General features: G+C 72.2%; 55 protein-coding genes, 2 tRNA genes and 1 riboswitch (2 of these 58 only partly in view). Of the genes, 31 read left to right on the top strand and 26 right to left on the bottom strand.

Annotation, left to right across the window (positions count from 1 at the left end):
• On the bottom strand, positions 1-633 hold the 5' portion of the coding sequence (locus tag AB0469_RS19175; protein ID WP_366452587.1) for a ThiF family adenylyltransferase. 477 nt of this gene lie to the left of the window's left edge; the window shows 633 of its 1110 coding nt (coding positions 1-633); it begins with the start codon at positions 631-633; its stop codon lies beyond the left edge, outside the window.
• Between the two features lie 242 nt (positions 634-875).
• Between AB0469_RS19175 and AB0469_RS19170 the strand changes: the two genes are divergently transcribed.
• From AB0469_RS19170 to AB0469_RS19155, 4 genes are all read left to right on the top strand, one after another.
• Positions 876-1415, top strand: coding sequence for a M48 family metallopeptidase (locus tag AB0469_RS19170; RefSeq protein WP_366452586.1), 540 nt, complete (start codon positions 876-878; stop codon positions 1413-1415).
• 166 nt (positions 1416-1581) lie between these two features.
• A complete protein-coding gene (locus tag AB0469_RS19165) occupies positions 1582-3321 on the top strand; it encodes a TerD family protein (RefSeq protein WP_366452585.1) in 1740 nt (579 codons plus the stop codon).
• Positions 3322-3350: 29 nt separating this feature from the next.
• Positions 3351-4031 carry an AIM24 family protein gene (locus AB0469_RS19160; RefSeq protein ID WP_042810679.1) on the top strand — a complete coding sequence of 227 codons (681 nt, stop codon included), beginning with the start codon at positions 3351-3353 and terminating at the stop codon, positions 4029-4031.
• Positions 4032-4048: 17 nt separating this feature from the next.
• Positions 4049-4804, top strand: coding sequence for an AIM24 family protein (locus AB0469_RS19155; protein WP_366452584.1), 756 nt, complete (start codon positions 4049-4051; stop codon positions 4802-4804).
• Between the two features lie 65 nt (positions 4805-4869).
• On the opposite strand, the gene AB0469_RS19150 is transcribed toward AB0469_RS19155, so the two are convergent.
• Positions 4870-5412: an NUDIX hydrolase gene (locus AB0469_RS19150; protein ID WP_366452583.1), complete on the bottom strand. Its 543-nt coding sequence runs from the start codon at positions 5410-5412 to the stop codon at positions 4870-4872.
• Positions 5409-6791 (bottom strand): zinc-dependent metalloprotease, encoded by a 1383-nt coding sequence (locus tag AB0469_RS19145; protein ID WP_366452582.1) that lies wholly within the window; start codon positions 6789-6791, stop codon positions 5409-5411. Before AB0469_RS19145 ends, AB0469_RS19150 begins: the two co-directional genes overlap by 4 nt.
• Positions 6792-6983: 192 nt before the next feature.
• Between AB0469_RS19145 and AB0469_RS19140 the strand changes: the two genes are divergently transcribed.
• The 4 genes from AB0469_RS19140 to AB0469_RS19125 all read left to right on the top strand — a co-directional run bounded on the left by AB0469_RS19140 (position 6984) and on the right by AB0469_RS19125 (position 10466).
• Positions 6984-8150, top strand: a complete 1167-nt coding sequence (locus AB0469_RS19140; RefSeq protein WP_366452581.1) for an SDR family oxidoreductase — start codon at positions 6984-6986, stop codon at positions 8148-8150.
• 161 nt (positions 8151-8311) lie between these two features.
• Positions 8312-8773 (top strand): molybdenum cofactor biosynthesis protein MoaE, encoded by a 462-nt coding sequence (locus tag AB0469_RS19135; protein WP_366452580.1) that lies wholly within the window; start codon positions 8312-8314, stop codon positions 8771-8773.
• Between the two features lie 275 nt (positions 8774-9048).
• The gene (locus AB0469_RS19130) at positions 9049-9246 is read left to right on the top strand and encodes a hypothetical protein (protein ID WP_366452579.1); all 198 of its coding nucleotides are present in this window, start codon (positions 9049-9051) and stop codon (positions 9244-9246) included.
• Between the two features lie 131 nt (positions 9247-9377).
• Positions 9378-10466 carry a PDZ domain-containing protein gene (locus AB0469_RS19125; RefSeq protein WP_366452578.1) on the top strand — a complete coding sequence of 363 codons (1089 nt, stop codon included), beginning with the start codon at positions 9378-9380 and terminating at the stop codon, positions 10464-10466.
• A 44-nt stretch (positions 10467-10510) separates the two neighbouring features.
• Here the strand turns inward: AB0469_RS19125 and AB0469_RS19120 are convergent, their stop codons facing one another.
• Positions 10511-11080, bottom strand: coding sequence for a PPA1309 family protein (locus AB0469_RS19120; RefSeq protein ID WP_366452577.1), 570 nt, complete (start codon positions 11078-11080; stop codon positions 10511-10513).
• Between the two features lie 124 nt (positions 11081-11204).
• Here AB0469_RS19120 and AB0469_RS19115 point away from each other — a divergent pair, with 124 nt between their 5' ends.
• The 4 genes from AB0469_RS19115 to AB0469_RS19100 all read left to right on the top strand — a co-directional run bounded on the left by AB0469_RS19115 (position 11205) and on the right by AB0469_RS19100 (position 16462).
• Positions 11205-14090 (top strand): UPF0182 family protein, encoded by a 2886-nt coding sequence (locus AB0469_RS19115; RefSeq protein ID WP_366452662.1) that lies wholly within the window; start codon positions 11205-11207, stop codon positions 14088-14090.
• Positions 14091-14151: 61 nt separating this feature from the next.
• Positions 14152-14225 (top strand) — tRNA-Met (locus AB0469_RS19110).
• A 237-nt stretch (positions 14226-14462) separates the two neighbouring features.
• Positions 14463-16319, top strand: a complete 1857-nt coding sequence (locus AB0469_RS19105; RefSeq protein ID WP_366452576.1) for a tetratricopeptide repeat protein — start codon at positions 14463-14465, stop codon at positions 16317-16319.
• A 69-nt stretch (positions 16320-16388) separates the two neighbouring features.
• Positions 16389-16462 (top strand) — tRNA-Met (locus AB0469_RS19100).
• Between the two features lie 117 nt (positions 16463-16579).
• Here AB0469_RS19100 and AB0469_RS19095 read toward each other — a convergent pair.
• A complete protein-coding gene (locus AB0469_RS19095) occupies positions 16580-16996 on the bottom strand; it encodes a Fur family transcriptional regulator (RefSeq protein ID WP_366452575.1) in 417 nt (138 codons plus the stop codon).
• A gap of 128 nt (positions 16997-17124) precedes the next feature.
• On the opposite strand from AB0469_RS19095, the gene AB0469_RS19090 reads away from it, so the two are divergent.
• A complete protein-coding gene (locus tag AB0469_RS19090) occupies positions 17125-18594 on the top strand; it encodes a catalase (RefSeq protein WP_366452574.1) in 1470 nt (489 codons plus the stop codon).
• Between the two features lie 64 nt (positions 18595-18658).
• Here the strand turns inward: AB0469_RS19090 and AB0469_RS19085 are convergent, their stop codons facing one another.
• The 3 genes from AB0469_RS19085 to AB0469_RS19075 all read right to left on the bottom strand — a co-directional run bounded on the left by AB0469_RS19085 (position 18659) and on the right by AB0469_RS19075 (position 20236).
• On the bottom strand, positions 18659-19051 hold the full coding sequence (locus AB0469_RS19085; RefSeq protein ID WP_366452573.1) for a CBS domain-containing protein: 393 nt from the start codon (positions 19049-19051) through the stop codon (positions 18659-18661).
• 135 nt (positions 19052-19186) lie between these two features.
• The gene (hisN, locus tag AB0469_RS19080; protein WP_366452572.1) at positions 19187-19993 is read right to left on the bottom strand and encodes a histidinol-phosphatase; all 807 of its coding nucleotides are present in this window, start codon (positions 19991-19993) and stop codon (positions 19187-19189) included.
• Positions 19994-20080: 87 nt separating this feature from the next.
• A complete protein-coding gene (locus tag AB0469_RS19075; protein WP_366452669.1) occupies positions 20081-20236 on the bottom strand; it encodes a hypothetical protein in 156 nt (51 codons plus the stop codon).
• Here AB0469_RS19075 and AB0469_RS19070 point away from each other — a divergent pair.
• Entirely contained in the window at positions 20166-20702 is a 537-nt protein-coding gene (locus tag AB0469_RS19070) for a TetR/AcrR family transcriptional regulator (protein ID WP_366452661.1), read from the top strand. The genes AB0469_RS19075 and AB0469_RS19070 overlap by 71 nt on opposite strands.
• On the opposite strand, the gene AB0469_RS19065 is transcribed toward AB0469_RS19070, so the two are convergent.
• From AB0469_RS19065 to AB0469_RS19050, 4 genes are all read right to left on the bottom strand, one after another.
• Positions 20668-20991, bottom strand: coding sequence for a multidrug efflux SMR transporter (locus tag AB0469_RS19065; RefSeq protein WP_007266432.1), 324 nt, complete (start codon positions 20989-20991; stop codon positions 20668-20670). The two genes, AB0469_RS19070 and AB0469_RS19065, sit on opposite strands and share 35 nt — an antisense overlap.
• 91 nt (positions 20992-21082) lie before the next feature.
• Positions 21083-22093, bottom strand: a complete 1011-nt coding sequence (rsgA, locus tag AB0469_RS19060; protein ID WP_366452571.1) for a ribosome small subunit-dependent GTPase A — start codon at positions 22091-22093, stop codon at positions 21083-21085.
• 10 nt (positions 22094-22103) lie between these two features.
• Positions 22104-23456 (bottom strand): 3-phosphoshikimate 1-carboxyvinyltransferase, encoded by a 1353-nt coding sequence (aroA, locus tag AB0469_RS19055; protein WP_366452570.1) that lies wholly within the window; start codon positions 23454-23456, stop codon positions 22104-22106.
• Positions 23457-23509: 53 nt separating this feature from the next.
• Positions 23510-24223, bottom strand: coding sequence for a M50 family metallopeptidase (locus tag AB0469_RS19050; protein WP_366452569.1), 714 nt, complete (start codon positions 24221-24223; stop codon positions 23510-23512).
• Positions 24224-24303: 80 nt separating this feature from the next.
• Between AB0469_RS19050 and AB0469_RS19045 the strand changes: the two genes are divergently transcribed.
• The 8 genes from AB0469_RS19045 (at position 24304) to def (ending at position 31889) form a co-directional block, all read left to right on the top strand.
• Complete coding sequence (locus AB0469_RS19045; RefSeq protein ID WP_366452568.1) at positions 24304-25119, top strand: SOS response-associated peptidase; 816 nt, start codon at positions 24304-24306, stop codon at positions 25117-25119.
• 141 nt (positions 25120-25260) lie between these two features.
• Complete coding sequence (locus tag AB0469_RS19040; RefSeq protein ID WP_366452567.1) at positions 25261-25899, top strand: alpha/beta family hydrolase; 639 nt, start codon at positions 25261-25263, stop codon at positions 25897-25899.
• Positions 25900-26244: 345 nt separating this feature from the next.
• The gene (locus tag AB0469_RS19035; RefSeq protein WP_007266438.1) at positions 26245-26889 is read left to right on the top strand and encodes a sigma-70 family RNA polymerase sigma factor; all 645 of its coding nucleotides are present in this window, start codon (positions 26245-26247) and stop codon (positions 26887-26889) included.
• Positions 26886-27188, top strand: a complete 303-nt coding sequence (rsrA, locus tag AB0469_RS19030) for a mycothiol system anti-sigma-R factor (protein WP_042811900.1) — start codon at positions 26886-26888, stop codon at positions 27186-27188. The genes AB0469_RS19035 and rsrA overlap by 4 nt, the downstream gene beginning before the upstream one ends.
• 216 nt (positions 27189-27404) lie before the next feature.
• On the top strand, positions 27405-28841 hold the full coding sequence (locus tag AB0469_RS19025) for an HD-GYP domain-containing protein (RefSeq protein WP_366452566.1): 1437 nt from the start codon (positions 27405-27407) through the stop codon (positions 28839-28841).
• Entirely contained in the window at positions 28838-30094 is a 1257-nt protein-coding gene (locus tag AB0469_RS19020; RefSeq protein ID WP_366452565.1) for an HD domain-containing protein, read from the top strand. The genes AB0469_RS19025 and AB0469_RS19020 overlap by 4 nt, the downstream gene beginning before the upstream one ends.
• A 105-nt stretch (positions 30095-30199) precedes the next feature.
• Entirely contained in the window at positions 30200-31195 is a 996-nt protein-coding gene (locus AB0469_RS19015) for a hypothetical protein (protein ID WP_366452564.1), read from the top strand.
• A 58-nt stretch (positions 31196-31253) separates the two neighbouring features.
• On the top strand, positions 31254-31889 hold the full coding sequence (gene def, locus AB0469_RS19010; protein WP_366452563.1) for a peptide deformylase: 636 nt from the start codon (positions 31254-31256) through the stop codon (positions 31887-31889).
• Positions 31890-32082: 193 nt separating this feature from the next.
• On the opposite strand, the gene AB0469_RS19005 is transcribed toward def, so the two are convergent.
• The gene (locus tag AB0469_RS19005) at positions 32083-32997 is read right to left on the bottom strand and encodes a helix-turn-helix domain-containing protein (protein WP_366452562.1); all 915 of its coding nucleotides are present in this window, start codon (positions 32995-32997) and stop codon (positions 32083-32085) included.
• On the opposite strand from AB0469_RS19005, the gene AB0469_RS19000 reads away from it, so the two are divergent.
• Entirely contained in the window at positions 32972-33187 is a 216-nt protein-coding gene (locus AB0469_RS19000; RefSeq protein ID WP_366452561.1) for a hypothetical protein, read from the top strand. The genes AB0469_RS19005 and AB0469_RS19000 overlap by 26 nt on opposite strands.
• A 10-nt stretch (positions 33188-33197) precedes the next feature.
• On the opposite strand, the gene AB0469_RS18995 is transcribed toward AB0469_RS19000, so the two are convergent.
• The 6 genes from AB0469_RS18995 to AB0469_RS18970 form a co-directional block, all read right to left on the bottom strand.
• Positions 33198-34214: a ribonucleotide-diphosphate reductase subunit beta gene (locus AB0469_RS18995; RefSeq protein ID WP_366452560.1), complete on the bottom strand. Its 1017-nt coding sequence runs from the start codon at positions 34212-34214 to the stop codon at positions 33198-33200.
• Positions 34214-36604, bottom strand: a complete 2391-nt coding sequence (locus tag AB0469_RS18990) for a ribonucleoside-diphosphate reductase subunit alpha (protein WP_366452559.1) — start codon at positions 36602-36604, stop codon at positions 34214-34216. Before AB0469_RS18990 ends, AB0469_RS18995 begins: the two co-directional genes overlap by 1 nt.
• 146 nt (positions 36605-36750) lie before the next feature.
• A riboswitch (cobalamin riboswitch) is annotated at positions 36751-36885 on the bottom strand.
• Between the two features lie 55 nt (positions 36886-36940).
• Entirely contained in the window at positions 36941-37438 is a 498-nt protein-coding gene (locus tag AB0469_RS18985) for a GNAT family N-acetyltransferase (protein WP_366452558.1), read from the bottom strand.
• 140 nt (positions 37439-37578) lie between these two features.
• Positions 37579-37779, bottom strand: coding sequence for a YbdD/YjiX family protein (locus AB0469_RS18980; RefSeq protein WP_366452557.1), 201 nt, complete (start codon positions 37777-37779; stop codon positions 37579-37581).
• Positions 37776-39977, bottom strand: coding sequence for a carbon starvation CstA family protein (locus AB0469_RS18975; RefSeq protein WP_366452660.1), 2202 nt, complete (start codon positions 39975-39977; stop codon positions 37776-37778). The genes AB0469_RS18980 and AB0469_RS18975 overlap by 4 nt, the downstream gene beginning before the upstream one ends.
• Before the next feature lie 129 nt (positions 39978-40106).
• Complete coding sequence (locus AB0469_RS18970; protein WP_045945891.1) at positions 40107-40871, bottom strand: GntR family transcriptional regulator; 765 nt, start codon at positions 40869-40871, stop codon at positions 40107-40109.
• A 297-nt stretch (positions 40872-41168) separates the two neighbouring features.
• Between AB0469_RS18970 and AB0469_RS18965 the strand changes: the two genes are divergently transcribed.
• The 4 genes from AB0469_RS18965 (at position 41169) to AB0469_RS18950 (ending at position 45984) form a co-directional block, all read left to right on the top strand.
• Entirely contained in the window at positions 41169-42455 is a 1287-nt protein-coding gene (locus AB0469_RS18965; protein WP_366452556.1) for an extracellular solute-binding protein, read from the top strand.
• Between the two features lie 129 nt (positions 42456-42584).
• The gene (locus AB0469_RS18960; RefSeq protein ID WP_366452555.1) at positions 42585-43604 is read left to right on the top strand and encodes a sugar ABC transporter permease; all 1020 of its coding nucleotides are present in this window, start codon (positions 42585-42587) and stop codon (positions 43602-43604) included.
• A 35-nt stretch (positions 43605-43639) separates the two neighbouring features.
• Complete coding sequence (locus tag AB0469_RS18955) at positions 43640-44476, top strand: carbohydrate ABC transporter permease (RefSeq protein ID WP_366452659.1); 837 nt, start codon at positions 43640-43642, stop codon at positions 44474-44476.
• Positions 44477-44481: 5 nt separating this feature from the next.
• Positions 44482-45984: a glycoside hydrolase family 3 protein gene (locus AB0469_RS18950; protein WP_366452554.1), complete on the top strand. Its 1503-nt coding sequence runs from the start codon at positions 44482-44484 to the stop codon at positions 45982-45984.
• Positions 45985-46047: 63 nt separating this feature from the next.
• Here AB0469_RS18950 and nagB read toward each other — a convergent pair whose 3' ends face one another.
• Together nagB and AB0469_RS18940 are read right to left on the bottom strand one after the other, a co-directional pair.
• Entirely contained in the window at positions 46048-46833 is a 786-nt protein-coding gene (nagB, locus tag AB0469_RS18945; protein WP_366452553.1) for a glucosamine-6-phosphate deaminase, read from the bottom strand.
• 210 nt (positions 46834-47043) lie between these two features.
• Entirely contained in the window at positions 47044-47805 is a 762-nt protein-coding gene (locus AB0469_RS18940; RefSeq protein WP_366452552.1) for an SDR family oxidoreductase, read from the bottom strand.
• 86 nt (positions 47806-47891) lie between these two features.
• On the opposite strand from AB0469_RS18940, the gene AB0469_RS18935 reads away from it, so the two are divergent.
• Both AB0469_RS18935 and AB0469_RS18930 read left to right on the top strand, forming a co-directional pair.
• The gene (locus AB0469_RS18935) at positions 47892-48530 is read left to right on the top strand and encodes a TetR/AcrR family transcriptional regulator (RefSeq protein ID WP_366452551.1); all 639 of its coding nucleotides are present in this window, start codon (positions 47892-47894) and stop codon (positions 48528-48530) included.
• Positions 48531-48936: 406 nt separating this feature from the next.
• Complete coding sequence (locus AB0469_RS18930) at positions 48937-50406, top strand: PAS domain-containing sensor histidine kinase (RefSeq protein ID WP_366452550.1); 1470 nt, start codon at positions 48937-48939, stop codon at positions 50404-50406.
• A 148-nt stretch (positions 50407-50554) separates the two neighbouring features.
• On the opposite strand, the gene AB0469_RS18925 is transcribed toward AB0469_RS18930, so the two are convergent.
• Together AB0469_RS18925 and AB0469_RS18920 are read right to left on the bottom strand one after the other, a co-directional pair.
• Positions 50555-50812: a WhiB family transcriptional regulator gene (locus tag AB0469_RS18925; protein ID WP_003953983.1), complete on the bottom strand. Its 258-nt coding sequence runs from the start codon at positions 50810-50812 to the stop codon at positions 50555-50557.
• A gap of 319 nt (positions 50813-51131) precedes the next feature.
• Positions 51132-52097, bottom strand: coding sequence for a diacylglycerol kinase family protein (locus tag AB0469_RS18920; protein WP_366452549.1), 966 nt, complete (start codon positions 52095-52097; stop codon positions 51132-51134).
• 163 nt (positions 52098-52260) lie between these two features.
• On the opposite strand from AB0469_RS18920, the gene AB0469_RS18915 reads away from it, so the two are divergent.
• A complete protein-coding gene (locus tag AB0469_RS18915; RefSeq protein WP_366452658.1) occupies positions 52261-52653 on the top strand; it encodes a hypothetical protein in 393 nt (130 codons plus the stop codon).
• Between the two features lie 31 nt (positions 52654-52684).
• On the opposite strand, the gene AB0469_RS18910 is transcribed toward AB0469_RS18915, so the two are convergent.
• The 3 genes from AB0469_RS18910 to AB0469_RS18900 all read right to left on the bottom strand — a co-directional run bounded on the left by AB0469_RS18910 (position 52685) and on the right by AB0469_RS18900 (position 54571).
• A complete protein-coding gene (locus tag AB0469_RS18910) occupies positions 52685-53671 on the bottom strand; it encodes an RNA polymerase sigma factor SigF (protein WP_366452657.1) in 987 nt (328 codons plus the stop codon).
• A gap of 11 nt (positions 53672-53682) precedes the next feature.
• Positions 53683-54096, bottom strand: a complete 414-nt coding sequence (locus tag AB0469_RS18905; RefSeq protein ID WP_042816094.1) for an anti-sigma regulatory factor — start codon at positions 54094-54096, stop codon at positions 53683-53685.
• A 214-nt stretch (positions 54097-54310) separates the two neighbouring features.
• Positions 54311-54571: a UBP-type zinc finger domain-containing protein gene (locus tag AB0469_RS18900; protein WP_366452548.1), complete on the bottom strand. Its 261-nt coding sequence runs from the start codon at positions 54569-54571 to the stop codon at positions 54311-54313.
• A 65-nt stretch (positions 54572-54636) separates the two neighbouring features.
• Here AB0469_RS18900 and AB0469_RS18895 point away from each other — a divergent pair, with 65 nt between their 5' ends.
• Positions 54637-55843, top strand: partial view of a Na+/H+ antiporter gene (locus tag AB0469_RS18895; protein WP_366452547.1) — the 5' portion only. Its footprint extends 377 nt past the window's final position; 1207 of the gene's 1584 nt are visible here — the first part of the coding sequence; the start codon lies at positions 54637-54639; its stop codon lies off the right edge, out of view.

The raw sequence follows: 55843 nt of genomic DNA, 5'->3' as shown, positions 1-55843 counted from the left end.
CGGCCCGGGCCCCCCGGCCTCGCCCTCGCGCGGAGCCCGCCCCGGGGCCGCGTCCCGGACGAGCGCACGGGCGGCCTCGGCCCGCAGCCGGCCCACGCTCCCCGGGCCCAGGCCGCCCGGAGCCACATCGGCCGCCTCCACCCGCCCTCCGTCGAGCACTTCGACCCGGCCCACCCCGGCCCCCGCCAGCACGGCGGCGATCAGCGCCCCCACCCTGCCGCTCCCGCGCACCCGGACCCGTATCGCCCGGCGGGCCGCGACCCCGCGCAGGTCGCCCCCGGGCTCCGGGTGCACCAGGGACAGCGAGCCCAGGTCGGGCCCCAGCCGCTCCAGTGCCTCGGGCCGGCTCCGCACCGCCTGCGCCGGCTCTCCTCCGGCCGTGGCGTCGTCGATCAGTCCGGCCCCCGCGAGCCGGCGGACCAGGCCGTCCGCCAGACCGTCCGGCAGTCCCATGCCCCGCGCCTCCGCGCGCAGCAGCTCCATGCCGCGCGTCCCGTCGATCCGGTCGATGAGCGAGCCCGTGGCCGTGTCCACCGGACCGAGCACCACCGCATGCGCCGGCGTCACCCCGAACTGGACCGTCTGCAGGTCCCGCCACGCCCGCGCCAGCGCCGGCTTCACCTTCGGATACATCGCCGCCCCTCCTGTCCCCGTACCGTCCGCCGTCGTTCCGCGGTGTTCCTCCGTCACGATGCCCGCCCGCCGCGACGGGTGCGCAGGTTTGTCCACAGGCAGGGGTTATCAGTCGTATGAGATGAATGCGAGGGGTGTGTGCGACGGCATCCGCGGGGGCACCCCCGGGGCATCCGCGGGGGATCCTGTTCGAACCGCGGACGTACGGGACGCCCGCCGCGGCGACCGGGTACCGTCGAGGCGTGCCCGCCGACCCCTCCCAGCGCGCCGTCGAAGTACGCCGGAGCGCCCGCCGCCGCAGGACCGTGTCCGCCTACCGCGAGGGCGACCGGACGGTCGTCCTGATCCCCGCCCGCATGTCCGAGGCGGAGGAGCGGCGCTGGGTGGGCGTCATGCTGGACAAGCTCGCCGCCCAGGAGAGCAGACGGACCCTCGGCGACACGGAACTCACCGAGCGCGCCGGGCGTTTGTCCGAGCAGTACCTCGGCGGACGCGCCCGCCCCCGTTCGGTCCGCTGGGTCACCAACCAGAACACCCGCTGGGGCTCCTGCACCCCCGCCGAAGGCAGCATCCGGCTCTCCCACCGGCTCCAGGGGATGCCGGAGTACGTCGTCGAATACGTGCTGCTCCACGAGCTGGCGCACCTCCTCGTCCCGGGCCACGGCCCCCGCTTCTGGGAGCTGCTGGAGGCGTACCCGAGGACCGAGCGGGCCCGCGGTTTCCTGGAGGGCGTGGTCGCGGCCGAGCGGCTCCCCCGGATTCCGGCCGCCCGGGAGGAATGACCTCCCGGACGGGACGGGTTTGTACCGGGTCGGTACCGGCTTGCCCGGATGTCGTCCGGAGCCGTTAGCCTGAGCGGCACACAACCGCGGGTACGCATCCGGCGGCACACGATCACGCGGGCGAGCAGCCGCACACTCACACTCGGGACGGGGGACGGTCGGACGTATGGCCAGGGAATTCCAACGCGGCCACAAGGCCAGGATCAGTGACCTGACGGCGGGTACCGATCTGTACGTGGGCGTCCAGATCGCCGGGCCCGGACTCACCTTCGACATCAGCTGCTTCGGCCTCGACGCCGACGAGCGCCTGTCGGACGACCGCTACTTCGTCTTCTACAACCAGCCGAAGTCGCCCGAGGAGTCCATCCAGCAGCTCGGCGCGCAGGCCGGGGACACCGAGTCGTTCCGGGTGACCCTCGACCGCGTCCCCGCGTCCATCCACAAGCTGTCCTTCACCGCCACCCTCGACGGCGACGGACAGATGTCGCAGATCGGACCCGGGTACATCCGGATCGTGGCCGGCGGCGAGGAAGTCGTCCGGTACTCCTTCACGGGCTCGGAGTTCAGCACCGAGCGCGCCCTGATGATCGGCGACTTCTACCGCAAGGACGTGTGGCGCTTCGCCGCCGTCGGCCAGGGCTTCGACGGCGGGCTCGCCGCGCTCCTGGAGAACTTCGGCGGCGAGGTCGCCGAGGAGGACGAGCAGCCGCAGCAGCAGGTCCCGGCCCAGCCGCAGGGAGCCGCCCCGGGCTTCGCCCCGCCGGCCCAGGCGGCCCAGGCGGCCGCACCGGCTCCAGCCCCCACCCCCTCCTACGGCGCCCCGGTCCACCAGCAGCAGCCCCCGGCCCCCGCCCCGTACACCCCGGCCCAGCAACCCCAGCAGCAGCCCCCGGCGCCGGTGCACTCGGCCCCGACCATGGTCGGCCCGCTGACCCCGCCCGCCCCCGCGGCCCCCTACGGCCAGCCGCCCCACCCGCCGCAGCAGCCCGGCCCGCCCTCGTACGGCGGCCGCCAGCCGCAGCAGCACGGGTACGGCGGCCAGGTCCCGCCCCCGGGACCGGCCCCCGCCCCCTACGGCCAGCCGCCGCAGCCCTCCTACGGCGGCCAGGTCCCGCCCCAGCAGCAGGGCTACCCCCAGCAGCAGGGCTACCCGCAGCCCGGCCAGCCCCCGTACGGCCAGCAGGCCCCCTACGGCCAGCAGCCCCCGGCCCCCTACGGCAACCCGGCCGCCCCGCAGGCCGGACCGGGCCTCGCCGCCGCGCTCCAGCTGTACAAGGAGGCCCCCACGGGCGCCCGCTGGACCGCGCAGAACCACCAGCTCATGCGGGTCGACCTCGCGGCGGGCGGCGGCCAGCCCGTCCTCGCCCGCCAGGGCAGCATGGTCCTCTACCAGGGCAAGGTCGACTTCAGCTACAAGGGCGCGGGCTTCGCCGGCCGCATCGTCGGCAACGCCACCGGCCAGGAGATGCAGCTGATGCGCTGCACCGGCCGCGGCCAGCTCTTCCTCGCGGAGAACGGCGCCCACCTGCACGCCATCGAGCTCCAGGGCGACGGCATCTGCGTCTCCTCCGAGAGCGTCCTCGCCTTCGACGAGTCCCTCCAGCACGAGGTGCGCCGCATCGAGGGCCACGGCATCCCCGGCGGAGCCCTGTTCACCATGCTCTTCCAGGGCACCGGCACCGTGATCGTCAAGACGCACGGCACCCCCGTCGTCCTGCCCGTCACCCCGACCACCTTCGCCGACAGCAACGCCATCGTGGCCTGGTCGGCCGCCTCCCAGGTGATCGTTTCCAGCCAGGTCCGGCTGCGCCGCAACGCCTACCCCGGCCACAGCGGGGAGACCGTGAACCTCCAGTTCCGCGGCGCCCCCGGCAACTTCATCGTCGTCCAGCCGTACGAGGTCTGAGGGAGCCCGACATGAACGCCATGAACCCCATGAACCAGCAGCTCGCGGGCTACGCCCCGACCCCCGTCACGGCCCGTATGGAGAACCACGGTTCGGCCATGCTCAAGGTCGCCATGCAGAGCGGCCAGGACCTCTTCGCGCGCACCGGCTCGATGGTCGCCTACGAGGGCTTCGTCCAGTACGAGCCCAACCCGCCGGCCCTGCGCCAGATGGCCTCGCAGTGGCTCACCGGCGAGGGCGCCCCGCTGATGAAGTGCACCGGCGACGGCCTGCTCTACCTCGCCGACTACGGCGCGAACGTCGTCTGCATCAACCTCAACAACGACGCCCTCTCCGTCAACGGCACCAACCTGCTCGCCTTCGACGCCCACCTCCAGTGGGGCGTCGAGCGGGTCAAGGGCATGGCGAAGTTCGCCGGCCAGGGCCTGTTCAACGTCCAGATCTCCGGAACCGGCTGGGTCGCGATCACCTCGCGCGGCACCCCGATCGTGGTCGACTGCGGCCGCGGGGAGGACGAGACGTTCGTCGACCCCGACGCGCTCGTCGCCTGGTCCCCGAACCTCAAGGTCAAGGGCAAGAGCAGCTTCAAGGCCTCGTCACTGATCGGCCGGGGCAGCGGAGAGGCCTACCAGATGGCCTTCTCCGGCCAGGGCATCGTCGTCGTACAGCCCAGCGAGGACAGCACCGACCGGCTCCGGACCCGGGGCTGAGGGGGAGCGGACACACCATGCAGAGCTCACTTTTCGGCTACGCCGAGCAGCAGTCCCAGGAGCGGTACGCCGTCCAGAACCCGCAGCTGCTGCGGGTCACCCTGGCCGGCTCCGACGACGTCCTCGCCCGCAAGGGCTCGATGGTCGCCTACCAGGGCATCGTCGACTTCGACGGCGAGTACCAGAGCAGCAACCAGCGCGGCGCCCGCCTGCGCACCGGCGAGGGCCTCGACCTGATGCGCTGCTCCGGGCAGGGCACGGTCTACTTCGCCAACCTCGCCCAGCACGTCCACGTCCTCGACGTCGACCAGGACGGCCTCACCGTCGACAGCAGCTACGTCCTCGCCATGGACTCCACCCTGCACACCGAGGTCATCGCGGTCGACAGCCAGTACGGGATCTCCGGCTCCGGCAAGTACCAGCTCAACATCACGGGCCGCGGCAAGGTCGCCCTGATGACCTCCGGGCAGCCGCTGATGATGCAGGTCACCCCGGACAAGTACGTCAACGCCGACGCCGACGCGATCGTCGCCTGGTCCACCTCCCTGCGCGTGCAGATGCAGGCCCAGACGCACTCCTCCGGTGTCTGGCGGCGCCGCGGCAACACCGGCGAGGGCTGGGAGCTGAGCTTCCTCGGCACCGGCTTCGCCCTGGTGCAGCCCAGCGAGGTGCTGCCTCCGCAGAATGCCCAGCTCGGCCAGGGCATCGCCGCCCAGTTCGGCATGGGCCAGCACGGCGCCCACGCCCAGAACCAGAACAACGTCTGGAACTGATCCGGCAGCCGCACCGGCACGCGGTGGAGGGGCGGACCCGCAGGGTCCGCCCCTCCACCGCGTCCTCAGGCGCCCAGGCGGGCCCGGGTCGCCTCCAGCAGCTCCACCACCGAGGTGTCGGCCACCGAGGCGACCTCCTCGTACGGGAACCAGCGCAGGTCCAGCGACTCCTCGCTGATCTCCGCCACCGCGCCGGCCGGGGCCAGCGCCGCGTACTGCACGTCCAGGTGCCAGTTGCACGGCGCCGGGATGGGGTGCCGGTCCAGCCGCACCGGCCCGCCCTCCAGCAGCGTCAGCCCGGAGGCGATCCCCGACTCCTCGACCGCCTCGCGCATCGCCGCCCCGGCGAGCGTGGTGTCACCGGGCTCGCAGTGCCCGCCCATCTGCAGCCACAGGCCGAGCTTCTTGTGCAGGGTCAGCAGGACCCGGCCGCCCTCCGGGTCGATCACCAGCGCGCTGCCCGTGACGTGCCCCGCCCCGCAGGGCTTGTAGACACCGTCCGGGTGCTCCGCCAGGTGCTCCAGGTAGACGTCGCGCAGCGCGCGCTGCTGCTCGTCCCGGCCCTCGTAGGCCTTCAGGACCAGGACGGCGTCCTCGTGCAGGCTCACTTCTTCTCTTCACCTTCGCCCTGGTCGCGCTTCTCGGCGGCCTCGCCGAGCATCTTGTCGATCTCCGAGAAGTCCAGCTGCTCGCGGTGCACGAACCCGTCCGGGTCGTCCAGGTCGGAGGCCGTCGGCAGCATGTCCGGGTGCTCCCACAGCCCGTCGCGGCCGTCGACCCCGCGCGCGTCCGTGAGCGAGGCCCACAGGCGCGAGGCGTCGCGCAGCCTGCGCGGCCGCAGCTCCAGCCCGATCAGCGTGGCGAAGGTCTGCTCCGCCGGACCGCCCGAGGCGCGCCGGCGGCGCATCGTCTCGCGCATGGCGTCGGCCGAGGTCAGCCGGGGCTTGGCCGCCTCGTGCACCACGGCGTCCACCCAGCCCTCGACCAGCGCGAGCGCCGTCTCCAGCCGCGCCAGCGCCGCCTTCTGCTCCGGGGTGTCCTGCGGCTGGAACATACCGCCCTGGAGGGCCTCCTGGAGCTGCTCCGGGTTGGACGGGTCGAGCTGGCCGACCACGTCCTCCAGCTTCGAGGTGTCGACCTTGATGCCGCGGGCGTAGCCCTCGACGGCGCCGAACAGGTGCGAGCGCAGCCACGGCACGTGTGCGAAGAGGCGGGCGTGCGCCGCCTCGCGCAGGGCCAGGTAGAGCCGTACCTCGTCCGAGGGGACGCCCAGGTCCTTGCCGAAGCTCTCGATGTTCAGCGGCAGCAGCGCCGCCCGCCCGGCCGGGCCCAGCGGCAGGCCGATGTCGGTGGAGCCGACGACCTCGCCCGCGAGCACGCCCACGGCCTGGCCGATCTGCTGGCCGAACATGGCCCCGCCCATGGAGCGCATCATGCCGAGCAGCGGGCCCGCCATGGCCTGCATCTCCTCGGGCAGCACGCTGCCCATGGCCGCGCCGACGCGCTCGGCGACCGGGTCCACCAGCTCCTTCCACACCGGGAGGGTCGCCTCGACCCACTCGGCGCGGCTCCAGGCGACGGCCGCGTTGGCGCCCGACGGCAGGGAGGTCACACCGTCCAGCCACAGGTCGGCGAGGCGCACGGCCTCCTCGACCGCCGACTTCTCGGCGACGCCGACGCTGGCGTCCTTGACGCCGTCCGCCGTGCCCTGCGCGACGGTCTGGCGGGCGATGTCCTTGGCCATGTCCCAGTTCACGGGACCGCCCTCGTAGCTCAGCATCTGGCCGAGCTGCTGGAAGGCGGCGCCCAGGTCATTGGGGTTCATCGAACCGAACATCGCGGCGAACGGGTTGTCCGCTCCGCCGGGAAGGCCGCCGGGGCCGAACCCGAACGGATTCGCGGGGCCGCCCTGGCCCCCCTTCTTGCCCTTGTCGCCGTCCTCCGGCTCCTCCGGCGGAAGGCCGAATCCGAATGGGGTGTCGCTCACGGGTTTCCTCGGCTCGTAGGGCCGCCGGCGGACGCCGACGGGCAATGGTCCGACAACACCACCCAGCGTAGACACCACTCCCGCTTCCGGGCTCGGTGCTCCGCCGACTCCTGGGCTGCGGCAGGATGGACATCACCTGGTGGGTACGCGTCACGGCGCGCCCCCACTGAAGACAACCGCTGGAGACGCCCGGTGAGTTCCCCAGATCCGCAGGCTCGCGCGCCGCACGACGCCGAAAACCGCCCTGAGCACGGCGACAGCGCCCCCGGCGTTCGCCAGCCGCGAAACGAGGCGGGCCCCCGCCGACGCAGCCCCGTGATCGCGGTCACCGGGGCCGCCTCCGGCGTCGGCGCCGCCCTCGTGGCCCGGCTCGCCGAGTCCGACGAGGTCAAGCAGGTCATCGCCATCGACGAGCGGCGCGGCGACTGCGCCGACGCCCAGTGGCACGTCCTGGACGTCCGCGACCCCGCCATCGCCGAGCGGCTGCGCGGGGCGGACGTGGTCGTGCACCTCGCGCTCGACCTCGACCTGGAGACCGACCCCGCGGCCCGTACGGCGTACAACGTACGCGGGACCCAGACGGTGCTGACCGCCGCCGCGGCGGCCGGGGTCCACCGGGTCGTGCTGTGCACCTCCGCGATGGTCTACGGGGCCCTGCCCGACAACGACATCCCGCTCTCGGAGGACTCCGAGCTGCGGGCCACCGCCGAGGCGACCGGCGTCGGCGACCTGCTGGAGATCGAGCGCCTGGGCCGCCGCGCCCCCCGCGCCCACCCCGGCCTCAACGTGACGGTGCTCCGCCCGGCCGTGCTCGTCGGCGGTACGGACACCGCCCTGACCCGGTACTTCGAGTCCCCGCGCCTGCTCGTCGTCGCGGGCTCCCGGCCCACCTGGCAGTTCTGCCACGTCGAGGACCTGGTCGGCGCCCTGGAGTACGCCGCCCTGGAGAAGGTGGAGGGGGAGCTGGCCGTCGGCTGCGAGGGCTGGCTGGAGCAGGAGGAGGTCGAGGAGCTCAGCGGCATCCGCCGCATGGAGCTGCCCTCGGCCGTCGCCCTGGGCGCCGCGGCCCGGCTGCACCGGATCGGCCTGACCCCGTCCCCGGCCGGGGACCTCGCCTACACCATGCACCCCTGGGTCGTCAGCGTCAGCGGGCTGCACGCGGCCGGCTGGCGGCCCCGCTGGACCAACGAGGAGGTGCTGGCCGAGCTGCTCCGGGAGGTGTCGGGCCGGCACACCGTCGCGGGCCGCCGCCTGGGCCGCAAGGACGCCGCCACGGCCGCCGGGGCCGCGGGTGCGACGGTGGCCCTGCTGGGCGCCGCGGCCGCCGTGCGCCGGGCCCGCAGGCGCCGCGGCCTCTGACCCGGGGGTCCGGGCCCGGCCGGAGCACGGGCCCCCGTACCCGGGCCCCGCAGCGCTGCCGCCTGCCCCCGCGCCTCCTGTAGGAGACTCCCAACCGGCCGGTCACGGCACGGTCGAAACGGCTATTCCGCCACGTCAGCCGCTAGGGCACGATGGATGGCATGGCACCGCACTTCGACCACCCCGGCGAGCAGGCCGCCCAGGACCCGATCCGGCTGCTCGAGATCCGCGAGACCCCGCTCTCGATCGACGAGGTCTTCCAGGCCGTCGGCGACGACGCGACGGGGGGCACGACCCTCTTCGTCGGCACGGTGCGCAACCACGACGGCGGCGCGGACGTCGACTCCCTCGGCTACTCCTGCCACCCCACGGCGGAGGCCGAGATGCGCCGCGTCGCCGAGCGCGTGGTGGAGAAGTACCCGGTCCGCGCCCTGGCGGCAGTCCACCGCATCGGCGACCTGTCCGTCGGCGACCTGGCCGTGGTCGTCGCCGTCTCCTGCCCGCACCGGGGCGAGGCCTTCGAGGCCTGCCGGATGCTGATCGACGACCTCAAGCACGAGGTGCCGATCTGGAAGCACCAGACCTTCTCGGACGGTACGGAGGAGTGGGTCGGCGCCTGCTGACCCCCCGGGCCCGCGCCTGCCGACGCCCGGGCCCGCGCCTGCCCACCCCCGGGCCCGCGCCTGCCGGCGCCCGGTGGCGCCTGCCGCCCCCGCGCCCGCGCCGTCGGCCGCCCCGCGAGCACACCACGGCCCCCCGGTCACGGAGGCGCCGCCGGGCGGGAGTAGCCTCACACCCGTTCGGCCGCGCAACACGCCCTCGATTTGCGTAACCCCCCTGCGGGCACGAGCGTTGAAATCACCGACGACACGTACTTTCTGGGCAGGGAGGCACGTCCATGGCGTCACTGGCGTGGTTGCTGATTCCGCTGTTCGCCGCGATCGGGGCGGCGATATGGGGCAGCTGGGCGGCACGCGACCGCACCCAGGGGGACATATCCGAGCTCGCCGGCTACGCGAGGTTCCGCGAGGCCATGGACCGGGCCGACGGGGCGGGGCAGCGGGAGAAGGCGCACTCCGGTTCCGACGCCGTCTGAGGCGTCCCGGGAGTCCGCGCCGGGCGGCCCCGGCGGGCCCCCGCTGAGAATCGCCTGAGAGTTCCGCCCGCGGGCCCCGTACGGACCGGCCCCACGGGTCGCGCGCGGGGACCGTCCCGTACTGTCGATCCATGCCACGCCGTCCCGCGACGATGCTCGCCTCCTCCCTCGTGCTGTTCGCGTTGCTCTGCGCGGGGGTGTTCCTCAAGGTCCCGTACTCCGAGATGAGCCCCGGCCCGACCGTGAACACGCTGGGCGAGTCGCACGGGGAGCCGGTCCTGAACATCTCCGGGCACAAGACGTACCCGACCACCGGGCACCTCAACATGACCACGGTCCGCGTCACCGGCGCCGACTACGACATGAACCTGCTCGAAGCGGTCTACGGCTGGGTCGCGGGCGACAACATCGTCGTCCCGCACGAGAACCTCTACCCGGACGGCAAGACGGACAAGGAGTCCACGCAGGAGAACGCCGAGGAGTTCAGCCAGTCGCAGGAGAGCGCCAAGGTGGCCGCCCTCAAGCAGCTCGGCATCCCGGTCAGCGCCCGCGTCGTCGTCTCCACCGTCGTCAAGGGCAGCCCCGCCGAGGGCAAGCTGCACGCGGGCGACGTGATCAAGGAGGTCGACGGCAGCGCCGTCACCCAGCCCGGCGACGTCGCCAAGCTCGTCACCAAGCACAAGCCGGGCGAGCCGGTCGAGTTCACCCTCGTGCCCGCCGCCGCGGCGGCCGAGGCCGAGAAGGCGGGCCGCGAGGCCACCGCCACCACCCAGGTGACCATCACCGCGGGCAAGGCGCCGGACGACGGCCACGCCGTCGTCGGCATCCGGGCCGGGACCGACCACACCTTCCCGTTCCCGATCGACATCAAGCTCGCCGACGTCGGCGGCCCCAGCGCCGGCCTGATGTTCGCCCTGGGCATCGTCGACAAGCTCACCCCCGAGGACCTCACCGGCGGGAAGTTCATCGCCGGCACCGGCACCATCGACGACACGGGCAAGGTCGGACCGATCGGCGGCATCCAGATGAAGACCATCGGCGCCCGCCAGGCCGGGGCCGAGTACTTCCTGACCCCGGCCGAGAACTGCGCCGCGGCCGCCGCGCAGGTCCCCGACGGCCTCACCCTGGTGAAGGTCTCCACCATCGACGACGCCGCCAAGGCCCTGCAGAAGATCAGCAAGGGGGACGCGGCCGGACTGCCGCAGTGCACGACGTCCTGATCCGGCGGCTTCGGCCGCGCCCCCGGCCCCGCTCCGGCGGGGCCTCAGGCGAAGGTGGCCGACAGCGCCTCGGCCAGCCCCGGCACCAGGCCCGCGCCGGTCAGCACCTCGCTGGAGGAGTCCTTCTCCCGCAGCCGTACGGCCGACTCCCGCGAGCCGTCGCGCAGGACGCCGACGGTCAGGCGCACCTCCTGCCGCTCGGGGTGGCCGGCGACCCACTTCGCCAGCTGCTTGTCGTTCAGCCCCTCCGGCACCGAGGCCTCGGCGGACGGCGGCAGCATCAGCCGCTCCACGGTCAGGGCGCACCCGACGACCGCGTCGGGCCAGGCGATGGTCCCCAGGAACTTGTCCAGCGGGGTCCCGGCCGGCACCTCGTCCTGCTCGATCGGGGTGAGCTGGGCCTTGCCGGCGTCGTCGGTGTCGAGGCCGAGCTGGTGGGCGAGGCCGGGCTCCTGGCGGCGCAGGCGGGCCGTGTCGACCAGGGCGAAGAGGCGGGCCGGCTTGTCCCAGCCGAGGGTGGAGGCGTACTCGTCGATCTCGAGGACGGCGCGGGTCAGCGGACTGGCCGCCATGGGGGTGCCGGGGGAGGGCGAAAGGTTGGACATGGGAAACATCCTGCCTCCTTTCTCCCCGATACCGGGAACTGACTAAAGCCTCAGTAAGTTGCAAGAGTGGGACCTACGATCGTGGGCCCACGACCACACAGCGACTTTCGAGGTGCGCACCTTGGCTTTCCAGATGCCGGACCGCGGCGGAGGCCCCTCCGGGCCACGGATGAGAGTCGGCCGCCCCTCCCGGCGCGCCCGGACCCTTCTGCTGACCCTGGGCGTCCTGGCCGTCCTGGCCATGGCGTTCATCATGTTCGCCGGGTTCTGGACGGACTGGCTCTGGTTCCGCTCCGTCAGGTACTCCTCGGTCTTCACGACCACCCTGTGGACCAAGGTCGGCCTCTTCGCCGTCTTCGGCCTGCTGATGGCGGGAGCCGTCGGGCTCAACGTCTGGCTGGCCTACCGGCTGCGGCCGCCGCTCAGCGCCATGTCGATGGAGCAGCAGAGCCTCGACCGCTACCGGATGAGCGTCGCCCCGTACCGGAAGTGGCTGCTCCTGGGCATCGCCGCGATCGTCGGGCTGATCGCGGGGGCGTCGGCGGCCGGCCAGTGGAAGACCTGGCTGATGTACGTGAACGGGGTGCCCTTCGGGAAGAAGGACCCCCAGTTCCACCTCGACGTGTCCTTCTACACCTTCGACCTGCCCTGGTACCGCTTCCTGCTCGGCTTCGGCTTCGCCGCGGTCGTGCTGTCGGTGATAGCGGCGGTCGTCGTCCACTACCTGTACGGCGGACTGCGCGTGACCAGCCCGGGCGCCCGGGCCACCGCCGCGGCGACCGGCCACCTGTCGGTGCTGCTCGGGCTGTTCGTCACCTTCAAGGCGATCGCCTACTGGCTCGACCGGTACGGCCTCGCCGTGAAGTCCAGCGACTTCAAGGCCTCCGACAACTGGACCGGCCTGCGCTACGTCGACGCCAACGCCTACCTGCCGGCCAAGACGATCCTCGTCGCCATCGCGGCGATCTGCGCGGTGCTGTTCTTCGCCACCCTGTGGCGGCGGACCTGGCAGCTGCCGGTCATCGGCTTCGGCCTGATGGTCCTCTCGGCGATCCTGATCGGCGGGCTCTACCCGGCGATCGTGCAGAAGTTCCAGGTCCAGCCGAACGAGCAGGCCAAGGAATCCCCGTACGTCGAGAAGAACATCAAGGCCACGCGCGACGCCTACGGGATCGACGGAGCCGAGGTCAAGGACTACCCGGGCGTCCCGAAGACGGATGACCGGACCAAGCTGCGGCCGGTGGCCGACACCACCGCGAGCCTGCGCCTGCTCGACCCGAACATCGTCTCGCCGGCCTTCCAGCAGCTCCAGCAGGTCAAGGGCTACTACGGCTTCCCGTCCACGCTGGCGGTCGACCGGTACAACGGCCAGGACACGGTCATCGGGCTGCGCGAGCTGAACATCGGCGGCATCCCGAAGAACAACTGGATCAACGACCACTTCAAGTACACGCACGGCTACGGCGTCGTCGCGGCCAAGGGCACGACCGTCAAGGACGGCGCCCCCGACTTCACGCAGTCCGACCTGCCCTCCAAGGGCATGTTCGGCACGGACTTCGAGCAGCGCATCTACTACGGCGAGCAGACGAAGCAGTACTCGATCGTCGGCGGACCGCAGAAGGAGCTCGACTACTCGGACGACAAGGGCGAGAAGGAGACGAGCTACGAGGGCGGCTCCGGCGTCAACCTGAACAACCCGGTGAACCGCGCCGCGTACGCGCTCGCCTTCAGCGAGCCGCAGATCCTGTACTCGGGGGCCATCGGCGACGGCTCGCGGATCCTCTACAACCGCACGCCCAAGGACCGCGTCGAGGCCGTCGCGCCCTGGCTCACCATCGACGGCGCCCCGTACCCGGCCGTCGTCGACGGCCGGATCAAGTGGATCGTCGACGCCTACACGACGACGAACGGCTACCCGTACGCCTCGCGCACCACGCTCGGCCAGAGCACCGCGGACTCGCTGACCAACAGCCAGCGCGCGGTGGTGGCCCAGGAGAACCGGGTCAACTACATCCGCAACTCGGTGAAGGCCACCGTCGACGCCTACGACGGCAAGGTGGACCTCTACCAGTGGGACACCCAGGACCCGGTCCTGAAGACCTGGATGAAGGCCTTCCCCGGCACGGTGAAGCCCAAGAGCGAGATCTCCAAGCCGCTCATGGACCACATGCGCTACCCGCAGGACCTGTTCAAGGTCCAGCGCGAGCTCCTGACCCGCTACCACGTCACCGACCCGCAGACCTTCCTCAGCGGCAGCGAGGCGTGGGCCGTCCCGGACGACCCGACGACCAAGGCCGGTACGGCCGTTCCGCCGTACTACCTGTCGATGAAGATGCCGGGCCAGACGGAGAAGGACCAGGTCTTCTCGCTCACCACCACCTTCACGCCGAACGAGCGGCCCAACCTGAGCGCCTTCATGGCGGTGAACGCCGATCCGGGCACCCCGGACTACGGCAAGATCCGGATCCTGAAGATGCCGACCAGCAAGCCGCCGGACGGCCCGGGCCAGGTGCAGAGCAAGTTCCAGTCGGAGCCGAAGATCGCCGAGTCGATCAGGCTGCTGCGCGGCGGTGACTCGGAGATCGAGTACGGCAACCTGCTCGCGGTGCCGATGGACGGCGGGATGCTCTACGTGGAGCCGGTCTACGTCCGCAGCTCCGGCCTGAAGTACCCGCTGCTGCGCAAGGTGCTCGTGACCTACGGCGGCCAGACGGCCTTCGAGGACACCCTGGAGAAGGCGCTGAACGTGGTCTTCGGAGCCGAGGCCCCGACCACGCCGGTACCGCCGGAGAACCCGCCGACCAAGCCGGGCGAGGGCACGGGCAACCCGCCCGCCGCGCAGGACCCGACGGTCAAGGCGGCCCTCTCCGACGCCCAGAAGGCGGTCGAGGAGGCCGACAAGGCCATGAAGGCCGGGGACTGGACCGCCTACGGCAAGGCGCAGAGCGACCTCCAGGCGGCGCTGAAGCGGGCGATCGACGCCGAGGCGAAGCTGACGACCCCCAAGCCGGCGGGCTAGGCGGCCCGGCCGGAAAGCGGTAAGGGCTCCGTCCCGCGTCGTGATACTGTGGTTTCACCGACGCGGGGTGGAGCAGCTCGGTAGCTCGCTGGGCTCATAACCCAGAGGTCGCAGGTTCAAATCCTGTCCCCGCTACTGAAAACGAAGGCCCGGATCCCATGGGATCCGGGCCTTCGTCATGCCCGGAAGCGGTGCGGAGAAACCGGCCCGGAGGCCGGTGACAAGCTGCTGGGCGACATGGGGTCACCGGGGCGGGTGAGTTGGGGCGTGAGCGTGTTTGACTTGTCTCTCTGTGGGCATGTCGACAAAACGCTGTAGTGACCTCACTGGCTGCGACATACCAGGTGTACGCGGGTAGCAGGTGATGCGACGATGGGATTTATGGGGGACAGGTCAACTCTGCTGGAGACAGGGCGGTTTGTGAGGGCGGAGGCCGAGTCGGGTACGGAGGCCGGTAAGGCGGCTCCCGCTGTCAACGCGCAGACCGCACTGACCGATGCGGATTTCGCGGAAGAGGCCTTCGGCGACGCCGAGGGGGCCACCGACGCCGAACTGGAGGCGCGCCACCGGGTGGCCGCCGACAAGGGCGACCCCGGTGCCATGAGCGTGCTCGGCGCCCTGCTGCTGCGCCGCGGCGACCTGGCCGGGGCCGAGCCCTACCTGCGCGGCGCCACCGGCGCGGGGGACCGCGCCGCCGCCAACAACCTCGGCGTCCTCCTCCTCCAGCGCGGCTACCCCGACGAGGCCGCCGGCTGGTGGCGGGTCGCCGCCGTCGCCGGCTCCGCCCCCGCCGCGCACGCCCTGGGACGCCACTACCGCGAGCGCGGGGACGAGCCCGCCGCCGAGTACTGGCTGCGCCAGGCGGCCGAGTCCGGCCACGCCCTGGGCGCCTACGGCCTGGCCGACCTGCTGGAGCACCGCGGGGACAAGGGCATCGAGCGCTGGTTCCGGGCCGCCGCGGAGCAGGGTCACCGCGAGGCCGCCTACCGGCTGGCCCGGCACCTGCGCAAGGGCGACCCCGCCGAGGCCGAGCAGTGGTACCGGCAGGCCGCGGCCCGCGGCCACCGGCGCGCCGGGCTGCACCTGGGCGCCCTCCTGGAGGCGCGCGGCGAGCTGAAGGAGGCCGGCCGCTGGTACCTGAGCTCGGCCAAGCAGGGCGAGGCACGGGCGGCCTGCGCACTCGGCTTCCTGCTGCGCGACGCCGGGGACGAGGAGAGCGCGGCCGCCTGGTGGCACCGCGCGGCCCAGGACGGCGACGGGAACGCGGCGAACGCCCTCGGCGCGCTGCACGCGGCCCGGGGCGAGACCGAGACGGCCGAGAAGTGGTACCGGGTCGCGATGGACGCCGGCGACCACAACGGCGCCTACAACCTCGCCCTGCTGTGCGCCGCCCAGGAACGGACCGCGCAGGCCGAGCAGTGGTACCGCCGCGCCGCCTACGCGGGGCACCGCGAGGCCGCCAACGCGCTGGCGATCATGCTGCTCCAGGCCGGGGACGCGGCGGGCGCCGAGCCCTGGTTCTCGAAGGCGGCGGAGGCCGGCAGCGTGGACGCCGCCTTCAACCTCGGGATCCTCTTCGCCAGCCGCGACGAGGACCGCTCCGCCCTGAAGTGGTACGAGCGCGCCGCCGCGGCCGGGCATACCGACGCCGCCCTCCAGGTCGGGATCGCCCTGGTGCGCGACGGCGAGGAGCGCGCCGCCGAGCGCCACCTGCGCTGCGCGGCGAGCGGCGGCAGTGCGGAGGCGGCCTTCCGGCTGGCCTCCCTGCTGGAGTCGCTGGCCCCGCCGCCGGAGCCGGTCGCGCTGGGCGAGCCCGTGGGCGGCAGCGCGCGCAGCGAGAGCGAGGACTGGTACGAACGCGCCGCCGAGCAGGGCCACCGCCGGGCCCAGGTGCGGGTCGGGATGCTGGCCGCGGCCCGGGGCGACCTGGCCGTGGCCGCCCGCTGGTACCGGGAGGCGGCCGAGGCCGGCTCCCGCAACGGCGCCTTCAACCTCGGGCTGCTGCTCGCCCGCGAGGGGGACGAGCCGGAGGCGGCCCTGTGGTGGACCCGGGCGGCGGTGGCCGGGCACGGCCGGGCCGCCCTGCGGCTCGGGCTGCTCGCGGCCCGGCACGGGGACCTCGCGGAGGGGCAGAAGTGGTGCGTGCGGGCCATGGAGCTCGGTCCGGCGGAGGTCGCCGAGCGGGCGGCGCGGCTGCGCGACGCGCTCGCGGAGGAGCTCTCCGTCTGAGGCCGGACGGGGCAGGGGTTCACTGATTTGCATCTGCCGGGTGGACTCCCGTAGAGTCGTGTTTACCGACGCGGGGTGGAGCAGCTCGGTAGCTCGCTGGGCTCATAACCCAGAGGTCGCAGGTTCAAATCCTGTCCCCGCTACTGAAGGCCCGAGGCCCGGATCCCATGGATCCGGGCCTCGAGTCGTTTCTGGCCGTGAACGCGGGCATGCAGGAAGGGCCGGGGACGGTGTCCCCGGCCCTTCCCCGTCTTCCCGGGTCAGGCGGCGGCGCAGCTCGGGCACACCCCGCGGTAGGTCACCTCGACCGCGGAGACCGTGAAGCCGAAGCGTTCGCCGGCGGGCAGGTCGGCCAGGGGATCGCCCGACGGGTGCACGTCCCGTATGGCGCCGCACTGGGCGCAGACCAGGTGGTGGTGCGGGCGGTGCGCGTTCGGGTCGTACCGCTTGGCCCGGCGGTCCGTCGAGACTTCCAGCACCTCGCCGAGCGAGACCAGCTCGCCCAAGGTGTTGTACACCGTCGCTCGAGAAATCTCGGGCAGCTTGATCACAGCGCGTGCGTGCACTTCGTCTGCCGTCAGGTGAACGTGGTCACCGTCGAGTACTTCGGCCACGACACGCCGCTGGGCCGTCATGCGCCAGCCGCGTCCGCGAAGTCGTTCCAGCAGGTCACTCATACGCGCCAGCCTAACAGTGGGGATTCGGTGCAGATCCCGAACCGATGTGGACTTGGATGCTTACTTGACTTAGACAAAGTCCATCGTAGGATCGGATACGGCAAACGCCAAGGACAGGACTTGCAGGAATGACGCAGGAGGCGCACGTGACGCAGGGACCGCTCACCACGGAGGCCGGGGCACCGGTCGCCGACAACCAGAACAGCGAGACCGCTGGGGTCGGCGGGCCGGTCCTCGTCCAGGACCAGCTCCTCCTGGAGAAGCTCGCCCACTTCAACCGCGAGCGCATCCCGGAGCGCGTGGTCCACGCCCGCGGCGCCGGCGCCTACGGCACCTTCACCGTGACCGCGGACGTCACGCAGTACACCCGTGCGAAGTTCCTCTCCGAGGTCGGCAAGCAGACCGAGACCTTCCTGCGCTTCTCCACCGTCGCGGACAGCCTCGGCGGCGCCGACGCCCGCCGCGACCCGCGCGGCTGGGCGCTGAAGTTCTACACCGAAGAGGGCAACTACGACCTCGTCGGCAACAACACGCCGGTGTTCTTCATACGCGACGCCATCAAGTTCCCCGACTTCATCCACACCCAGAAGCGGGACCCGTACACGGGCTCGCAGGAGGCGGACAACGTCTGGGACTTCTGGGGCCTGTCGCCCGAGTCCACGCACCAGGTGACCTGGCTGTTCGGCGACCGCGGCATCCCGGCGTCCTACCGCCACATGAACGGTTACGGCTCGCACACGTTCCAGTGGAACAACGAGGCCGGCGAGGTCTTCTGGGTCAAGTACCACTTCAAGACCGACCAGGGCATCAAGAACCTCACCCAGGCCGAGGCCAACCGGCTCGCCGGTGAGGACCCGGACTCCCACCAGCGCGACCTGCGCGAGTCCATCGAGCGCGGCGAGTTCCCGACCTGGACCGTGCAGGTCCAGATCATGCCGGACGCCGACGCGGCGAACTACCGCTTCAACCCGTTCGACCTCACCAAGGTGTGGCCGCACGAGGACTACCCGCCGATCGAGATCGGCAAGCTGGAGCTCAACCGCAACCCGGAGAACATCTTCGCCGAGGTCGAGCAGTCCATCTTCTCCCCGGCGCACTTCGTCCCCGGCATCGGCCCGTCCCCGGACAAGATGCTCCAGGGCCGCCTCTTCGCCTATGGCGACGCCCACCGCTACCGCGTCGGCATCAACGCCGACCACCTGCCGGTGAACCGCCCGCACGCCACCGAGGCGCGCACCAACTCCCGTGACGGCTACCTGTACGACGGCCGCCACAAGGGTGCGAAGAACTACGAGCCCAACAGCTTCGGCGGCCCCTTCCAGACGGACCGCCCGCTGTGGCAGTCCACCCCGGTCACCGGCGGCACGGGCAACCACGCCACCCCCTCGCACTCCGAGGACGACGACTTCGTCCAGGCGGGCAACCTCTACCGCCTGTTCTCCGAGGACGAGAAGGCGCGCCTGATCGAGAACCTCTCCGGCTTCATCGCCAAGGTCTCCCGTGACGACATCGCCGAGCGCGCGATCGACAACTTCCGCCGGGCGGACGCCGACTTCGGCAAGCGGCTGGAAGCCGCGGTCCAGGCCCTCCGCGGCTAGTACGGACCGCTTGCCGTAGCGGGTCGGCGGGCCGGGCCCCTCGGGGGCCCGGCCCGCCGCCGTGCTACGCCGCGATGGTGCGCCGCGTGCGCACCCAGGAGCGGATGACGTCCCGGACGGAGACGATGCCCACCGGGCCGCCGTCCTCCAGCACGATCAGGTGCCGGAATCCGCCGATGGCCATCGCCTCGGCGGCCTCCGCCACGGTGGCCTCGGGGGTGCAGAAGACGACGTTGTTCGTGGTGTGCGCGCCCACCGGCTCCCGGTCGGGATCGTGGCCCGCGCCGATCGAGTTGAGGATGTCGCGCTCGGTCAGGATGCCGATGCCGCTGTGGTCGGGATCGAGGACGACGGCCGCGCCGACGCGCCGGCCGGACATCAGGCAGGCCGCCTGACGGAGGGTGTGGGCGGGTCCGAGGGTCAGGATCACGGTGCTCATGGCGTCACGGACGAGCATGAAGAGAACCACCTCCTGGGTGTGTCCCGCTTCGAGAACCGCTTCACAAGCGCACAAGCGGGGGAGTCCCAGATTCCCACGAACACGCAGCGTCATCAAGGGGGCGCGCTGAGCGCACGCCCCCGCGCGCCGGGATCAGGCCGAGGGGCGCAGGAAGCCCAGCATCTCGTCGTGGAGCAGGCCGTTCGAGGCCGCCGCGTTGCCGCCGTGCACCCCGTCCGCGCCGTCGATGCTCGTGAACCGGCCGCCCGCCTCCTCGACCACGACCGCGAGGGCCGCCATGTCCCACAGGTTCAGCTCCGGCTCGGCACACAGGTCCAGGGAGCCCTCGGCGACCATCATGTACGGCCAGAAGTCCCCGTAGCCCCGGGTGCGCCAGCAGGCGCGGGTCAGCTCCAGGAACCCGGGGAGGCGGCCCAGCTCCTCCCAGCCGGTCAGCGAGGAGAAGGCGAACGAGGCGTCGCCCAGGGAGGCCACCTTCGAGACCCCGATCGGGCCCGCGGGCTCGCCCAGCGCGCCGCCCGCGAAGGCGCCCCCACCCTGTGAGGCCCACCAGCGGCGGCCCAGCGCGGGGGCCGAGACCACGCCGACGACCGGGCGGAACACCCCGTCCGCACCCTCCTCCATGAGGGAGATCAGGGTCGCCCACACGGGGACGCCGCGGACGTAGTTCTTCGTGCCGTCGATCGGGTCGACGACCCAGCGGCGCGGTCCCTCGCCCTTGAGCCCGTACTCCTCGCCGAGGATCGCGTCGGCCGGGCGGGCGGCCAGGATGCCGGCCCGGATGATCTCCTCGGCGGCCTGGTCGGCCTCGCTGACCGGCGTCATGTCCGGCTTCGTCTCCACCCTCAGGTCCAGGGCGCGGAACCGCTGCATGGTGGCGGCGTCCGCCGCGTCGGCTAGTTCGAGGGCGAGGCGCAGGTCGTCGTCATACGTGGGCATGCCCGAACAGTATCGAGACTCCACCGGCCCGGCGAACGCCGTCCACGGTACGGCCGGGAGGCGCCCTTGACAGGATCTGGCGGCCCGTCAACTCTGGCGGGTGAGCCAGGCCCGGTGTCCGCCGGCCGGCGCGACGGCGGGGGAGGCGACGATGTCGGCGGCCCGGGAGTCCTTGCTGGAAGCGGCCGAAGCGGCGCTGAGCGCCCGCCCCTGGCCGGCCGTGCGGATGGTAGAGGTGGCCACCTCCGCCGGGGTCTCGCGGCAGACCCTCTACAACGAGTTCGGCGGCAAGGACGGCCTGGGGAGGGCCCTGGTGCGGCGCGCCGCCGACCGGTACCTCGACGGGGTGGACCGGGCTCTGGCCGCCCCGCCCGGGCACACCGCCGCCGAGCGGCTCGCGGCGGTCGCCGAGTGGACCGTCCGGGCCGCCCGCGCCCAGGTCCTCGTACGGGCCCTGCTGACCGGCGCCTGGGACCCGGCGCTGCCCGCGCCGCCCCCGGCCGGGAGCCGGCACGCGGTCGGGCCGGGGGAGCTGGCCCGGGCCGCCCGCGACCGGGCCGCCGCCGCGCTGCCGCAGGAGCCGGCGCGCCGCTGCGAGCTCGCCGTACGGCTCGCGCTGTCCTACGTGGTGGCGCCCGGGGAGGAGCCGGGCGAGCGGGAGCTGATGAGGCTGCTCAGTGGGCCGAGCCGGAGAGTTGGAGGCCGATGACGCCCAGGATCACCAGCGTGATCGAGACCAGCTTCAGGGTGGAGACCAGGTCCCCGAGGAAGACCATGCCGTAGATCGCGGTCCCGGCCGCCCCGATGCCCGTCCACACCGCGTACGCCGGGCCCACGTCCAGCTTCTTGAGGGCCAGGGTCAGCAGGCCGAAGCTGCCGAGCGCGAAGCACGCGAAGGCGATCGTCGGCCACAGCCGGGTGAACCCGTGGGACAGCTTGAGGCAGACCGCGAAACCGGTCTCCAGGATTCCCGCGACCACGACCAGCAGCCACGCCATGTCGAATGCCTCCCCGCGTCAGGTGACATCGCGTCACTTGGTGCGATGATGCATTTACCAGACAAGGCGCGGTGCAAACCCCGACCGGCGATCAGTCGCCTTCGCGGCGCTCGCGCGTCCCCAGCAGCCGGCGCAGCGAGTACAGCCGCGCCGGGTCCGCGTGGCCGTCCTCCACCCACTGGTCGAGCGCGCAGTCCGGCTCGTCGTGGCTGCACGCGCGCGGGCACTCCTCGGTACCCGGCACCAGGTCCGGGAAGGCCAGCACCACCCGCGAGGGGTCCACGTGGTGCAGGCCGAAGGAACGCACGCCCGGGGTGTCGATGACCCAGCCGTCCCCGGAGGGCAGGGGCAGGGCCAGCGCCGAGGTGGTGGTGTGCCGGCCGCGTCCGGTCACCTTGTTGACGTGGCCCGTGGCCCGCTGGCGGCCCTCGCCGACCAGCGAGTTCACCAGCGTCGTCTTGCCCACGCCCGAGTGGCCGACGAAGGCGGTGATCCGGCCGTCGAGGCGCTCGCGGACCCGGTCGGCGGCGCCGCCGGTCTCCAGCTCCTCGCGGTTGGTCACCACATAGTTCAGCCCGAAGGTCGAGTAGACCTCCAGGATCTTGTCGGGAGAGGTCAGATCGGACTTGGTGAGCACCAGCAGGGGCTCCAGACCGGCGTCGTACGCCGCCACCAGACAGCGGTCGATCATCCGGGGCCGGGGCTCCGGGTCGGCCAGGGCCGTGACGATGGCCAGCTGGTCGGCGTTGGCGACGACCACCCGCTCGTACGGGTCGTCGTCGTCGGCGGTGCGCCGCAGCACGGACTTGCGCTCCTCGATCCGCACGATGCGGGCGAGGGTGTCCTTCCTGCCGGACAGGTCACCGACGAGGGACACCCGGTCGCCGACCACCGCCGCCTTGCGGCCCAGTTCGCGGGCCTTCATCGCGGTGACCGCGCGGTCCTCGACCAGGCAGGTCAGCCGTCCCCGGTCGACGGTGAGGACGAAGCCCTCGGAGGCGTCCTCGTGCTTGGGCCGGATGTTCGTCCGCGCCCGGTTGCCCTTGGGGTTCGGGCGCTGGCGGATGTCGTCCTCGTCGGTGTGCTTGCCGTACCTGCGCATGACCGGGCCCCTACGCTCCCGCTCCCGCTCGTGCCCCCGAGAGCATGTCCGCCCACATCTCGGGGAAGTCGGGCAGCGTCTTCGCCGTCGTGGCGACGTTCTCGACCTCCACGCCCTTCACGGCCAGGCCGATCACCGCGCCCGCGGTGGCCATCCGGTGGTCGTCGTAGGTGTGGAAGACCCCGCCGCGCAGCGCGCGCGGACGGATGTGCAGCCCGTCCGCCGTCTCGGTGACGTCGCCGCCGAGCCCGTTGATCTCCTTGGTGAGCGCGGCCAGCCGGTCCGTCTCGTGCAGCCGCAGGTGGGCCACCCCGCGCAGGGTGGACGGGGAGTCGGCCAGCGCCGCCACCGCCGCGATGCCCGGGGTCAGCTCGCCGACCTCGCCGAGGTCCACGTCGATGCCGTGGACGGTGCCGCTGCCGGTGAAGACCAGGCCCGCGTCGGTCAGCTCGCAGGAGCCGCCCATCTCCGTGAAGATCCGGCGCAGCTCGTCACCGGGCTGCGTGGTGCGGCGCGGCCAGTCCCGGATGGTGACCGTACCGCCGGTGATCAGGGCCGCCGCCAGGAAGGGCTGGGCGTTGGACAGGTCGGGCTCGACGACCAGGTCGCGGCCCAGGAGGGCGCCGGGCGCGACCCTCCACACGTTCTTCTCGCCCCCGGACTCGGGCGTGTCGACCTGGGCGCCCGCCGCGCGCAGCATCTCCACCGTCATCCGGATGTGCGGCATCGACGGCAGGGTCGCGCCCGTGTGCCGGACCTCGACGCCCTGGTTGAAGCGCGGGGCGGACAGCAGCAGCGCCGAGACGAACTGCGAGGAGTTGGAGGCGTCGATCTCGACCGTGCCGCCCTCCAGGGCGCCGCCGCCGTGGACGGTCATCGGCAGCGCGCCGCGGCCGTCGTCGTCGATCCGGGCGCCCAGGGCGCGCAGGGCGTTGATGACCTCGCCGAGGGGGCGCTCGTAGGAGCGCGGGTCGCCGTCGAAGCGGATGGCGCCGGCGGCCAGGGCGGCGACGGGCGGCAGGAAACGCATGACCGTGCCCGCGTTGCCGACGTCGACCGTGGCCGGGCCGTGCAGGGCGGCCGGGATGACCCGCCAGGCCTCGCCGCCCGCGCCGTCCCCGGCGGAGCTGGAGGACACCGTCTCCTCGATGCCCACGCCCAGGGCGCGCAGCGCGTCCGACATCAGCTGCGAGTCGCGCGAGCGCAGCGGGCGGCGCACCCAGCCCGGCTCGGCGGCCAGGGCGGCGAGCACGAGGGCGCGGTTGGTGACCGATTTGGACCCCGGCACGGTGACGGTGGCGTGGACGGCGCCCTCGGCGAGCGGAGCGGGCCAGAGGGGGTGGAGCGCGGGGGTCTCGGTCATGGCCCCCACTTTAGTGGCTCCCCGCCACCCCGGATCTTGATCGCTCCCGCGTCTCACAGGCCGAGCAGCCAGCGCCCGCCCCCGACGAGGCAGCACAGGGCGACCGTGTGGAAGAAGGCCAGCCAGACCACGGGATGCAGGTGCGTGAGCCGCCCCAGCTGGTCGGCGTCCGAGTCCGGCGCGGCGCCCCCGCGCCGCTTGCGCTGGAGCTCGAAGACCGGCCGCACCCCGCCCACCAGCAGGAACCACACCACCGCGTACGCGAACAGCGCCTGTACGTCGTCCGAGGCCAGCCAGGACACCAGGACGAAGGCCGCACCGGCCAGCAGCACCGTCAGCAGCCCGTAGGCGTTGCGGATCCGCACCAGCAGCAGCACCAGCAGCAGGGTCGCCGCCCACAGCAGCACCGTGATCCGGTGCGCCGACAGCAGGGCCGCGCCGCCCAGGCCCAGCAGCGAGGGCGCCGTGTACCCGGCGGCGGCCGTCAGGACCATGCCGACCCCGGTCGGCTTGCCCCAGCTGACGGTGACCCCGCTGGTGTCCGAGTGCAGCCGGATCCCCTCCAGCCTGCGCCCGGTCAGCCGGGCCACCAGCCCGTGGCCGCCCTCGTGCGCGATGGTGATCGCGTTGCGGGCCGGCAGCCACAGCGGCCGCCACGCGACGACGGCCAGGGCGGCCAGGCCGGTGGCGGCCACGAGCCACCAGTCCGGTGCGGTCTGTATGCCGGTCAGCCGGTCCCAGAGACCGGCGGTCGTGCTGCTGTCCATGGAGGGGCGGGCTCCTCGCGGTGGTGGGCTTGCGCGGACACCCCGGCGGAGGCCGGGGCGGTCGTGGCAGTGTGTCAGCCATGTGCGGAAGGTTTGCGGCCGGCAGGACGCCACAGGAACTGGCGGGGATATTCGGCATCGAGCGGTGGGAGCCCGAGGAGACCCTGGCCCCCGACTTCAACGTGGCGCCGACCAAGGAGGTCCACGTCGTCCTCGACCGTTCCCTCAAAGACGCGCGGGACCCGCGCCCGGTTCGCCAGCTGCGGACCCTGAAGTGGGGCCTGGTCCCCTCCTGGGCCGAGAACCCCGACGGCGCGGCCCGGATGATCAACGCCCGGTCCGAGACCCTGCACGAGAAGCCGTCGTTCCGGCGCCCCTTCGCCCAGCGCCGCTGCATCGTCCCGGCCGACGGCTACTACGAGTGGGTCACGGCGCACGACGAGCGGCAGCTGGAGGTGGAGGGCAAGAAGAAGCGGGCCCGCAAGCAGCCCTACTTCGTGCTCCCCGCCGACGGGTCCGTCTTCGCGATGGCCGGGATCTACGAGTTCTGGCGTGACGGCGCCCTGCCCCCCGACCACCCGCAGGCCTGGTGGGCCACCTGCTCGGTGATCACCGCCGAGGCCGAGACCACCCCGCTCGGCGTGGCCCCCGCCGAGGGGCCGCGCTCGCTCTCCGACATCCACCCCCGGATGCCGCTGATGCTGACCCCGGACCGCTGGGACGCCTGGCTGGACCCGGCCCGCACCGACGAGAACGAGCTGCGGGCGCTCCTGGCCCCGCCGCCGGGCGGGCTGATGCGGGCCTACCCGGTCTCCACCGCCGTGAGCAACGTCCGCAACAACGGGCCCGAGCTGCTGGGCGAGCTGGAGGCCCCCGAGGAGGGCACGCTCTTCTAGACCCCGTCCGGCACGGCGTTCCGGCTCCGTCCGGCACGGGTTCCAGACCCCGTCCGGCACGGCGTCCCGGGTTCCGTCCCGTACGGCGTTCCGGCCCCCGGCCTGCGCGGCGCGGCGGCCCGCGCCCGGCACGATGGGGGCATGACCCCGCGCAGCGAGACCGTCGACACCCCGGCCGGACAGGCCCGCGTCACCTGGCACACCGCCCCCGCGGCCCGGGCCGTACTGGCCCTCGGCCACGGCGCTGGCGGCGGCATCGAGGCCCGCGACCTCCAGGCCCTGGCCGCCGACCTGCCCGCGCGGGGTTTCACCGTCGCCCTGGTCGAGCAGCCCTGGCGGGTCGCGGGCAGGAAGGTCGCGGCCGCCCCCAAGGTGCTCGACGAGGGCTGGCGGGGCCTGTGGCCCGCCCTGACCCGGCCCGGGCTGCCCGTCGTGGCCGGCGGGCGCAGCGCCGGGGCCCGCGTGGCCTGCCGGACCGCCGCCGGGCTCGGCGCGGCCGGCGTGCTCGCCCTGGCCTTCCCCCTGCACCCGCCGGGCAAGCCCGAGAAGTCCCGGGCCGACGAGCTGCTGGAGGCCGGCCGGCCCACCCTGGTGCTCCAGGGCGGCCGGGACTCCTTCGGGCGCCCCGAGGAGTTCCCCGAGGGGGAGTACGAGCTGGTGGAGGTCCCCCACGGCGACCACGGCTTCGCGGTGCCCAAGAAGGCCGACCTGACGCAGGACGAGGCCCTCGCGGTGATCACCGCGGCGGTCGCCCCCTGGCTCGCCCGCACCCTCGGCTGACCCCGGCGGCACCGACCTGACAGATTCGCCGCCGGCCGGCGCGTGATCCCGCTCACCCGCCGCCCCGCCGGCCCCCCGGACGCGCCGAATCCCTTGCCCCGCCCGGGAATGCGCGGGCCGGGGCTCCTGTTGTGGGGAGTGTCGGTACGCAGGGAAAAGACGTCGGAGGAGAGGGAGCGCATGACCCAGGTCATCAGCCAGAACCGTCGGCAGGCCGCTGACCTGGACTGGACCGTCCTGCCCGCGCCCAAGCGCCGCTCGGTTCAGGCGGCGGAAGGCCGGGATGGTCGACTATTCTCCGATTCGAGCGGGTCCGCTTTCGGAGCCGCCACGCTGTCGGAGGAGGTGGGTCCTGTCGCTGGGACCGACGAAGGCCAGGCGCAGGAGACGACCGCTGAGCGCAACGCGCGGTTCGAGCGGGACGCCCTCGGCTACCTCGACCAGATGTACTCCGCCGCACTGCGCATGACGCGCAACCCGGCCGACGCCGAGGACCTGGTCCAGGAGACGTACGCGAAGGCCTACGCGTCCTTCCACCAGTTCCGCGAGGGCACCAACCTCAAGGCGTGGCTGTACCGCATTCTGACCAACACCTTCATCAACTCCTACCGCAAGAAGCAGCGCGAGCCGCAGCGCAGCGCCGCGGAGGAGATCGAGGACTGGCAGCTGGCGCGCGCCGAGTCGCACATGTCGACCGGACTGCGTTCGGCCGAATCGCAGGCGCTCGACCACCTGCCGGATTCCGACGTGAAGGAGGCTCTCCAGGCCATTCCCGAGGAGTTCCGCATCGCGGTCTATCTTGCCGACGTAGAGGGCTTTGCGTACAAGGAGATCGCGGACATCATGGGTACACCCATCGGTACGGTCATGTCCCGGCTGCACCGTGGCCGCCGTCAACTCCGCGGAATGCTGGAGGACTACGCCCGCGAGCGCGGGCTGGTCCCCGCGGGCGCGGGAGAGTCGAACGACCTGAAAGGCTCGGGGTCATGAGCTGCGGAGAGCCGCACGAGACGGAGTGCGCCGAGGTCCTGGACCACCTTTACGAGTTCCTGGACCACGAGATGCCCGACAGCGACTGCACGAAGTTCGAGACGCACTTCGGCGAATGCAATCCCTGTCTGGAGAAGTACGGCCTGGAACAGGCCGTGAAGAAGCTGGTCAAGCGCTGCTGCGGTTCGGACGACGTACCGACCGATCTGCGGTCCAAGGTCATGGGACGGATCGAGCTGATCCGCTCGGGCCAGGCCGTTCCCGACCACGACGTGACGGCGGGGCCCACGGGCGGCTGATCCGCCGCCCGTTCCCGCCGGAGCCCCTCCACCCGAACGGCCGACAACGCCTCCGGAAGCACCCTTCATTCACTCGAAGGTGCTAATCCGGAGGCGCCCGTACGGGGCAATGTGAAAATGTCCCCCGCTTCGCACGGGGGTCGACTTATTCTCCCCTCGCGGTACCCCTTTCCGATGCGGTACCCGGATCGCCGGCCCCAGGGGGAGGAGAGCGCCATGCGGGTCCTTCCGCCGGCGGTGCGCGCCTGCGTCCTGGGCGTCGTGCTCGCCGCCGCCGCGTGCGCCGCCCCCGCCCTGCTCCCCGGATCCGCCGTGTCCTGGCCGGCCGTGGGGCTGCTGGCCGCCCTCTGCCTCGGCTGCGAGGCCGCCCGGGTCCTGCCCTTCCGCGGGCGCGGGATGCCCGAGGGGATCGGCCCCTTCTTCCCCGTGGTCCTGGCCGCGGTCTTCCTGCTGCCGCCCGCCGCCGCCGCCCTCGTGGCCCTGCCCGGGGGACTCGCCCAGCCCGCCGCCGGGCGGCCCGTCGCCGTGCGCCGGGTCTGGCACGCCGCCCAGCAGGCCGTCGCCGCCTGGACGGCCGGACGGGCCTACGGGCTCCTCGGCGGCCGGGAGGCGCTCGCCGGGCCGGCCGCCCTGCCGTACGCCCTGCTCCCCGCGGCCGTCGCCGCCGTCGTCTTCGGCCTGGTCCTCACCGTCCTCGACACGGCCGTCGTGGCCGCCGCCGGAGGCCGCCCCGCCGCCACCGCCCGGCGCGGAGCGCCCGCCCTCCCGCGGACGGCCGCCCGGCGGGCGCCGGCCCTCGCCCCGTACTGCCTGCACGGCCTGGTCGGCCTGATGGCGGCCGTGATGTGGCACAGCCCCTACGGCCCCCCGGCCGCCCTTCCGGTCCTGCTGCCGATGTACGTCTCCTGCTGGGTCTTCGCCCAGTACCAGCGCGAGCACACCGCGCACCAGGCCACCGTCCGCGCCCTCGTCCAGGCCGTCGACATCAAGGACCGCTACACGCGCGGGCACAGCGAGCGCGTGGGCCAGGCCTCCGCGATGATCGCCCGCGAACTGGGCATGGCCGACGACGTCCGCGAGGTCGTCCGCATCGCCGGGATCCTCCACGACGTCGGCAAGCTGGGCGTGCCGACGCGGCTGCTGCGCAAGGACGGCCCGCTGACGCCCGAGGAGCGCCGCGTCATCGAACTGCACCCCGAGTACGGGCACGAGATGGTCCGCGGCATCGGCTTCCTCGGCGAGGCCCGCTCGGCGATCCTGCACCACCACGAGCGGATCGACGGCTCCGGCTACCCGTACGGGCTGCGCGGGGAGCAGATCCCGGTGCCGGCCCGGGTGGTGGCCGTGGCCGACTCCTTCGACGCGATGACCTCCACCCGCTCGTACAGCCGGGCCCGGCCCGTGGAGACCGCCCTGGCGGAGCTCGAACGCTGCGCGGGCTCCCAGTTCGACCCCGTCATGGTGCGGGCCCTCACGGCCGCCGTCGGCCGGCACGGCTGGCACCCGGTGGTCACCTCCGACGGGGCCCCCCGGGCGGTACCGGCCGGCCCCGCAGCCCCGGCCGCCCCGGGGGAGGTCCTGCCCGGGATGCCGGCCCAGGGCCGCGACGCCGCCCAGACCGGGCCCTCCGGCCCGGGCAGGGCAGGCCCGTGAGGGCGTTCGCCGGATGGGCCGTACGGGGGGCCGCCGCCGCGCTCACCGCCGCAGCGCTGGGGCACACCCTGTGGAACGGGGTCGCCGAAACCGCCGCCGCCCTCGCCTTCGCCGCCCTGGTCACCGTCGGCGAACTCGCCCGCCGCCACCGGAGCGCCGAGGACCGCCGCCCCGCACCCCTCGGCTCCGCCGCGGCCCTCGCCTACGCCCTGCTCGGGCACGACGCCGGACACCCCACCCACCACGGCGCGTTCCAGGTCGTCGCCGTCGTCGTCGCGGCCGCCCTGGCCGGGACCGTCCCGCACATCGCCCGCGGCCACGGCCCCGCCCTGGACCACGTGGCGCGCCGGGTCCTGACCGTCGCCTTCGCCGCCGCCTGCTTCCAGCCCCTCCACGGCTCCGGCCCCCTCGCCCACCGGATCGGCCAGGGCCCCGGCCTCGTCCTGTTCCTGCTGCTCCTGCTCGGCCTCACCGCCCTGTGCGACGCCGTCCTCGCCGCCGCGCTGGCCGGAGCCCGCACCGGGTGGCCGTACGGGCCGCTGCTGCGCGACGAGCTGCGCGCCCAGCTCGGCACCGGCCCGGCCGTCTGCGCCACCGGGGTCGTGATGGCGCTCGGCGTGGCCGTGGCGGGCCTGTGGGCCCTGCCCGTCCTCAGCGTGCCGCTGCTGCTGACCCAGCTGTCCTTCCACCGGATCGACGCCGTCCGCACCACCTACCGCCAGACCATCACCTCCCTGGCCCGGGCCACCGAGATCGCCGGCTGCACCGCCCCCGGCCACGCCCGCCGCGTCGCCTCCCTCAGCTGCGCCGTCGGCCGCGAGCTCGGGCTCTCCGAACGGGAGCTCACGGTGCTGGAGTACGCGGCCCTGATGCACGACATCGGCCAGCTCTCGCTCGTCGACCCCGTCCCCGGCGGGGCCACCGCCGAGCTGCCCCCGGACGAGGCCCGCCGGATCGCCGGGCTCGGCGGCGAGGTGGCCCGGCAGACCGGGGTTCCGGCGGAGGTCGCGGTCATCGTGGAGCGCCAGGCGGACCCGTACCGGCAGCAGCCCGTCGCCGCACGGATCGTGCGCGCGGTGAACGCGTACGACGACCTGGCCGGAACCGCCCGTCACCCGATCGGCTCACTGGCCGCCCTGGAACGGCTTCGCCTGGGGACGGGGCACGACTACCAGCCCGAGGTCGTGGAGTCCCTGGCGAGGGTTCTGGCCAGGGGCGGACGCGGCAGAGTCGTTCCCGTCCCGCCGGGGTAACCCATGGGTAATGAGCGGTCGTCCGAGCGGGCATGGTTGGATGCAGTAAGGGGTGTCCGTGAGGGTGTCCGCAGGGCTGAACCGTTGGAGCGGCAGGCGGGAATCGTGAGGATCTTCGGGAAGGTACGGCATCGGCCCTCCGCCTCGTGGCGGCAGGCCACCGACCGCGCGTTCACGCTGATCGGCGACGGTCGGTACGAGGACGCGGGTGCGCTGCTGACCAGGGCGGCGGACCTGGAGCCCTGGCTGTCCGAGTCCTGGTTCAACCTGGCCCTCCTCCACAAGTTCCGGCACGACTGGGAGCAGGCGCGGGCCGCCGGCCTGCGCGCCGTCGCCCTGCTGGACCGCGAGGCCGGCGCCCCGGACTGGTGGAACGTCGGCATCGCCGCGACCGCGCTCCAGGACTGGCCGCTGGCCCGCCGGGCCTGGCAGGCGTACGGGCTGAAGGTGCCCGGCGACCCGCACAGCACGGCCGGGGCGGGCGAACCGGTGGGCATGGAGCTCGGCAGCGCGGCCGTACGGCTGTCGCCCGAGGGCGAGGCCGAGGTCGTATGGGGCCGCAGGCTCGATCCAGCCCGCATGGAGGTCCTGTCCATCCCGCTGCCCTCCTCGGGCCGGCGCTGGGGCGAGGTCGTCCTGCACGACGGGGTCCCGCACGGCGAGCGGGTCACCGCGGCCGGGCCCTCGTACCCCGTCTTCGACGAGATCGAGCTGTGGGCGCCCTCCCCGGTGCCGACCTGGGTGGTGCTCCTGGAGGCGGCCACCGAGGCCGACCGCGACGCCCTGGAGCAGCTGGCCTCGGACGCGGGCTTCGCCGCCGAGGACTGGTCCTCGTCGGTGCGGCTCCTGTGCCGGACCTGTTCCGAGAGCTCGATGCCCAGCGGCGAGGGCGTCGGCGACCACCTCGACCCGCACGACCACAGCGAACCCGGCCACCCCGGCCCGCTGGGCCACCGCACGGCCGGTTCCGGCTCGTTGTGGGTGCCCGAGCGCGAGTGCGGCATCGCGGCCCCGGCCGGCCTGGTGCGCGGACTGCTCGACGGCTGGGTCGCGGACAGCCCCGACAGCAGGGAGTGGCGGGATCTCGAAGAAGTCTGCTGACCCCGGGCCGTAGGCTGTACGGGCACACCACGGACTTGAGGGAAGGCGTACGGCGGACATGGCGCAGCAGGAGAACCAGGTGACCCCGATCGACGACGAGGGCTGGGTCGTGGACACCGAGGACTGTGAGGCGCGTGAGCTCGCCCACCGCGAGCGCGGTACGTCCCGCCCGATCACGGTCGTCGGCAACCCGGTCCTGCACCGCGAGTGCAAGGACGTCACCGAGTTCGGCGACGAGCTGGCGCAGCTGATCGACGACATGTTCGCCAGCCAGAAGACCGCCGAGGGCGTCGGCCTGGCCGCCAACCAGATCGGCGTGGACGCCAAGGTCTTCGTCTACGACTGCCCGGACGACGACGGCGTCCGCCACACCGGCGTCGTGGTCAACCCCAGGCTCGTCGAGCTCCCGGCCGGCTCCCGCGTCCTGGACGACTCCAACGAGGGCTGCCTCTCGGTCCCCACCGCCTACGCCTCCCTGGCCCGCCCGGACTACGCCGAGGTCACCGGCCAAGACGCCCAGGGCAACCCGATCAAGGTCCGCGGCACCGGCTACTTCGCCCGGTGCCTCCAGCACGAGACCGACCACCTGTACGGCTACCTGTACATCGACCGCCTCTCGAAGCGCGACCGCAAGGACGCGCTGCGCCAGATGGCGGAGAACACCCCGCGCTACCCCGTCGTCGCCAACGACTGACCCGGCAGCGCCCCGCAGCCGCACGAAGGCCCCGCTCCGGAACGCTCCGGAGCGGGGCCTTCGCCTGTGGGGGGTTCCTCCGCGTGGGTCGCGCGGAACGGCGTACCCGGATCACACCACCGCATGCGGGCGGCGGCCAGACACCCGCGCCCTGAATGTCAAGTCATGGGCGATTACCGGCCGTTGCCGCCCCTCAGGCGACCGCGCGCGGCCCGCGGAACGCGCGCCGGAAGGCGTTCGGGGTGGTGCCCAGGGTCCGCAGGAAGTGGTGGCGCAGGGCCGCCGCGTTGCCGAAACCGCTACGGCCCGCGACGGCGTCGACCGTGTCGTCGGTGGACTCCAGCAACTCCTGCGCCAACAGCACCCGCTGGCGCAGGACCCACTGGTACGGGGTGGTCCCCGTCTCCTGGAGGAAGCGGCGGGCGAAGGTGCGCGGCGACATGTGGGCCCGCTCCGCCAGCTGCTCGACGGTGATCTCCTCGTCCAGGTGCCGCGCCATCCAGCCGATCACCTCGCCGACCGCGTCGCAGCCGGTGCGCGGCAGCGGCCGCCGGATGAACTGGGCCTGGCCGCCGTCCCGGTGGGGCGGTACGACCATCCGCCGGGCGATGGTGTTGGCCACCTCGGCGCCGTGCGCCTGGCGGACCACGTGCAGGCAGGCGTCGATGCCCGAGGCCGTCCCGGCGGCGGTGACCACCGGCCCCTCGTCGACGTAGAGCACGTCCGGGTCGACCCGGGCGGCCGGATGGCGACGGACCAGCGCGGGGGCGTGCATCCAGTGGGTGGTGCAGCGCCGCCCGTCCAGCAGCCCGGCCGCACCGAGCACGAAGGCCCCGCTGCACACGCTGAGCACCCGCGCCCCGCGGTCCACGGCCCGGCGCAGGGCGTCGAGGAAGGGCTCGGGATAGTCCCGCACCGGCGCGGCGCGGTCGGCGGGCAGACAGATCAGATCGGCCTCCTCCAACCGCTCCAGCCCGTGCACCGGCGCGATCGCGAAGCCGACGTCCGCCATGGTCAGCGGCCCTTCCTCGGCCGCGCACACCGCGAAGTCGTACATCCGCCGTCCCGGCGATCTTGGAGTCATGAACACGTTCCTCGACCACCTCACCGTCCTCGCCGTCGTCGCCCTCCTCCTGGCCCCCTCCCTCTACGGCGCCCTCCACGACCGGCACGTCGACCGCCGGCTCAGGGCCGCGGCCCGGGAACGCCCGGGGGCGGACACCGGCCCCGGACATGCCGAACGCGAGGAGCCGGGACGCGCTCGTACGACGCGTCCCGGCATCCTCGCGCGGGGGTAGACCGTGGGGACTAGAAGTCCTCGTCCAGGTCGACGGTGCCCTCGACGGCCACCTGGTAGGCCGACGGGCGGCGCTCGAAGAAGTTCGTCAGCTCCTGGACGCCCTGGAGCTCCATGAACGAGAACGGGTTCTGCGAGCCGTACACCGGCGGGAAGCCGAGGCGGACCAGGCGCTGGTCGGCGACGCACTCCAGGTACTCGCGCATCGAGTCGGTGTTCATGCCCGGCAGGCCGTCACCGCACAGGTCGCGGCCGAACTGGAGCTCCGCCTCCACGGCCTCCTTCAGCATGTCGGTGACCTGCTGCTGGAGTTCGGCGTCGAAGAGCTCCGGCTCCTCCTTGCGGACGGTGTCGATGACCTCGAACGCGAAGCTCATGTGGGCGCTCTCGTCGCGGAAGACCCAGTTGGTGCCCGTCGCCAGGCCGTGCAGCAGGCCGCGCGAGCGGAACCAGTACACGTACGCGAAGGCGCCGTAGAAGAACAGGCCCTCGATGCAGGCGGCGAAGCAGATCAGGTTCAGCAGGAAGCGGCGGCGGTCGGCGGCCGTCTCCAGCTGGTCGATCTTCTCGACCGAGTCCATCCACTTGAAGCAGAACTGCGCCTTCTCACGGATCGACGGGATGTTCTCCACGGCCGCGAAGGCGGCCGCGCGGTCGTCCGGGTCGGGCAGGTAGGTGTCGAGCAGCGTCAGGTAGAACTGGACGTGCACGGCCTCCTCGAACAGCTGGCGCGACAGGTACAGGCGCGCCTCCGGGGAGTTGATGTGCTTGTACAGCGTCAGGACCAGGTTGTTCGCCACGATCGAGTCGCCCGTCGCGAAGAACGCGACCAGGCGGCCGATCATGTGCTGCTCGGCCGGCGTCAGCTTCGCGAGGTCGGCGACGTCGGAGTGGAGGTCGACCTCCTCCACCGTCCAGGTGTTCTTGATCGCGTCCCGGTAGCGCTCGTAGAAGTCCGGGTAGCGCATCGGGCGGAGCGTGAGCTCGAAGCCCGGGTCGAGGAGGTTCTTCTTCTCGGTGGAGCTCATTACTGGCAGGCCTCGCAGGACTCGGGGTTCTCAAGGGAGCAGGCCAGCGCCTCGGCGTCGAGGGCCTGCGGCAGCTGGGTGGGGGTGGCGACGGCCGGGACGGCCGCGCCGGAGGCCGCGCGGGCGATCTTCGTCGCCGGGCGCGAGCGCAGGTAGTACGTGGTCTTCAGGCCCTGCTTCCAGGCGTACGCGTACATCGAGCTGAGCTTGCCGATGGTGGGCGTCTCCAGGAACAGGTTCAGCGACTGGCTCTGGTCCAGGTACGGCGTACGGGCCGCCGCCATGTCGATCAGGCCGCGCTGCGGGATCTCCCACGCCGTGCGGTACAGCTCGCGGACCTCCTCCGGGATCCAGCCGAAGCCCTGGACGGAGCCGGAGGAGTCGCGCAGCGCCTCGCGGGTCTGCGCGTCCCACACGCCCAGCTTCTTGAGGTCCTCGACGAGGTAGCCGTTGACCTGGAGGAACTCACCGCTGAGGGTCTCGCGCTTGAAGAGGTTGGAGACCTGCGGCTCGATGCACTCGTACACGCCGGCGATCGAGGCGATGGTCGCCGTCGGGGCGATCGCGAGGAGCAGCGAGTTGCGCATGCCGGACTTCGCGATCCGGGCGCGCAGGGCGTCCCAGCGCTCGGGCCAGTGGCGCTCGGTCTCGTAGTGGTCCGGGTGCAGGACGCCCTGGGCGGTGCGGGTCTCGGCCCAGGCCGGGAGCGGGCCGCTGCGCTCGGCGAGGTCGCACGAGGCCTCGTACGCGGCGAGCATGATGCGCTCGGAGATCTTCGTGGAGAGGGCCTTCGCCGCGGCGGAGTCGAAGGGCAGGCGCAGCTTGAAGAAGACGTCCTGGAGGCCCATCGCGCCCAGGCCCACCGGACGCCACTTGGCGTTGGAGCGGCCGGCCTGCTCGGTCGGGTAGAAGTTGATGTCGACGACGCGGTCGAGGAAGGTCACGGCGGTGCGGACGGTCTCGTCCAGGCGCTCCCAGTCCATCTCCCCGTCGACGACGAACGCGCCGAGGTTGACGGAGCCGAGGTTGCAGACGGCCGTCTCGCCGTCGTTGGTGACCTCGATGATCTCGGTGCAGAGGTTGGAGGAGTGGACCACGGTGCCGGGCAGCGCGGTCTGGTTCGCCGTCCGGTTGGAGGCGTCCTTGAAGGTCATCCAGCCCTGGCCGGTCTGGGCGAGGGTGCGCATCATGCGGCCGTAGAGGTCACGGGCCGGCATGGTCTTCTTGGCGAGCCCGGCGGCCTCGGCCTTGACGTAGGCGGCGTCGAACTCCTCGCCGTACAGGTCCACCAGCTCGGGGACGTCGGACGGGGAGAACAGCGACCACTCGGCGTCGGCGTTCACGCGGCGCATGAACTCGTCCGGGATCCAGTGGGCGAGGTTGAGGTTGTGCGTGCGGCGCTGGTCCTCGCCGGTGTTGTCGCGGAGCTCCAGGAACTCCTCGATGTCCGCGTGCCAGGTCTCCAGGTAGACGGCGGCGGCGCCCTTGCGGCGGCCGCCCTGGTTCACGGCGGCGACGGAGGCGTCGAGGGTCTTCAGGAACGGCACGATGCCGTTGGAGTGGCCGTTGGTGCCGCGGATCAGCGAGCCGCGGGCACGGATGCGGGAGTAGGAGAGGCCGATGCCGCCGGCGTGCTTCGAGAGGCGGGCGACCTGGTGGTAGCGGTCGTAGATGGAGTCCAGCTCGTCCAGGGGGGAGTCGAGGAGGTAGCAGGAGGACATCTGCGGGTGGCGCGTGCCGGAGTTGAACAGCGTCGGGGAGGACGGCAGGTAGTCGAGGCGGCTCATCAGCCGGTACAGCGAGGCGACTTCCTCGACCGCGCGGACGCTGTCGTCCTCGGCGAGGCCGCAGGCCACGCGCAGCATGAAGTACTGCGGGGTCTCGATCACCTGACGGGTCAGCGGGTGGCGCAGCAGGTAGCGGCTGTGCAGGGTGCGCAGGCCGAAGAAGCCGAAGCGGTCGTCCGCGCCCTCGGCGAGGGCGAGCTCGACGAGGGAGTCCAGGCGGGCGGCGTGGGCGGCGACGAACTCGGCGGTGCGGTCGGCGATCAGGCCCTCGCGGTGGCCGACGGCGACGGACTCGGCGAAGGAGGTGGCGCCCTGTCCGGCGGCCTCGTCGGCCACGGCCAGGGTCAGCAGGCGGGCGGCGAGGCGGGAGTAGGCCGGGTCCTCGGAGATCAGGCCGGCCGCGGCCTCGGTGGCGAGCCCGCGCAGCTCGGCCTCGTCGGCGGCGGCGCTGCGGCCGCGCAGGGCGGCGGCGGCGACCCGGCCGGGGTCGGTGTCGGGGAGGTCGGCCGTGAGCTCGGTGAGGGTGCGCAGCAGCGCGGCCCCGGGACCTTCGGCTTCGGGGTGGTCGGACTCGGCGCGCGGTGCGGCGGGCGCGATGGTCACGGGGGAGCTCTCCCTCACTCGGCCCGGTCATCGGCGGAGCGGGCGCGAGCGGGCGCACGCGGGCGCGCGCACGAGAGCGCTCACCACCGCGTGGCGTCCACCGGCCCAACCGCGAGGCCCGGACGAATCGACACCCCGGCTCGGTCGATCCGGGGGGCACTGCCGGCAGGTCTTCGGACTCGCGGATACACCGTTCGGCGTACGTCACACCGTTGCGGGACAGTTCCGGATTCCCACCGGATTCCCCTGCGGCGGCAGCAGCCATGAGCATACATGTGGGGGCGACCCGATGCGGTAGCCCCCACATGTTGTGTCGGGTGCATGCGGAGCGTGTCGTCACAGCTCCATTCGGTACGTGAGCAGGGTCAGTGCGGGGAGGGGCGACCAGTCCCGTTCCGGGGTGCGGACGAAGCCGATCCGTTCGTAGATCCGCTGGGCTCCACGCATGGCCGGCTGCGTGGACAGCACCAGTGCGGTGACCCCGTCCAGGGCCCGGGCGCGGTCGGCGCAGGCGCGGACGAGGGCCTCCCCGACGCCCTGTCCGCGCGCCTCGGCGGCGACCGCGAGCATGCGGAACTCGGCGTCGTGCGGGCCGGCGATGTCGGCGAGCCGGCTGCCGGGTGCGGCGAAGGTCACTCCGCCGAGCACCTGTCCGTCCCGCACGGCGACGAGCACGTCCCCGTCGCCGGCCCGGCCGGCGACGTCGCGGAGCACGTCCAGGTAGTGGTCGTCGTCGTCGAGGTCCAGCAGCCCGTCGCCGCCGTAGGCCTGCGCGGTGATCGCGCCGAGCCGCGCGTATTCGTCTTCTCTTGCCGTCCTGATCTCGAAGTCCATGCCTGCGAGTGTGCGCCACGGGCGCCGCGCCCGGCGCCGTCGCCGGAAGGGCCGGGTGCGCCGGGAAAAGCCGGGAAAAGGCGGGAAAAGGCGGAGGGCCCCGTCGTCCGGTGGGGGACGGCGGGGCCCTTCTCGTGGGTTCAGCAGCAGCGGAAGCCCTCGCGGGGGTCCGCTTCGCGGGCGTCGGTGCGGGCGCGTTCGAAGGCGCGGCGGGTCAGGACCTCGGCCTCGGGGTCGTGGGTGCGGGCGTGGGCGACGTAGCGGTCGTAGGCGGCCTCGCCGGAGAACTCCCGGACGTAGTACCGCGCCTTCGCCAGCGCCCCGCGGACCGCGCCGCTCATGCGACCGGGTCCTTCACGCGGCCGCCGCCCCCGTCGAGGCCGGCCGCCGCGAGTTCGGTCTTCTCCTCGGCCGTCGCGATCAGCCCGGCCGGAGCGATGATCTTCGACTCGGTCCACGGCACCTCGGAGAGGCGGACGGAGCCCGGGTCGGAGACGGCCTTGACGCAGGTGCGGGCCGCGTCCAGCAGGACGATGACGATCAGGACGGCGAAGAGGGCCGAGAGGACCCCGTCGACCGTGGCGTTGGTGACCACGGTGTGCATCTCGTCCATGGTCTTGGCGGGCGGCAGCACCTTCCCGGCGTCGATGCCGGTCTGGTACTTGTCGCGCTGCGCGAAGAAGCCGATCTTCACGTCCTCCGAGAAGACCTTCTGGTAGCTCGCCGTCAGGGTGACGGCCACGTCCCACGCGAGCGGAACGCCCGTGACCCAGGCCCACTTGAGCCGGCCCGACTTGACGAGCAGCGTGGTGCACACGGCCAGCGCGACCGCGGCGAGCAGCTGGTTCGCGATGCCGAACAGCGGGAAGAGCTGGTTGATGCCGCCCAGCGGGTCCTTGACGCCGACCCACAGGAAGTAGCCCCAGCCGCCGACGACGACCACGCTGGCCAGCCAGACACCCGGCTTCCAGCTCACGTCCTTGAAGGACTTGTGCACGTTGCCCAGGGTGTCCTGGAGCATGAAGCGGCCCACGCGGGTGCCCGCGTCCACCGTCGTCAGGATGAACAGGGCCTCGAACATGATGGCGAAGTGGTACCAGAACGCCTTCATCCCGGCCCCGCCGACCACGGCGGAGAAGATCTCCGACATTCCGAGCGCGAACGTCGGCGCGCCGCCCGTCCGGGAGAGCAGGGTGGTCTCCTCCACGTCCTTGGCGGCCTGCGCGAGGGCGTCGGGGGAGATGGCGAAGCCGAAGTGGCCGACCGCCGCCGAGGCGCTCTGGACGGTGGTGCCGATGACCCCGGCGGGGGAGTTGACGCCGAAGAACAGGCCGGGCTCGATGATGCACGCGGCGATCACGGCCATCACGGCGACGAAGGACTCGGTGAGCATCGCGCCGTAGCCGATGATCCGGATCTGGGTCTCCTTCTGGATCATCTTCGGGGTGGTGCCCGAGGCGACCAGGGAGTGGAAGCCGGACAGGGCGCCGCAGGCGATGGTGATGAAGACGAAGGGGAACATCGAGCCGGCGAAGACCGGGCCGTCGCCGCGCGTGGCGAAGTCGGTCACCGCCGGCATCTTCAGCGTCGGCATCGCGACGACCACGCCGACCGCCATCAGCGCGATCGTGCCGACCTTCATGAAGGTGGACAGGTAGTCGCGCGGGGCGAGCAGCAGCCACACCGGGAGGACCGAGGCGAAGAAGCCGTACCCGATCATCCAGAGGACCAGGGTCTCCTTGTCCAGGGTGAAGAAGTCCGCCCAGGAGGACTCGGCGACCCAGCCGCCCGCCACGATCGCGAGGAGCAGCAGCGCGACGCCGACGACGGAGACCTCGGTGACCCGGCCCGGCCGCAGGTAGCGCAGGTAGACGCCCATGAAGAGGGCGATCGGGATGGTCATGCCGATGGAGAAGACGCCCCAGGGGGAGTGCCCCAGCGCGTTGACGATGACCAGGCCGAGCACCGCCAGCAGGATGATCATGATGGTGAACACGGCGAGCAGCGCGGCGGCGCCGCCGACGGGGCCGATCTCGTCCCGGGCCATCTGGCCGAGCGAGCGGCCGTCGCGCCGGGTGGAGAAGAACAGCGTCACCATGTCCTGGACGGCGCCTGCGAAGATGACGCCCGCGACGATCCAGATGGTGCCCGGCAGGTAGCCCATCTGGGCGGCGAGCACCGGGCCGACGAGCGGGCCGGCGCCGGCGACGGCGGCGAAGTGGTGGCCGAAGAGCACGCGCCGGTCGGTGGGGTGGAAGTCGACGCCGTTGTCGAGGCGTTCGGCGGGGGTGGCCCGGGTCTTGTCCAGCTTCAGCACGCGGTTCGCGATGAACCGCGCGTAGAAGCGGTAGCCGATGGCGTACGAGCCCAGCGCGGCGGCGAGCAGCCAGGCGGCCGAGATCTCCTCACCGCGCGAGAGCGCCAGCACGCCCCAGCCGACGGCCCCCACGAGGGCCACGGCCGCCCATACGGCGATCGACCGCGGGGTGGCTCTCGCCGTCGGCGTCCGCTGTGTCCCTGTTGCTCCCGGTTCCGGCATGATCCTCGTCCCCTCGTTGATCATCTGCGTAAGCGCACGGAATCTACGGGGGGTTACCGGTGGACGTAAGCCCCCGTCCGCATAGCGGTACGAGCGTCCACCGGGGTTCGAAGGAGAGTCAACAGGTGATCACACGGCAGGTCGCTGGAGACGGGCAACGAACTTGTAACGGTCGCCGCGATACACCGATCGCACCCATTCGACCGGTTCGCCGTCGGCGTCCAGCGAGTGCCGCGAGAGCATCAGCATCGGCAGGCCCACGTCGGTGCCGAGCAGCCCGGCTTCGCGCGGGGTGGCGAGGGAGGTCTCGATGGTCTCCTCGGCCTCCGCGAGCCGGACGTCGTACACCTCGGCCAGGGCGGTGTAGAGGGAGGTGTACTTGGCCAGCGAGCGGCGCAGCGCGGGGAAGCGCTTGGCCGACAGGTGCGTGGTCTCGATGGCCATCGGCTCGCCGCTGGCCAGGCGCAGCCGCTCGATGCGCAGCACCCGCCCGCCGGTGGCGATCTTGAGCAGTCCGGCGAGGGTGTCGTCGGCGGTCACGTAGCCGATGTCCAGGAGCTGGGAGGTCGGCTCCAGGCCCTGCGCGCGCATGTCCTCGGTGTAGGAGGAGAGTTGCAGCGGCTGGGAGACCTTGGGCTTGGCGACGAAGGTGCCCTTGCCCTGGATGCGCTCCAGCCGGCCCTCGACCACCAGCTCCTGGAGGGCCTGCCGGACCGTGGTCCGGGAGGTGTCGAACTCGGCGGCGAGCGTCCGCTCCGGCGGCACCGGGGTGCCGGGGGGCAGGGTTTCGGTCATGTCGAGCAAGTGCCGCTTGAGTCGGTAGTACTTGGGCACACGCGCCGTTCGAGTGGCTGGCCCGCCCTCCGGCTCCGTGGTCGCCCCTTCGGTGGACATCGCCGCCCGCCTTCCCGACTCCAGTTTCGCTGCCGTCACCGGCTCCTCCGATATGTGCGGTCACATGGTGACACGGGCGGGAGGGCAGGCCTCCTCCCTCCCCCAGGTGTCGGTCCGATAACGGACCGAGCACCCGCTCATTAGACCCTTGACACCCCTAAAGGTCTAGGCCAAGCTCCCGGTACTGGTCTACACCAATATGGATCAGATCCCGGCCCCACGGGCAGTACTTGGTACGTACGTCACCGCGGCGGGCGAGGGAAGGTGCACAGCAGCAGCATCCCTGAGGAGGGTGGCGTGAAGCGCAAGCTCATTGCGGCGGTCGGTGTCGTGGGCATGATGGTCGGTGTCGCCGCGTGCGGCAACGGCGGCGACGACAAGCCGAAGTCCGACGCGTCGGGTGGCGCCAAGGAGATCACCGTCTGGGTGATGGACGGATCCGCCCCGAAGGCCTGGATCGAGCAGGTCAACAAGGAGTTCTCGGCCAAGCACCCCGGTGTGACGGTGAAGGTCGAGGAGCAGAAGTGGACGGGCATCCAGGAGAAGGTCACCACGGCCCTCTCCGAGAACACCCCGCCGGACGTCCTCGAGCTCGGCAACACGCAGACCGCCGGCTACGCGGTCACCGGCGGCCTCGCCGACCTCACCAAGGACAAGGCCCAGCTCGGCGCCGACGCCTGGCAGAAGAGCATGCTCGCCTCCGCCGAGGTCGACGGCAAGCTCTACTCCGCCCCCTGGTACGCCGCCAACCGCGTGGTCGTCTACGACAAGAAGGCCTACGAGAAGGCCGGCGTCACCCCGCCGAAGACCCGCGACGAGTGGATCGCCGGCCTGGAGAAGCTGAAGGCGTCCGACCCCTCCGCCCAGCCGATCTACCTCCCCGGCCAGAGCTGGTACATCCTCGCCGGCTTCATCTGGGACGAGGGCGGCGACCTCGCCGTCAAGGACGGCGGCAAGTGGAAGGGCCAGCTCTCCACCCCGCAGGCCGCCGCCGCGATGGACTTCTACAAGAAGCTCCAGTCCTACTCCACGGCCCCCAAGGACAAGGACGAGGCCACCCCGCAGCAGTCCACCGACATCGTCCCCAAGGGCGGCGTCTCCTCCTGGATCGGCCTCGGCTGGGAGGCCGGCGGTGCCGAGAAGGCGCTGAAGGACGCGGGCAAGGACGCCGACTTCGGCTACTTCCCGATCCCGGGCAAGACGGCCGACAAGTCCGGCACCGTCTTCCTCGGCGGCTCGAACCTCGCCGTGGCCGAGCGCTCCAAGAACAAGGAGCTCGCCAAGGAGTGGCTGGCCCTGGCCACCGGCAAGGACCAGATGACCAAGTACGCCGCCGAGGTCAAGGGCGCGCTGCTGCCCAACCAGGTCGGCGCCAACTTCACCCCCGCCGCCGGCTCCTTCGCCGAGGCCATGGCCAAGGCCGGCCTCAACGGCAAGATCACCCCGGTGACCGCGGGCTGGGCGAACGTCGAGACCGAGCCGAACCCCATCAAGGAGTTCATGACCAAGGTCCTGAAGGGTGAGGACGCCGCCAAGGCGGGCGCGGACGCGGACAAGGAAATCGCGAACCGCATCAACAAGTAACCACCGCACCCCGCAGCACCCGCACGACCCAGCAGTGTGAACGCACCGGGGGGTGCGGCAGGCCCCGGCCGCCTGCCGCGCCCCCGGTCGCGCATTTGACTCCACAGTCAACCGCGAGGAAGCCAAGCCATGACCGTGCACTCCCAGGGAGCGACGACCAGCGCTCCACAGGACGCACCACAGAAGTCCGCCGGACGGCCGAAGGGGCACAGCCCCGCAGCCGGCCCCCGTCCCGCCCCTCCTCGCGGGGGCAGAAAGCCGCTCCCCTCGGGGTGGCTGCCCTACCTGCTGGTGCTGCCGGCCGTGGCCGCCATGGCCCTCCTGCTGCTGTACCCGCTGATCAAGAACGTGATCCTGTCCTTCCAGGACATCAACAAGATCGAGTTCATCCAGCGGAAGTACCCCTTCGCGGGACTCGCCAACTACACCCAGCTGCTCGGCGACTCCGCCTTCTGGACCGTCGTCGTCCGCAGCTTCGCCTTCACCTTCGCCAACGTCGTGCTGATCATGGTGATCGGCAGCCTCATCGGCATCCTGCTCAACCGGCTCGGCAAGTGGATGCGCCTGGTCCTGTCGATGGCGCTCGTGATGGCCTGGGCCATGCCCATCGTCGCCTCGGTCCAGGTCTTCTACTGGCTGTTCGACGAGCAGTTCGGCGTCATGAACTGGGTCATGCGCACGCTCGGCTTCTCCGGCTACGAGCAGCACAACTGGTTCGAGACCGGCCTGTCCACCCTGACGATCGTCACCCTCCTGGTGGTCTGGGGCTCCATCCCCTTCGTCGCCCTCAACATGTACGCCGGCCTCACCACGGTCGGCGCCGAGCTGTACGAGGCCGCCCGCATGGACGGGGCCAACGGCTGGCAGACCTTCTGGAAGGTCGTCTTCCCCAACCTGAAGCCCTTCTTCCTGGTCACCACGTTCCTGGAGGTGATCTGGGTCTTCAAGGCCTTCACCCAGGTCTACGCCATGAACAAGGGCGGCCCCGACCGCGCCTCCGAGATCCTCCCGGTCTTCGCCTACGTGGAGGGCCAGAGCCAGTTCCACTACGGCCTCGCCGCCGCGATCTCCGTCCTGACGATCCTGATCCTGCTGGTCGTCATGTCCTTCTACTTCCGCCTGATCCTGAAGCAGGAGGAGGAGCAGTGAGCACCACCACCACCCCGGACGAGCCCGCCCAGCGGCTGCGCACCCGCGGGCCGCTGCGCCCCGCGACCGTCGCCAAGAACCTCGGCGCGCTGCTCCTGGCCCTGGTCTTCGTCTTCCCGGTCTACTGGATGTTCTCCTCGGCCCTCAAGCCGAACAGCGAGATCCTCACCAAGGACCCGGTCTTCGTCTTCACCCCGACGCTGGACAACTTCACCAAGGCCACCGGCGTCGAGAACTTCTGGACCTACGTCACCAACAGCCTCGTCGTCACCGTCGGCGCCGTCCTGCTGGCCCTGCTGGTGGCCCTCGCCGCGAGCTTCGCCATCGCCCGGATGAAGTTCCGGGGCCGCAAGGGCCTCGTCCTCGGCGTGATGATGGCCCAGATGGCCCCCTGGGAGGTCATGGTCATCGCGATGTACATGATCGTCCGCGACGCCGAGATGCTGAACAGCATCGGCGTGCTGACCGCGATCTACTTCGTGATGGTCCTCCCCTTCACCATCTGGACCCTGCGCGGCTTCATCGCCGCCGTCCCGGTGACCCTGGAGGAGGCCGCCCAGATCGACGGCTGCACCCGCGGCCAGGCCTTCCGCAAGGTGATCTTCCCGCTGCTGGCCCCCGGCCTGATGTCCACCTCGCTCTTCGGCTTCATCACCGCCTGGAACGAGTTCGCGATGGTCCTGATCCTCAACAAGGACAAGACCGCCCAGACCCTGCCGCTGTGGCTGACCCAGTTCAAGACCGCCTTCGGCAACGACTGGGGCGCCACCATGGCCGCGTCCTCGATCTTCGCGATCCCCGTCCTGGTGATCTTCGTCTTCCTCCAGCGCAAGGCCGTCGGCGGCATGACCGCCGGCGCCGTGAAGGGATAACGGCCGTGACCATCCTTGCGCACCGCACCACAGGGTCCGGTTCCGACGACGGGCTCACCCGCGACGCCCTCGCGGTCCTCCAGCCCGGCTTCGAGGGCACCACCGCCCCCTCCTGGCTGCTGCGCCAGGTCGGAGAGGGGCTCACCGCCGTCGGCCTCTTCGGCCGCAACATCGCCTCGCCCGAGCAGCTCGCCGCGCTCACCGCGCAGCTGCGCCGCGAGCGGGACGACGTCCTCGTCGCCATCGACGAGGAGGGCGGCGACGTCACCCGCCTGGAGGTCCGCGGCGGCTCGTCCTTCCCCGGCAACCTGGCGCTCGGCGCCGTCGACGACACGGAGCTCACCCGCGAGGTGGCCCGCGAGCTCGGCCGCCGTCTCGCCGAGTGCGGGGTCAACCTCAACTGGGCCCCGTCCGCCGACGTCAACTCCAACCCCGACAACCCGGTCATCGGCGTGCGCTCCTTCGGCGCCGACACCCGGCTCGCCGCCCGGCACACGGCCGCGTACGTCGAGGGCCTCCAGGCCGCCGGGGTCGCCGCCTGCACCAAGCACTTCCCGGGCCACGGCGACACCAACGTCGACTCGCACCACGCGCTGCCGCGCATCGACGTGGACCTGGACACCCTCCAGGCCCGCGAGCTGGTCCCGTTCAAGGCGGCCATCGAGGCCGGCACCAAGGCCGTCATGAGCGCCCACATCCTGGTGTCCGTCCTCGACCCGACCCGGCCCGCCACCCTCAGCCCGCAGATCCTCACCGGTCTGCTGCGCAAGGAACTCGGCTACGAGGGCCTCATCGTCACCGACGGCATGGAGATGAACGCCATCGCCGGGACGTACGGCATCGAGCGGGGCTCGGTGCTCGCCATCGCGGCCGGCGCCGACGCCATCTGCGTCGGCGGGGGCCTCGCCGACGAGGTGACCGTGCTGCGTCTGCGCGACGCGCTGGTCGCCGCCGTACGCGAGGGCGCGCTGCCCGAGGAGCGGCTCGCCGACGCCGCCGACCGGGTGCGCGCCCTCGCCGGATGGGCCCGCAGGGCCCGGCCGGACGCGCAGCCGGAGGGGAGCCGCGCGTCCGGCATCGGCCTGGAGGCGGCCCGCCGCGCGCTGGCCGTGTCGGGCGAACGGGCCCCCGTGGCCGCCCCGTACGTCGCCACGCTCGCACCCGTCGCGAACATCGCGGTCGGCGACGAGACCCCCTGGGGGGTGGCCGCGGAGCTGGCCGCCCTGGTCCCGGGGACCGTCTCGGGCGTCTTCCCCGAGGGTTCGGCCGCCGGGGACGTGCTGGCGGCCGCGGGGGAGCGCACGGTCGTCGCGGTCGTCCGCGACGCGCACCGGCACCCGTGGATGACCGAGGCGCTGGACGCGCTGGTCGCCGCGCGGCCGGACACCGTGGTCGTGGAGATGGGCGTACCGCGCGCCGAGCCGCGCGGGTCGCTGTACGTCGCCACGCACGGCGCCTCCCGCGTCTGCGGGCGGGCCGCCGCCGAGGTCATCGCCGGCCTGCGGTAGTCCACCGGGCACGGATGAGGGCCGGGCCCCCGAGGAGGGGGGCCCGGCCCTTTCGCGCCGCTGCTACAGGCCCTGCCAGGAGGGCTTGTTCGCGTAGGCGTGGCGGAAGTAGTCGGCCAGCTTCAGCTTGGAGGCGGCCGCCTCGTCCACCACGACGGTCGCGTGCCGGTGCAGCTGGAGCGCGGAGGCCGGGACCAGTGCGGACAGCGGGCCCTCGACGGTCTGGGCGACCGCCTCGGCCTTGCCCTCGCCGGTGGCCAGCAGGACCAGGTGGCGGGCGTCGAGGATGGTGCCGATGCCCTGGGTGATGACGTGGTGCGGCACCTGGTCCATGTCGTCCTCGAAGAACCGGGCGTTGTCCACGCGGGTCTGCTCGGTCAGCGTCTTGATGCGGGTGCGGGACGCCAGCGAGGAGCAGGGCTCGTTGAAGCCGATGTGCCCGTCGGTGCCGATGCCCAGCAGCTGGAGGTCCACCCCGCCGGCGTCGGCGAGGGCCTGGTCGTAGGCCTCGCAGGCCGCGTGGACGTCGGCGGCGGAGCCGTCGGGGCCCATGAAGGAGTCCTCGGTCAGGCCGAGCGGCTCGACCACCTCGCGGAGCACGACCGCGCGGTAGGACTCCGGGTGCCCGGCCGGCAGGCCGACGTACTCGTCGAGCTGGCAGACCCGGGCCCGGGAGGCGTCGACCTCGCCGGCCCGGACCTTGGCGGCGAGGGCCTCGTAGACGGGCAGCGGGGTAGAGCCGGTCGCCACGCCCAGCAGGGCGTCGGGCTTGCGGCGGACCAGGGCGGCCATGGCCTCCGCGATGAGCTCGCCGCCTGCCTTGGCGTCCGGGACGATGACAACTTCCACGCGGGGCCTGCCGATCTGAGAGGAGTGGTGGTATAGACCAATCTAGCAGAGCGGACCCGCCCGCGGCGGCCCTCCGCCACATCCATCGTCCCGCCGTTCGACCCCGTCCGCCCGGGGGGCGGGGGTCGCTGCGCAGGGCCCGCCCCTCCCCGCCCTCCGCCCGCTCCCCGGACTCCGCCCGGACCCGTTGCGGCCGCGCAGCGGCCCCCGTTACAGCAGGGCCAGCTGCAGGCCCCCCGTGGCGTCCAGGTGCTGGCCGGTGACCCAGCGCGAGTCCGGCGAGGCCAGGAAGGCCACCACGTCGGCCACCTCCTCCGCCGTGCCCACCCGGCCGAAGACGGACCGCGAGGCGGCGTGCGCCCGGGCCGCGGGATCGGCCAGCCAGGCCGCGTTCAGCTCGGTCTCCGTGATGCCGGGGCCCACCGAGTTGACCGTGATCCCGCGCGGCGCGAGGGCGGCGGCCAGGGAGACCGTCAGCGCGTTCACCGCCCCCTTGGCCATGATCGTGGCGAGGATGGCCGGCAGTGCGATCTCCGGGGTGCCGGTCACGTTGACGATCCGGCCCCCGTCCGAGAGCCGGTCCAGCCCGTGCCGGATCACGAAGAAGGGCGCCTGGGCGTTGAGCGCCTGGACCCGCTGGAAGGTCTCCTCGTCGGTCTCCCCGATGCCCGCGAAGACCGCCGCCCCGGCGTTGTTCACCAGGACGTCCACCCGCTCGGTGTGCGCGGGATGGGCCTCGTACGCGGCCCACAGGGCCTGCGCGTCCCCCGGAACGCCGAGCTCCGCCCCGATCGCGAAGGCCCGCCCGCCCGCGGCCTCGATCGCCGCGACGGTCTCCGCGGCCGCCGCGGCGTTGTGCCCGTAGTGCACGGCGACCAGGGCCCCGTCCCGCGCCAGCCGCTCCGCGACGGCCCGCCCGATACCCCGGCTGCCGCCCGTGACCAGAGCCGTCTTCCCCTTGAGCACGCCCATGACGCGCCCCCCTCCGTCATTCGATAGTGGTCGCTACAGAAAGGGACCGTACCAGATTCCCTAGCGACCGCTATAGAATCGTCCGCATGGTGACAGGACAGCGCGGCAGGCCCCGCTCCTTCGACCGGGACGCCGCCCTCGACAAGGCGATGCTGACCTTCTGGGAGCACGGCTACGAAGCCACGTCCATCTCCGACCTGACCCGCACCCTGGGCATCGGTGCGCCCAGCCTCTACGCGGCCTTCGGCGACAAGCGCAGGCTCTTCGACGAGGCCGTGGTGGTCTACGGCAGCCGCTACGGGGACTTCGCGGGCGTGGCGCTGCGCGAGGAGCCCACCGCCGCCGCCGCCATGGCCCGGATCCTGCGCGAGGCGGCCGGGATCTACACCGACCCCGCCCACCCGCCGGGCTGCATGGTGATCAGCGCGGCCGCCAACACCACCTCGAAGGAGGTGGCCGAGGCCCTGCGCGAGCGCCGCAACGCCAACCTGGCGATGTTCGAGAGCCGGATCAGGGCCGACGTCGCGAGCGGGGAGCTGCCCGCCGGCACGGACGCGGGGGCCCTGGCCCGCTACGCCGGCGCGGTGCTCCAGGGGATGAGCCAGCAGTCGTGCGACGGGGCGACGCGGGAGGAGCTGGAGGCCGTGGCGGACCTGGCGCTCCTGGCCTGGCCCGGGCGGCCGGCGGCCGGGCCGCAGCCGCGGTCCGGGTCCCGGCCGGAATAGAAAAGGCCCGGGGCCGGGGCGCCGGGCGGTCCGCACCGCGATTCCCCGCGCGCCGCGCCGGGATTTCCTCTGGGCCACGGTGCAGGACGGGACCCTCAACCCGTCCGGCACCGTAGCCCGGAGTACTTACGGCCGTCAGGTGTGCGGTTCCCGGCGGCCGGTTCGAGGTGCCTGCGCGGTCAGGGCAGAACGCGTGGCCACCTCGATCCGTCCTCCTGTGCGGGGAGGGCGGAAGCGTAAGGCAATTGTGGACTAGACCAATCTGTCCTGTCCATCCAAAGCGCGGACCTACTGGCCCGTCACTTCCTCCAACAGTACGCGGAGTGTGCCCTTCCTGGATACTCCCGAGTACCCGTCGTGGGGAAAGTCATCCTCGTACCCGGGGTACGCTCGCAATGTGCCCTCCATGAACGATCTCGTACGCCAGCACACCGCTCTCGGTGAAACCGACCTGGAGTGGCTCCACCTGCTGGTCTCGGAGTGGCAGCTGCTCTCTGACCTCTCCTTCGCGGACCTCGTCCTCTGGGTCCCGACCCTGGACGGCACCCGCTACGTCTCCGTCGCGCAGATGCGGCCGAACACCGGCCCCACCTCGTACCAGGACGACATGGTCGGCCACCTCGTGCCGCGCGGCCGCCGCCCCCTGCTCGACGCCGCCCTCGACGAGGGGCGGATCGTGCGCGAGGGCGACCCCGAGTGGCGCGAGGAGGTGCCGGTCCGCGTCGAGTCGATCCCCGTCCGCCGCGAGGGCCGGGTGCTGGGCGTGATCGCGCGCAACACCAACCTGCTCACCGTGCGTACACCGAGCCGGCTGGAGCTGACCTACCTCCAGTCCGCCTCCGACCTCGCGCAGATGATCGCCGCGGGCGCCTTCCCGTTCCCCGGCCAGCAGGTGGACATGGACGCCTCCCCGCGCGTCGGTGACGGCCTGATGCGCCTCGACGCCGACGGCGTGGTGACGTACGCGTCCCCCAACGCCCTCTCCGCCTACCACCGGCTGGGCCTCGCCGCCGACCTGGTCGGCCAGCACCTGGGCACCACCACCGCCGAACTCGCCCCGTCCCGGGGGCCGGTGGACGAGGCGCTCGCGAAGCTCGCCAGCGGCTGGGCCCCGCGCGAGACCGAGGTCGAGGGCAACGGCGGGGTCATCCAGCTCCGCGCGATCCCGCTCAAGCCCAAGGGCACCCGGATCGGTTCCCTGGTCCTCTGCCGCGACGTCACCGAACTGCGCCGTCGCGAACGTGAACTGATCACCAAGGACGCCACCATCCGGGAGATCCACCACCGGGTGAAGAACAACCTCCAGACGGTGGCCGCGCTCCTGCGGCTCCAGGCCCGCCGGATGGATTCGGAGAGCGCACGGGAGGCGCTCAACGAGGCGGTGCGGCGCGTCGGTTCGATCGCGATCGTGCACGAGACCCTCTCCCAGAACCTCGACGAGCGCGTCGAGTTCGACGAGATCGCCGACCGCGTGATCGCGATGGTCGCCGAGATCTCGCCCGGGAAGGTGCGGTGCCGGCGCATCGGCCGGTTCGGGATCCTGGACGCCGAGGTGGCCACGCCGCTGTCGATGGTGCTGACCGAGATCCTGCAGAACGCCCTGGAGCACGCCTTCACCCAGGGGGAGGGCGGCACGGTGGAGGTGACCGCCGCCCGCAGCGGATCGGGCCGCGCCGACGGCCGGCTGCTGATCACGATCCTCGACGACGGCTCCGGGCTGCCCGAGGGCTTCGACCCGCAGAAGGCCGGCAACCTCGGGCTCCAGATCGTCCGGACCCTCGTGGAGGGCGAGCTCGGCGGCACCTTCGACATGGTCCGCGCGGAGCCGCGCGGCACCAAGGTCGTCCTCGACGTCCCGGTCAGCTCGCAGAAGTAGCCCGCACGGTTCGTCACTCAGCGTGACGGGCGGCTGTGCGGAAAGCACTGAGCCCCGGACCGAAGGGTGATCGGTCCGGGGCTCAAGAGCACGTTGCTGAGCGCTATATGGGTACTACGCGCTGCGCGTCGAGGCTCGAAAGTCGATATCAGGCGCTGGCGTTGCGCGCCCGGTTGCGAGCGGCGCGGCGCTTCATGGCGCGGCGCTCGTCCTCGCTCAGGCCGCCCCAGACACCGGAGTCCTGGCCGGACTCGAGCGCCCACTGCAGGCACTGCTCCATGACGGGGCAACGGCGGCAGACGGCCTTGGCTTCCTCGATCTGCAGCAGCGCAGGACCGGTGTTGCCGATGGGGAAGAAGAGCTCGGGGTCTTCCTCGCGGCAAACGGCGTTGTGACGCCAGTCCATGGCTGCTCCATCTCCTTGTATTGCGGGCAGGTTGCTTGTGAATGTGAACGCTTTCACGAATCCCCCCGTGAGGGAAGGGCCGACGCCCAGTTGCCTGGTGCGGTCCAAGATTCGTGGTGGGGTTCTGGCGGTCTGTGTGGGTGCCGGGTTCTGCGGGCTGTCCCGATCGCCATGTAGAGATTCGCAAACCTCGGACGGGGATACAACCCCTTCCGGAAAGTTTTTTTGGATTCGTCGGTGTCGACTAGGTCACAGCCCTAGTTCTTGGGGGTGGACCGGCGTGTAAACGTTCGACTGAAAGGATTTTGGACTCTTCTACTCACACAATCACACGCAGTGCACGGCGAACGCCTGTGAACCGAACGCTGGTGCGCACTCCGAGGTGATCGCCGTCCATCTGGAAAGGGAGGGGAACCTTCGAATGCAAGGTGAAGTCGGTCAGATCGTGCAGAGACACCGCGTGCTTGCCGTGTGGACCGCGCTCAGGAGTCGAGGTCAGGAGCTGTGTCGCGTACCGCGCGACCGCCGGAGTTGACAAACGGTCCAGCGCCAATACGTCAAGCGCGGTATCGAACGAGGCCTCCGGAGAGGCGTACAGGGGCCGATTTCCCAGGTACGTCCACGGGGAGGTGTTGCAGACTATCGACAGCACCAGATCCGTCACCGGATCCGCCCCGGGCTGCTCCAGCGTGATCGTTCCGTGCCGGCGGTTGGGCTCCTCCCAGAACTGCCGCATCAGCTGTCGTACATAGAGGGCGTGCGTCGAACGCTTGCCGCGCTCCCGCTGCTGCTCGACCCGCCCCACCACGCCCGCGTCGAAACCGAAGCCCGCGCAGAACGTGAACCAGCGCGACGGGACCCCCTCGTCCTCCGTCCCCGGAACACCCGCGGCCAGCCCCAGGCCCACCGTCCGCTCGCGGCGCTCGCGCAGCGCGTCCAGCAGCGCGCCGGTCGCCTCGACCGAATCGTTCGGCAGCCCGAGCGCACGGGCGAAGACGTTCGTGGAACCGCCCGGCACCACCGCCAGCCGCGGCAGGTTCTCCGGGTCCGGCCCGTCGTGCAGGAGCCCGTTGACCACCTCGTTGACGGTGCCGTCACCGCCCAGCGCCACCACGAGGTCGAGGCCCTCGTGCGCGGCCTTGCGCCCCAGGTCACGGGCGTGCCCCCGGTACTCGGTGGTCACCGCCTCCAGCTTCATCTCGCTGGCCAGGGCATGGATCAGGACGTCGCGCGTGCGCGCACTGGTGGTCGTCGCTGCTGGATTGGCCACGAGAAGTGCACGCATGGTCGCCAGACTACCCACCCCCGCGCACGCGTCCCCTACCGACCGTCCCCGTCCGGGCCGGGCACGCCGCGGCTACCCTGCTGGGGTGAGCAAGAAGCCGAGCCCCCGCACCCCCGCCGCGTCCCCCGAAGGCCCCGCCGCCGCGACCGCGGAGCCCACGACCCTGCCCGGCCGGCTGACCGCGGCCGCCGTGCTGACCGCGCTGGAGGGCCTCGCCCTCGCCGGACTCGGCGTCTACATGCTGTTCGTCGGCATCGCCGGCCACCCCGACTCCCCGCAGCAGGCCGAGACCGGGGGAGTGACGCTGCTCGCCCTCGCCGCGCTCCCGCTGATCGCGGCGCGCGGGCTGCGCCTGGGCCGCCGCTGGAGCCGCGGCCCCGCGCTGATCACCCAGCTGATGGCCCTCCCGGTCGCCTGGACCCTGTGGACCACCGGCGGTGCGATGACCGTCGCCGCCGTGGCCCTGGCCCTGGCGGCGGTGGTCGTCGCCGGGCTCCTGGTGAACCCGACGGCGACCGAGGCGCTGGGCATCGGACCCGCCGACGGGGCCCGATGAACCCTCCGTTACCCCTCCACCGCTCCTGCGCTCACTCCTCGACGAGGAGCTTGTCGCGGAGCTGGGCCAGCGTGCGGGCCAGCAGCCGGGAGACGTGCATCTGGGAGATGCCGACTTCCTGAGCGATCTGCGACTGGGTCATGTTCCCGAAGAAGCGCAGCAGCAGGATCCGCTTCTCCCGCGGCGGCAGCCCCTCCAGCAGCGGCTTGAGGGACTCGCGGTACTCGACGCCCTCCAGCGCCTCGTCCTCCGAGCCCAGGGTGTCCGCCACCGCCGGCGACTCGTCGTCGGTGTCCGGCACGTCCAGCGAGAGCGTGCTGTAGGCATTGGCCGATTCCAGCCCCTCCAGCACCTCCTCCTCGGAGATCCCCAGCCGCTCGGCCAGCTCGTGCACCGTGGGGGAGCGGCCGTGCTGCTGGGACAGCTCCGCCGTGGCCGTGGTCAGCGAGAGCCGCAGCTCCTGGAGGCGCCGGGGCACCCGCACCGCCCAGCCCTTGTCGCGGAAGTGCCGCTTGATCTCCCCGACCACGGTGGGGGTGGCGTACGTCGAGAACTCCACCCCCCGGTCCGGGTCGAACCGGTCGACCGACTTGATCAGGCCGATGGTCGCGACCTGCGTCAGGTCGTCCAGCGGCTCGCCGCGGTTGCGGAATCGCCGCGCCAGGTGCTCGACCAGCGGCAGGTGCATCCGCACCAGCCGGTTGCGCAGCTCCGCCCGCTCGGGTGACCCCTCGGGCAGCTCGCGCAGCTCGAAGAACAGGGCCCGCGCGCCACTGCGGTCCCGGGGATCCGGCAGCACCGCGTGCGCCTCGTCCGCCGCCTCCGGGGCCGGGGCCTGCGATGGCTGTGGTTGGTCGTGCTCGTTCTCGCTCATAGGGCCCGCCCGTCGCTCCGCCGAGTCCAAAAAGCCGTCTTCCGCATCCGCGTCAGCCGGGTGCGGCCGGGCGTGGTGCTGTTCCGGGATGCCGCCGTCGACCTCGTGCCTTACCCGGGGCCGATCCCCGCCCCGCACCGGGATCTCCCCGCCGTTCACGCCGGGCCTGGCCCCGCGCCGCGCTGTTTGTAGAGGCTGATGCTCACCGTCCGGTTGTCCTCGACCGTCGCCTCGACCTTGCCGGCCAGCGCCGACAGCACGGTCCACGCGAACGTGTCCCGCTCCGGGGCGCGCCCGTCGGTGGTGGGCGCGGAGACGGTCACTTCCAGTGAATCGTCGATCAACCGGAAGACGCAGCTGAGGACGGAGCCCGGCACGGCCTGCTGGAGCAGGATCGCGCAGGCCTCGTCCACCGCGATGCGGAGGTCCTCGATCTCGTCGAGGGTGAAGTCCAACCGTGCCGCGAGTCCGGCCGTGGCCGTTCGCAGCACCGACAGGTAGGCACCCGCAGCCGGCAGCCGGACTTCCACGAAGTCCTGGGTCCCGGGCTCGCCTGCGATCTGGGACACCCTCACCTCCAAGGTGGTACGAGCTCTGTTCGCCGGTGACGCTATCGCGATCCGGGTGATCGTGTCGCGGCACCCCTCATGGCGCCCGCTGTGGAGCGACCGGGCCGACCCCGCCTCCGTGCAGTGACTGATGGTAAGCCCATGAGTACGCACAGTGGCTAGGGGTCTGCGGGCCCAATTCGGTGGAACCGGCGGAGGGTTGAACTACCCCGCTTCAGACGATCGAACCGTCGACAAAACACCAACGCCACGTCTCGCCCGGTTCGAAGCTGCGCATCACCGGATGGCCGGTCTCCTGGTGGTGCGCGGTGGCGTGCCGGTGGGGAGAGCTGTCGCAGCAGCCCACGTACCCGCACCCGAGGCACATGCGCAGCTGGACGGGATGGCTGCCGAGGACCTCACATTCCGGGCAGGTCAGCGCATGCGGGACCGGCTCGGGGCGCGGCAGTTCGGCAACGTGGGTGCACTCGCTCATGATGGCCAGGTTACGGCCAGGGTGCGGGTGCGACATCGGCGACGACGGATGGGGATGGATCTTCGATGGAGGTATTGCCGCTGGTGGCGCTGGTGGCGGTGAGCACCGCCGTGGCGGGGGCGGCCCGGCGCACGCCCGTGCCGGCGCCGCTGCTGCTGGTCGCCGTGGGACTCGTCGCCGCGTACGCGCCGGGGGTGCCCTCGTACGCCCTCGACCCGCACATCGTGCTGCCGCTGCTGCTCCCGCCGCTGCTGCACACGGCCGCGGTGGACAGCTCGTACCTGGACCTGCGGGCCAACGTGCGGCCGATCGCCCTGCTGTCGGTGGGGTACGTGCTGTTCGCGACGCTGGCGGTGGGCTGGGTGACGTACCTGGTCGTGCCCGGGGTCCCGCTGCCGGTGGCGCTGGTGCTGGGCGCGGTCGTGGCCCCGCCGGACGCGGTCGCGGCGACCGCGATCGCCCGGCGGCTGGGGCTGCCGAACCGGGTGACGACCATCCTCCAGGGCGAGTCCCTGGTGAACGACGCCACCGCCATCACCGCCTACAACGTGGCCCTGGCCGCGGCGGTCGGGGTGAGCGCCGGCTGGGCGGGCGGGGTCGCCGAGTTCCTGCTGGCCGCGGTGGGCGGGGTCGGGGTGGGCCTGCTGCTGATGGTCCCGATCCACCAGCTGAGGAAGCGGCTGCGCGAGCCCCTGCTGCAGAACACGCTGTCGCTGCTGATCCCCTTCGTGGCGTACGCGGCGGCGGAGCGGGTGCACGCGTCGGGCGTGCTGGCGGTGGTGGTGGTCGCGCTGTACCTGGGGCACCGGAACTGGCAGGTCGACTTCGCGACCCGGCTCCAGGAGGAGGCGGTGTGGAAGGTCGTCGCGTTCGTGCTGGAGTCGGTGGTCTTCGCCCTCATCGGGCTCCAGCTGCCGGTGGTCCTGCGGGGGCTGAGCGAGTACGAGGGGCTGGCCGCGGCCTGGTACGCGGTGGCGGTGTTCCTCGCGGTGGTGCTGGCGCGGTTCGTCTGGGTGTTCCCGGCGACCTTCGTGCCGCGGTGGGTGTCGGAGCGGATCCGCAAGCGGGAGCCGGACACCGACTGGAAGTCCCCGGTGATCGTGGGGTGGGCCGGTATGCGCGGGGTGGTGTCGCTGGCGATCGCGTTCTCGGTGCCGATGAGCGTGCCGCACCGCAACCTGATCCTCTTCCTGACCTTCACCACGGTGATCGGCACCCTGGTCGTGCAGGGGCTGACCCTCCCGCCGCTGATCCGGGCGCTGCGGCTGCCGC

The organism is Streptomyces sp. NPDC093801 (genome assembly GCF_040701585.1).
Taxonomy (GTDB): Bacteria; Actinomycetota; Actinomycetes; order Streptomycetales; family Streptomycetaceae; genus Streptomyces.
The sequence above is the reverse complement of the archived record's forward strand: the minus strand, read 5'-3'. Positions and strand labels throughout refer to the sequence as shown.

Bases quoted from the DNA above. Each gene is read 5' to 3' on its own strand.
- AB0469_RS19025 (WP_366452566.1), top strand. From the start codon at position 27,405: ATGCGGGTCCTTCCGCCGGCGGTGCGCGCCTGCGTCCTGGGCGTCGTG.
- AB0469_RS19155 (WP_366452584.1), top strand. From the start codon at position 4,049: ATGCAGAGCTCACTTTTCGGCTACGCCGAGCAGCAGTCCCAGGAGCGG.
- AB0469_RS19105 (WP_366452576.1), top strand. From the start codon at position 14,463: ATGGGATTTATGGGGGACAGGTCAACTCTGCTGGAGACAGGGCGGTTT.
- AB0469_RS19065 (WP_007266432.1), bottom strand. From the start codon at position 20,991: ATGGCGTGGCTGCTGGTCGTGGTCGCGGGAATCCTGGAGACCGGTTTC.
- AB0469_RS19125 (WP_366452578.1), top strand. From the start codon at position 9,378: ATGCCACGCCGTCCCGCGACGATGCTCGCCTCCTCCCTCGTGCTGTTC.
- rsrA (WP_042811900.1), top strand. From the start codon at position 26,886: ATGAGCTGCGGAGAGCCGCACGAGACGGAGTGCGCCGAGGTCCTGGAC.
- aroA (WP_366452570.1), bottom strand. From the start codon at position 23,456: ATGACCGAGACCCCCGCGCTCCACCCCCTCTGGCCCGCTCCGCTCGCC.
- AB0469_RS19040 (WP_366452567.1), top strand. From the start codon at position 25,261: ATGACCCCGCGCAGCGAGACCGTCGACACCCCGGCCGGACAGGCCCGC.
- def (WP_366452563.1), top strand. From the start codon at position 31,254: ATGGCGCAGCAGGAGAACCAGGTGACCCCGATCGACGACGAGGGCTGG.
- AB0469_RS18930 (WP_366452550.1), top strand. From the start codon at position 48,937: ATGAACGATCTCGTACGCCAGCACACCGCTCTCGGTGAAACCGACCTG.
- AB0469_RS19095 (WP_366452575.1), bottom strand. From the start codon at position 16,996: ATGAGTGACCTGCTGGAACGACTTCGCGGACGCGGCTGGCGCATGACG.
- AB0469_RS18940 (WP_366452552.1), bottom strand. From the start codon at position 47,805: ATGGGCGTGCTCAAGGGGAAGACGGCTCTGGTCACGGGCGGCAGCCGG.
- AB0469_RS18920 (WP_366452549.1), bottom strand. From the start codon at position 52,097: ATGCGTGCACTTCTCGTGGCCAATCCAGCAGCGACGACCACCAGTGCG.
- AB0469_RS19165 (WP_366452585.1), top strand. From the start codon at position 1,582: ATGGCCAGGGAATTCCAACGCGGCCACAAGGCCAGGATCAGTGACCTG.
- AB0469_RS19120 (WP_366452577.1), bottom strand. From the start codon at position 11,080: ATGTTTCCCATGTCCAACCTTTCGCCCTCCCCCGGCACCCCCATGGCG.
- AB0469_RS18900 (WP_366452548.1), bottom strand. From the start codon at position 54,571: ATGAGCGAGTGCACCCACGTTGCCGAACTGCCGCGCCCCGAGCCGGTC.
- AB0469_RS18995 (WP_366452560.1), bottom strand. From the start codon at position 34,214: ATGAGCTCCACCGAGAAGAAGAACCTCCTCGACCCGGGCTTCGAGCTC.
- AB0469_RS19130 (WP_366452579.1), top strand. From the start codon at position 9,049: ATGGCGTCACTGGCGTGGTTGCTGATTCCGCTGTTCGCCGCGATCGGG.
- hisN (WP_366452572.1), bottom strand. From the start codon at position 19,993: ATGCCCACGTATGACGACGACCTGCGCCTCGCCCTCGAACTAGCCGAC.
- AB0469_RS18935 (WP_366452551.1), top strand. From the start codon at position 47,892: ATGGTGACAGGACAGCGCGGCAGGCCCCGCTCCTTCGACCGGGACGCC.
- AB0469_RS18970 (WP_045945891.1), bottom strand. From the start codon at position 40,871: ATGTCCACCGAAGGGGCGACCACGGAGCCGGAGGGCGGGCCAGCCACT.
- AB0469_RS19050 (WP_366452569.1), bottom strand. From the start codon at position 24,223: ATGGACAGCAGCACGACCGCCGGTCTCTGGGACCGGCTGACCGGCATA.
- AB0469_RS19045 (WP_366452568.1), top strand. From the start codon at position 24,304: ATGTGCGGAAGGTTTGCGGCCGGCAGGACGCCACAGGAACTGGCGGGG.
- AB0469_RS18960 (WP_366452555.1), top strand. From the start codon at position 42,585: ATGACCGTGCACTCCCAGGGAGCGACGACCAGCGCTCCACAGGACGCA.
- AB0469_RS18980 (WP_366452557.1), bottom strand. From the start codon at position 37,779: ATGAGCGGCGCGGTCCGCGGGGCGCTGGCGAAGGCGCGGTACTACGTC.
- AB0469_RS19000 (WP_366452561.1), top strand. From the start codon at position 32,972: ATGAACACGTTCCTCGACCACCTCACCGTCCTCGCCGTCGTCGCCCTC.
- AB0469_RS19135 (WP_366452580.1), top strand. From the start codon at position 8,312: ATGGCACCGCACTTCGACCACCCCGGCGAGCAGGCCGCCCAGGACCCG.
- rsgA (WP_366452571.1), bottom strand. From the start codon at position 22,093: ATGCGCAGGTACGGCAAGCACACCGACGAGGACGACATCCGCCAGCGC.
- AB0469_RS19160 (WP_042810679.1), top strand. From the start codon at position 3,351: ATGAACCAGCAGCTCGCGGGCTACGCCCCGACCCCCGTCACGGCCCGT.
- AB0469_RS18985 (WP_366452558.1), bottom strand. From the start codon at position 37,438: ATGGACTTCGAGATCAGGACGGCAAGAGAAGACGAATACGCGCGGCTC.
- AB0469_RS18925 (WP_003953983.1), bottom strand. From the start codon at position 50,812: ATGGACTGGCGTCACAACGCCGTTTGCCGCGAGGAAGACCCCGAGCTC.
- AB0469_RS18975 (WP_366452660.1), bottom strand. From the start codon at position 39,977: ATGCCGGAACCGGGAGCAACAGGGACACAGCGGACGCCGACGGCGAGA.
- AB0469_RS19090 (WP_366452574.1), top strand. From the start codon at position 17,125: ATGACGCAGGAGGCGCACGTGACGCAGGGACCGCTCACCACGGAGGCC.
- AB0469_RS19115 (WP_366452662.1), top strand. From the start codon at position 11,205: ATGCCGGACCGCGGCGGAGGCCCCTCCGGGCCACGGATGAGAGTCGGC.
- AB0469_RS19085 (WP_366452573.1), bottom strand. From the start codon at position 19,051: ATGCTCGTCCGTGACGCCATGAGCACCGTGATCCTGACCCTCGGACCC.